Genomic DNA, 42,452 nt, shown 5'->3' on the forward strand with positions numbered 1-42,452 from the left:
GGGGGCGCCGCCCCCCCCCCCCCCCGCGGCGGCGGGGGGGGGGGGGGGGGGGGGGGGGGGGGGGCCCCCGGGGCCCCCCGCCGCCCCCCCCCCCCACGTCCGGGTTCAGACCGCGATCACCGTGATCAGGGCGACGAGGCCCACCAGGGCGGGGACGATGACCCACCAGCACCAGCGCACGACCACGGGCCCGGCGGCGTCGGGACGGGTGCCGTTGCGCTCGGCCATCTCCTGGAGGACGTCCGTCACCTGGTCGGACCAGGCGCGGGTGGGGTCGGGGGCCCCCTGGACGACCGGGTTGGTCCGGCCGGCGAGTCCCAGCCCCAGCCCCGTCCGGGAGGCGTGCTCGGCGTTGCCGCGGCTCTGGGCCCGGGTGGCGCGCTTGCGCTGGCGCAGCGAGACCGGGACGGCCCACACCTGGTACTTCTTCTCGCCGGCCAGCAACTCGACGGAGTACCCGGCGCGCAGCGCGGCGACCGAGGCCCAGGGGGCGGTGATGGTGCGCCACGGGTTGCGGACGACCAGGCGGCTGCTGCCCGCGAACACCGCCGGACGCAGCGTGTAGGCGATCACCGGGAAGGCGAACACCGGCACCGCCGCGAGGGCGACGTACGGGGTCTTCCCGGTGCCGGTCACCACCGCGTCGCCGATCAGCCAGGCGGCGACGGCGAGCAGGAGCACGCCGGAGATCACGCCGGGGACGGAGCGGTACACGCGGTCCGCGTACTCGGGTTCCCCGCCGGGGGCGGCCGGGCCCCGGTGGGGCTTGCCGTCGGATTCGGTCATGGCGTCGATTCTGCCCCATCCACCCCTCACCAGCGGGTCTCGGTCCGGCCACGAATGGCGGGCCGGGGCCGTACGTGGCCGAGGTCTCGGTCCGGCCACGAAAGGCGGCCGGAAAGGTGGTCGCCCTAGCGGTCGACTACGCGCGTAGATATGCTGGTCTGGTGACTATGTCCACTGTTGCAGCCAATGCCCCCGGCGTTGCGGGCAGCGGCCTCGCGGACGTTGCGGCGTCCGAGGCCTCGCTCCGCCGCTTCCTGCACGGCCTGCCCGGCGTCGACCAGGTCGGCCTCGAAGCCCGCGCCGCTTCCCTCGGCACCCGCTCGATCAAGACCACGGCGAAGGCCTACGCCATCGACCTGGCGATCTCCATGATCGACCTGACCACGCTGGAGGGCGCTGACACGGTCGGCAAGGTGCGCGCCCTGTGCGCCAAGGGCAGGACCCCCGACCCGACCGACCCGACCACCCCGCGCGTCGCCGCCATCTGTGTCTACCCGGACATGGTCGCCACCGCGAAGGACGCCCTGCGCGGCACCGACATCCAGGTCGCCTCGGTGGCCACCGCCTTCCCGGCCGGCCGCGCCGCCCTCCCGGTCAAGCTCGCCGACACCGCCGACGCGGTGGCCGCGGGCGCCGACGAGATCGACATGGTGATCGACCGCGGCGCCTTCCTCTCCGGCCGCTACTTCGAGGTCTTCAACGAGATCGTCGCGGTCAAGGAGGCGTGCAAGCGCCCGGACGGCACCTCCGCCCACCTCAAGGTGATCTTCGAGACCGGCGAGCTGCAGACGTACGACAACGTGCGCCGGGTCTCCTGGCTGGCGATGCTGGCCGGCGCCGACTTCATCAAGACCTCCACCGGCAAGGTCTCCGTCAACGCGACCCCGCCGGTCACCCTGCTGATGCTGGAGGCCGTCCGCGACTTCCGCGCGGCCACCGGCGTCCAGGTCGGTGTGAAGCCCGCCGGCGGCATCAAGACCACCAAGGACGCCATGAAGTACCTGGTGATGGTCAACGAGACCCTCGGCGACGACTGGCTGACCCCGCACTGGTTCCGCTTCGGCGCCTCCAGCCTGCTCAACGACCTGCTGATGCAGCGCCAGAAGCTGGCCACCGGCCGCTACTCCGGCCCCGACTACGTGACGGTGGACTGATCACCATGGCCAAGAAGAAGAACATCGAGGAGCCCGCGGCCAAGCCGTCCGGAGGCCTCTTCGCCTACGCTCCGGCCCCCGAGTCCCCCGCCGCGGCGGGTGACATCGCCACCTCCTACGGCCACTTCATCGGCGGCGAGTTCGTCGACTCCTCCGGCAGCGAGGCCCTGAAGACGGTCAACCCGGCCACCGAGCAGGTGCTCGCCGAGTTCGCCCAGGGCACCGACGAGGACGTGGACCGCGCCGTCGCCGCCGCCCGTAGGGCCTTCACCGACTGGTCGGCGCTGCCCGGCAGCGAGCGCGCCAAGTACCTGTTCCGGATCGCCCGGATCATCCAGGAGCGCGGCCGCGAGCTGGCCGTGCTGGAGTCGATGGACAACGGCAAGCCGATCCGCGAGACCCGCGACTTCGACATCCCGACCGTCGCCGCCTGGTTCTTCTACTACGCGGGCTGGGCGGACAAGCTGGACTACGCGGGCTTCGGCGCCAACCCGCGCCCGCTGGGCGTGGCCGGCCAGGTCATCCCGTGGAACTTCCCGCTGATGATGCTGGCGTGGAAGATCGCGCCCGCGCTGGCGACCGGCAACACGGTCGTCCTGAAGCCGGCCGAGACCACCCCGCTGACGGCCCTGCGTTTCGCCGAGATCTGCCGCCAGGCCGGTCTGCCGAAGGGCGTCGTCAACATCGTCACCGGCGACGGCCGCACCGGCGCGGCGCTCACCGCGCACCCGGACGTCAACAAGGTCGCGTTCACCGGCTCCACCCCGGTCGGCCGGGCGATCGCCAAGCAGCTGGCCGGCAGCCGCAAGAAGCTGTCGCTGGAGCTGGGCGGCAAGGCCGCCAACATCGTCTTCGACGACGCGCCGATCGACCAGGCGGTCGAGGGCATCGTCAACGGCATCTTCTTCAACCAGGGCCACGTCTGCTGCGCGGGCTCGCGCCTGCTGGTCCAGGAGTCGGTCCAGGACGAGGTGCTGGACGCGCTGAAGCGCCGGATGGCCACCCTGCGGGTCGGCGACCCACTGGACAAGAACACCGACATCGGCGCGATCAACTCGGCCGCCCAGCTGGCCCGGATCACCGAGCTGACCGACGCCGGCGAGGCCGAGGGCGCGGACCGCTGGTCGCCCGAGTGCGAACTCCCCGGCACCGGTTACTGGTTCAAGCCGACCCTGTTCACCGGCGTCAGCCAGGCCCACCGGATCGCCCAGGAGGAGATCTTCGGCCCGGTACTCTCGGTGCTGACCTTCCGCACCCCCGAAGAGGCGGTCGCGAAGGCCAACAACACGCCGTACGGCCTCTCCGCCGGCATCTGGACGGAGAAGGGCTCGCGCATCCTCTGGATGGCCGACAGGCTCAAGGCCGGCGTGGTCTGGGCCAACACCTTCAACAAGTTCGACCCGACCTCGCCGTTCGGCGGCTACAAGGAGTCGGGCTACGGCCGCGAGGGTGGCCGCCACGGTCTGGAGCCCTACCTGAATGTCGAGGCCCGAGATGTCTGACACGACCATCCAGCGTCTTGACGTCCTCAAGACCTACAAGCTGTACGTCGGCGGGAAGTTCCCGCGCTCCGAGAGCGGGCGGGTGTACGAGGTGACCGACTCCAACGGCGAGTGGCTCGCCAACGCCCCGCTGGGCACTCGCAAGGACGCCCGCGACGCCGTCCTGGCCGCCCGCGCGGCGGTCAAGGGCTGGGCCGGCACCACCGCGTACAACCGCGGCCAGGTGCTGTACCGGGTGGCCGAGATGCTGCAGGGCCGACGCGCGCAGTTCGCCGCCGAGGTGTCGCTCTCCGAGGGCATCGGCCCCAAGAAGGCCGCCGCGCTGGTGGACGCCGCGATCGACCGCTGGGTCTGGTACGCGGGCTGGACGGACAAGGTCGCCCAGATCGCGGGCGGCGCCAACCCGGTCGCCGGGCCGTACTTCAACCTCTCCACCCCGGAGCCGACCGGCGTGGTCGGGATCGTCGCCCCGCAGGCCGGGTACGGGCACTCGCTGCTCGGCCTGGTCTCGGTGATCGCCCCGGCGATCGCCACCGGCAACACGGTCGTGGTCGCGGCCGCCGCGGACGCCCCGCTGCCCGCGCTGTCCCTGGGCGAGGTGCTCGCCACCTCGGACGTCCCGGGCGGCGTGGTCAACATCATCTCGGGCCGCACCGCGGACATCGCGCCCACGCTGGCCTCCCACCAGGACGTCAACGCGCTGGACCTCACCGGGGCCATCGCCTCCGACGGCCCCGGCGCGGCGCCCGCCCTGGAGGCCGCCGCCGCCGATACCCTGAAGCGGGTGGTCCGTCCGGAGCTGGACCCGTTCGCCCAGGACTGGACCAAGGCGCCCGGTACGGACCGGCTACTCTCGTTCCTGGAGACGAAGACGGTCTGGCACCCGATGGGGATCTGACCCTCCGCTCCACCGCGTCACAACTCCACAGACTGGCCGTCCCCAGCGCCCTCTCCCCCCCAGGGCCCGGGCGGTCATTGGACGGACCCGCGCCTCTCCCCCCTGGCGCGGGTCCGTCGACTTTCCCGGCGGGTCCAGAAGGTGGCGACCGGACGGTTTCGGCAACCGGCCGGGATGCGTCAGACTGGTGTCCCGTGAGTGACTCCCCCATGAATCCCGCGCCGACGGCCCATGCCCGGGTGATCCTGCTCTCCGGGCCCTCCGGATCGGGGAAGTCCTCGCTGGCCGAGCGCAGCGGGCTGCCGGTGCTCCAGCTGGACGACTTCTACAAGGACGGGGACGACCCCACCCTGCCCCGGCTGCCCGACGGCGCCGTGGACTGGGACTCCCCGCTCGCCTGGCACCGCGACCAGGCCGTCGCCGCCATCCGTGCCCTGTACGGGCAGGGGCGCACCGAGGTGCCGGTGTACTCGATCCCGGACAACGGCCGGGTCTCCACCCGCCCGCTGGACCTGGACGGGGCGCCCGCGTTCATCGCCGAGGGGATATTCGCCGCCGAGATCGTCGCCGAGTGCGCGGCCGAGGGCCTGCTCGGGGACGCGCTGTGCCTGCGCAACGGCGCACTCACCACGGCCTGGCGCCGGCTGCGCCGGGACGTCCGCGAGGGCCGCAAGTCGCTGCCGGTGCTGCTGCGCCGGGGTGTGCGGCTGATGCGGGCCGAGCGGGCCATCGTCGGCCGGCAGGTCGAGCTCGGGTCGTACCCGTGCGCCGGGCCGGAGGCCGAGCGGCGGGTCCGCGCGGCGGCCGGGCAGCGGGAGCTCTCCGCGGTCTGAGCCGCGGCTGGACGGAACGACGACGGGCCCGGTGCGTCTCCCCCGCACCGGGCCGTCGCCTGCCGAACGGCCTCGGCTCCCCACGGACACCGCTCCCCCGAGCCGGCGCCCCCGAACCGTAACCGTCCGCTACCCGTCCCCCGACGGGAGTCCTGTCCCCCTGGTCCTGCGCGTGGTCCTACGCGACCAGCTCGCCGAACGCCCGGACGGTGTCGCCCGACTTGTTCAGGTGCTCGTCGTCGCGCAGCCGGCGCAGGGCGCGCCAGATGCTGCTCTTGACCGTGCCGACGCTGATCCCCAGAACGTCGGCGATCTCCGGGTCGGTCTTGCCCTCGTAGTACCGCAGCACCAGCATGGTCCGCTGGTTCTCCGGCAGCTTCGCCAGCGCCTGCCAGAGCACGGTGCGCAGCTCGGTGCCGCCCATCGCGTCGGTGTCGCCGGCCGTCTCCGGCAGCTCCTCGGTCGGGTACTCGTTGACCTTGCGGCGCCGCCAGGCGGAGATGTGCAGGTTGGTCATGGTGCGGCGGAGGTAGCCCCCGACCGCGGCCTTGTCGGTGATCCGGCCCCAGGCGCGGTAGGTGCTGAAGAGCGCGCTCTGCAGCAGGTCCTCGGCCTCGTAGCGGTCACCGGTGAGGTGGTACGCCGTGGCGTACAGGGAGGCGCGGCGCTCGCGCACGTACGCGGTGAACTCCGTGATGTGGTCCTCCGCGACGGCCGAGTGCTCCCCCTGCGCGTCTCCCTGTCCCGCCCCGGTGGTGCGGGCCCCTGCGGGGTTCAGCCGCAGCAGCGTCGCACCGGCGGCCTCGCGACCGGTCGGCTCCCCCGAACCGACCGCCCGCAGGCCGTTGTTCCCCCGGTTGTCCTTGCCCTCGACACGGACGGGGAGGACCCCCCGCAGCGTGAGGGTGTTGGCGGAGTCGGCCGCACTCCCCAGTCGGCCGATCCCGTACAGCTCCCCCGTCCTGCCGCCGCCGCTCACCCGGCGGGCGACAGGGTTTCCACCGGTGCTGTGCGCGCACCCCCGTACGGTCACGGCACCGGAGTTCTCGTCGGTCCTGATCTCGTACCGCGTCCGGTGGGTGGTCGCTGACGAACGCGCGGTGCGGACAGCCGGGTTGGTCCGGGTCTGAAGCATGGCGTTCATCGTGCGCCCCCTTGGTTCGGTACGAGCGGTTCCTTGTTGCCGCCCTCCAGCCGGCCCTTGCGGCCCGCTGTCCTGCGGCGACATGGAAAATCCTGCCTGCCGGTTGTGATGGCGCTGTCCGCCGACTGTCACAGGGGTGTCACAGGGGAGGGGCTCTTCGTCCCGGTCCACCTCCCTCCGTACCGGACGCCGGTGGCCGTCCTTCCGGTTCCCGTACGGGCAGTGACCGGTCCGGGGGGTGATTCGGCGCTTCGCGTAAGCCAAAATGGGGCCGTGCCTTTCCTCCTACTGATCGAGGACGACGACGCCATCCGGACCGGCCTCGAACTCGCCCTCACCCGCCAGGGCCACCGTGTGGCCACCGCCGCCTCCGGCGAGGACGGTCTGAGGCTCTTCAAGGAGCAGCGGCCGGACCTGATCGTGCTGGACGTGATGCTGCCCGGGATCGACGGCTTCGAGGTCTGCCGTCGGATCCGCCGCACCGACCAGCTGCCGATCATCCTGCTCACCGCGCGTTCGGACGACATCGACGTGGTGGTGGGCCTGGAGTCCGGCGCGGACGACTACGTCGTGAAGCCGGTGCAGCCGCGCGTGCTGGACGCCAGGATCCGGGCGGTGCTGCGGCGCGGCGAGCGGGAGAGCTCGGACTCCTCCGCGTACGGCAGCGTGGTGATCGACCGGGCCGCGATGACCGTCACCAAGGACGGCCAGGACCTCCAGCTCACCCCGACCGAGCTGCGGCTGCTGCTGGAGCTCAGCCGCCGCCCCGGCCAGGCGCTCTCCCGCCAGCAGCTCCTGCGGCTGGTCTGGGAGCACGACTACCTCGGCGACTCCCGCCTGGTGGACGCCTGCGTGCAGCGGCTGCGGGCCAAGGTCGAGGACGTGCCGTCCGCGCCGACGCTGATCCGCACCGTGCGCGGCGTCGGCTACCGGCTGGACCCGCCCGCCTGACCCCTCCCGTTCCGAACCCCTGAACTCCCGTACGACGACAGGCTCTTGTGACTGACCATCAGCAGACTGCCCGACGGTTCTCGTCCGGCCCGTGGCGGCGGCTGCGCTCCCTGCGGGTGCGGCTGATCGCGGTGTTCGCGGCCGTCGCGCTGCTCGCCGCCGTCTCGGCCTCCGGCATCGCGTACTGGCTGAACCGCGACGCGGTGCTCAAACGCGCTCAGGACACCGCGCTGAACGACTTCCGGGTCTCGCTCAGCCGCAACGTCTCCGACCTGCCACTGAACGCCAGTTGTCCGGAGCTCGCCGCGCTGGCCTCCACCGTGGCGAGCTCCGGCCTGACCTACGACGTGGTCGTGGTCGACCCGGCGCACCCGGAGTGCCCGGCCTCCTCCGACCCGACGCACTTCACGCTGTCCGACGTCCCGGCGGCGCTGCAGTCCACCGTCGCCAAGCCGCGCGAGGTCACCGAGAACAACCCGTACCCGTACCACCTGTACTGGCAGCGGCAGAACCTGGAGGGCCGCCCGTTCGTGATCGGCGGCACCAAGGTGCTGCCGAACGGTCCGACGGCGTACATGTTCAAGTCGCTGGAGAACGAGCGGGCCGACCTCAACACGCTGGGCTGGTCGCTGGCCATCGCGACGCTCCTCGCGCTGATCGGCTCGGCGCTGCTCGCCCAGGCCGCCTCGGCGACGGTGCTGCGGCCGGTCAAGCGGCTCGGCGAGGCCGCCAAACGGCTCGGCGAGGGGCACCTGGACACCCGGCTGGAGGTCGAGGGATCGGACGAACTCGCCGATCTGGCGCGGACCTTCAACCGGGCGGCGGAGTCGCTGCACGAGCAGGTCGAGGAGCTGAGCGCGCGCGAGGCGCAGAGCCGGCGGTTCGTGGCCGACATGTCGCACGAGCTACGCACCCCGCTGACCGCGATGACCGCGGTGACCGACATCCTGGAGGACGAGGCCGAGTCGCTGGACCCGATGATCGAGCCGGCCGTCCGGCTCGTGGTCAGCGAGACCCGGCGGCTGTCCGACCTGGTGGAGAACCTGATGGAGGTCACCCGCTTCGACGCGGGCACCGCCAAGCTGGTCGCCGACGAGGTGGACATGGCCGACCTGATCATGTCCTGCATCGACGGCCGGGCCTGGTACGACGCGGTCGAGCTGGACGCCCCGCGCGGCATCCTGGCCGTGGTCGACCCGCGCCGGCTCGACGTGGTGTTCGCCAACCTCATCGGCAACGCCCTCAAGCACGGCGGCTCGCCGGTGCGGGTCAAGGTCCGGCAGACCGAGGAATCGGTCGTGGTGGAGGTCTCCGACAGCGGCCCCGGCATCCCCGAGGACGTGCTGCCGCACGTCTTCGACCGCTTCTACAAGGCCGACCGGGGGCGGGCCCGCTCGGAGGGCAGCGGCCTGGGGCTGTCCATCGCGATGGCCAACGCCCAGATCCACGGGGGGACGATCACGGCGGCGAACGGGGAGGTCGGCGCGGTGTTCACCCTCACCCTGCCGCTGACCCCGCCGCCGCCGCCGTCCGCGGGCGGGGCCGAAGGCGGCCCCACCGGCGACGCCGAGCACAAGGACGCCACGTGACCTCCCCCACCCGCACCACCCTGCGCCGCACCGCCGGCGTGCTGCTCCTGCTCGCTCTGGCCTCCGGTTGCGGCATCCGGCCGACCGCCGTACCGGTCGACGCCGGCGCGCCCGCCAGCCGGACGGCCTGCCCGACCGCGCCGCACATACCGACCGCCCTGGCCACCCCGACCGGCCCGGCCCCGACCCTCACCCCGACCCGCGGCGCGGCCAGGGCGGGCGTCAGTCCGAGCCCCGCGCCGACCCCGGTGCCGCCGGGGTCGCCGCCGCCGGACAACGTGTTCAGCGCGGTGCCGACGGCCGCGCCCTGCCGGTAGCGGAGGGGGGAACGGGGGCGTGCCCTGGAATGTTCACGCCCGGGGTGGAACCGCCGCGCCACCGGCTCACGTCCTTCCCCCCGTGCAGCGAGATGGCACCAAGACGGGCCCCGAGACGTGCGACGGGCGTTCCGGCGCACGGACCCAGACCGGGCCGGCGGCGGCCGCCCACCGTTCCCTCCGGCTGGCCGGGCTGGCGGGCCTGGCCCTCCACCTGACGCTGGTGCTCTGGCTGGTGCTCAGACCGCTGCCGGTCGCCTGGGTGTACGACGCCAACCTGACGCCGCTGGCCTCGCTCCGCTCCTCCACCACCTGGCAGGTGGTCGGCGAGTTCCTGCTGCTCGCCCCGCTCGGCGTCCTGCTCCCGCTGGCCGGCGGCCGGGTCCGGGCCCCCTGGCTGCCGTCCTTCCTGCGCACCACGGGCGTCTCCGCACTGCTGGCGACCGGCCTGGAGTTCCTCTCCTCCTGGACGCCCGGACACGTGCTCAACGTGGACCACATCCTGTTCGCCGTGCTCGGCGTGGTGATCGCCCACCTGGCCCTCGTGCCCGGGCTGCGCCACCTGCTGCGGACCCACCGGCCGAAGCCGCGGGCGCCGCGGGTGTCCGTGCTGACCGTCCCGCCGGTGGTGGTCGCACCCGCCGCCCGGCCGCGCGCCTACGCGGAGCCGACGCCCCCTACTCGCCCGCTCGCCTCCGGGCGCTCCTGACCCGCCCCTCCCGGCACCGGCGCGCCCCTTCAGCTCGGGGCGGGCTTGCTGGCCCGAGCCCCCGCGGGCACGACCCGGCCGCCGACCTCGACCAGCCCGCCCGGACGGGGGCCCGCCATCAGCTGCGAGCCCCGGCCCTGGGTGACGGTCAGCGCCCGGTCGAGCCGCGCCGCCAGGAGCAGGGCGGCCGCGCCGGTCGCCTCGTCCTCGTCGATCCCGTCACCCCGGCCGGGGAAGGCCCGCGCCCGGACCGTACCGGCCGCCTCGTCCTGCCAGGCCCAGGCGTAGATCCACTCCCCCGGCGGCGGCACCTCCAGCGCCTCCACCTCGGCCGCCGAACCGTACTGCCGCAGGGTCCGCCCGGGAGCCCACTCCGGCCGGGCCTCGATCCGGGTCAGCCCGCCCTCGTGCCGGACGGCCACCACCCCGGCGGCGGTGACCAGTTGCTCCACGCCGAGCAGCCAGGCGGCCCCCACGCACGGGTGGCCGGCGAACGGCAGGCGCACGCTCGGGGTGTAGATGTCGATCTCCCCGCGCCCCGGGTCGTCGACGAACACCGTCTCGCTGAAGCCGAGTTCACGCGCGAGGGCCTGCCGGTCCGCCCGCCCCGGCACGGCGGCGCCGTCGCGCACCACCCCGAGTTCGTTCCCGTGCCGCCCGTCCGGCCCGCAAAAGACCCGCAGTACCTCATAATCAGTCATTTCCCACCTCGTCAATTACCGTTCCGGCGCGGCTCCGACACAGCGCAACGACACCGTGACGAAAAGGCGACGACGAATGTCGGTCGCCTCCAGTACTGTGCGCTTTCGTCCCCGGACGGTTCCCGCCGTTTTTCTCCTCCCACAGGAAACCCCCCTTGAACAATCTCGACTTCAGCGCCCAGCCGCTGTTCTCCTGGTACGTCGTCCTGCTGGCGCTCAGCGGCCTCATCATGCTCGTCCTCGGGGTACTGCCCCTCGGCGGCCTGAAGGTCGGCCTGCGGATCCTCAACATCGTCGTCGGCGTCGGGTTCCTGGGGTACGCCTACTACCTCGCGTTCGTCTTCGAGGGCGGCGAGTACACCATCTTCTTCAAGGCGTTCATCCTTCCGGTCGCCATGATCGTCGCCACCGTGAAGGCCATCGTCGAGCGCAGCAACGCGAAGAACCAGCCGACCCCGCCGGCCGGTGCGTTCAACCCGAACGCGCCGTACAACCCCAATGCGCCGTACAACCCCAACGCCGCGCAGCAGGCCGGGTTCAACCCGTACGCCCAGCAGGCCGGCCAGCCCCAGGCCGCCCAGCCCGTGCCGCCGCAGGCCGCCGCGCCCTACCAGCCGGGTGCGCCGGCCCAGCCGGTCGCGGACAACCCGTACGCCCAGCCGCAGCCGCCGCAGCAGCCGGCCGGCTGAGTCGCCGCACCACGGCCGAAGGCCCGTCCGTCCCCGCTCCGCAGCGGGTGACGGACGGGCCTTCGGCCGTACCGGGTCAGTTTCCGGCGCTCCGGACGGCGTTTCGGCGGCGGGCCACGACCAGAGTGCCGATGCCGAGGGCGATCGCGGTCGCGCCGGTGATCGCCATCGGGGCGGAGGAGGAGCCGCCGCCGGTGGAGGCGAGCCGGGTGGCGACCGGGGCCGGGGCGGCCTGCGCGGTGTCGGCCGCCGTGCTCGGTACGCCGGTGGTGACCTGCGCGGCCGGGACGGCGGCGGGGGCGGTGGCCGGGCCGGTGGAAGGGTCGGCCTCCGGCCGGGTGGTGGCCGGGACCGTGCCGGTGGCGGGCGTGCTGGGGGCCGGGGTGCCGGTGGCGTCCACCGGGCCCGCGATGGTGAAGTCGGCCTTCGGGCTGGACGCCTCGGCCGCGCTCTCGCCGGTGCCGGGCAGGGTGCCCGCGAGGGCGACCAGGGACTCGGCGAGGGCCGGAGCGTCCTTGGTGAAGGCCAGCCGGACGTTGATCGCCCTGCTCCCGCCCTTCGGCAGGGTGATGACGTCGGCGTCCTTGCTACCGGTCCGCAGGCCCAGGTAGAGCCAGTTCGGGTGGTCCGAGTCGCCTCCGGGAGTGCCCTCCAGCCAGTCCCCGTTCGGTGCCTGGAACTCGAACTTCACCGTCCCCGAGGGGAGGACGGTCCGCCCCTGGAACACGACCGCGGGCACGATCCGGAGGTCCTTGTCGCTGCTGTTGGTGAGGACCAGCCCGAACGGCTTCGCCTCCGTGCCCGCCGTGAAGACGGCGGGCACCCCGTAGAGCCTGACGTCCGCCGTGGCGGCGGGCGTGGTCGCCGGGGTGGTCGGCGTGACCGCCGGGGCGATCACCAGGTTCGAGTAGCCGCTCATCGCGAACGAGGTGCGCTGCTCCGGCGGCAGCGTGGGGTCCGAGGCCACGGTGTTGAAGCCCGGCGTCACCCGCCCGCCCGGGGCGTCGGCGGTGACGGTGAGCCGCAGGCGGTAGGCGACCTCGGCGCCGGGCGCCAGGTGCGGCCCGGCGGTCCGGTCGATGTCCCAGAGGCCACCTGCGATCCCGCCGCTCGGCGTGGCGTCCTTCCACTGCGTACTGCCGGGCGCCTGGTACTCCAGCTTGAACTGGCTCGGCTTGCTGCCGATGCCCGTGTCCGCGATCGTGAAGACCGACCCCAGCACGTCCACCTCGTGGTCGGCGGTGTTCCTGAGGGTCGCGGAGAACTCGATCGGCGCGCCACCCGCCTTGACCGTCTCGGGCAGGCCGACGAGGGCGACGGTGACCGGCGAGGAGGCCTGGGTGCCCTGGGTCGCACCGGCGGAGCTCGGGGCCGCGAGGGCAGCGGGGGCCGAGGCGAGGGCGACGCCGGAGAGCAGGGCGGCCGTGGCGGCCGCGGCGAGGATTCTGCGGGGCTGATTGCGCAAGGGGAACCTCACGGAGGAATTCGGGCGTAACCCGGAAAGAGTGCGAAATCGCAGGCGTGAGGGGCCTGTTGAGGCCGTACAGGCGCCGCCGAATGCCCCCCACCAGCAGCGACCGCGGAATCATATCCCCCGGGTCGGACGGCCCGGCGAACGGGCCCTCCGCACCCGCACTCACCGGGCCGGACGGGCCGCCTGGCCGCCGGGCGCCCTGCCGGTCTCCGGGGCACCCCTGAGGCGGACCCCGAGGCGGGCCTACGCCTTCCCGGTGACCCGCCGGGGTCGGGAATCGCCTGGCGGGCGGAGGATTCCGAGCCGTCGGCGGCGGAGCATGGAACTACGCCCGCCGGACCGACCGGCCCGGGCGGCAAGCCAAGGAGTCCTTCATGACCGCCCGCCTCGCCCGTCCCCGCCACAACCGCGTCATCGCCGGCGTCTGCGCCGGGATCGCCGAACGCTTCGGCATGGCGCCGTTCACCGTCCGGCTGATCTTCCTGCTCTCCTGCCTGCTGCCCGGCCCGCAGTTCCTGGTCTACCTGGCGCTGTGGGTGCTGCTCCCCCAGGAGCCGTGAGGCCGTACGGGCGGGCACGGTGACGGGCCGCCCGCCCCCGGGGTGTCCGGGGGCGGGCGGCCCGTCGTCGTTCCGGTGGCCGGGATCAGCCGCCCAGTCCGGGAAGGATGCCGGTCAGCCCGCCGACCGGGGTCTTGTCCAGGCCGGGGATGGACGGGACGGCGGCGCGCTGCTGGGTGACACCGGCGATCGGGGTGGCGTCGGCGGGGGCGGCCCGACCGACGGTCGGGGCCAGGGTGCCGAGCGTGCCGGCGACCTTGTCGCCGCCGGGCAGCTTGGCGGCGGTGTCGGTGACCGCACCGGTCACCGCGGGGTTCGTCACCGCGCCGGTGGGCAGCCCGAGGCCGCCGGCCGCCTGCCCGGCCGCGGAGGCGGTGCCTGCGCCGACCGCCGCGATGGCGATGCCGAGCGCCGCGGTGCCGGCGGCCTTGAGAGCCTGCTTCATGGTTCGTCCCCTTGGGTCCTCGTCGGTGGCCGACATCGCGCGGCCGGGCGGACGGGCGACCGCCGCCACGACCTGTCAGCAATGACTGGCACACCGTAGTGACAGGGTTGCGCGAGCACCAAAGGGCGTTCACTCACTCGAGTGACTAGTCAGATGAACGCCAACCTCCTTGCCCGGAAGCGGCGTTCACCCGACCGCGGGGACGCGCCGGCTCAGTTGCGGCCGGTGCCCGCGCTGAACAGCCACTCCGCCTTCAGCTCGGCGTAGCCCGGCTTGATCACGTCGTTGATCATCGCCAGTCGCTCGTCGAAGGGCAGGAACGCGGACTTCATGGCGTTCACCGTGAACCACTCCATGTCGCCCAGCGTGTACCCGAAGGCGTCCACCAGGTGCCCGAACTCCCGGCTCATGCTGGTGCCGCTCATCAGCCGGTTGTCGGTGTTCACGGTAACCCGGAACTTCAGCCGGCTGAGCAGCCCGATCGGGTGCTCGGCGTACGAAGTGGCCGCCGCCGTCTGGAGGTTGGAGGTCGGGCACATCTCCAGCGGGATGCGCTTGTCGCGCACGTACGCGGCCAGCCGGCCGAGCTCGACGCTGCCGTCCTCGTTGACCGTGATGTCGTCCACGATCCGCACGCCGTGGCCGAGCCGGTCGGCGCCGCAGCACTGCAGGGCCTCCCAGATCGACGGCAGGCCGAAGGCCTCGCCCGCGTGGATGGTGAAGTGGTTGTTCTCGCCCTTGAGGTAGTCGAAGGCGGCCTGGTGGCGGGTGGGGGGGTAGCCGGCCTCGGCGCCCGCGATGTCGAAGCCGACGACGCCCTGGTCGCGGTGGCGGTTGGCCAGCTCGGCGATCTCCTGGGAGCGGGCGGCGTGCCGCATCGCGGTGATCAGGGTGCCGATGCGGATCCGGTTGCCGGCCGCGCGGGCGTTGGCCTCGCCGAGGCGGAAGCCCTCCTGGACGGCCTCGACGACCTCGTCCAGGGTCAGGCCGCCCTCCAGGTGCTGCTCGGGGGCGTAGCGGACCTCGGCGTACACGACGCCGTCGGCGGCCAGGTCCTCGGCGCAGTCTGCGGCGACCTTGATCAGGGCCTCGCGGGTCTGCATCACGGCGCAGGTGTGCGCGAAGGTCTCCAGGTAGCGGACCAGCGAGCCGGAGTCGGCGGCCTCGCGGAACCACTCGCCGAGTTCCTTGACGTCGGTGGTGGGGAGACCTTCGTAGCCGGTCGCGGCCGCGAGTTCGACCACGGTCTCCGGGCGCAGTCCGCCGTCGAGGTGGTCGTGCAGCAGGACCTTCGGCGCGCGGCGGATCTGGTCGGGGGTGGGAATGCGCGGGCCCGTGCCCGCGGTGGTGACGGGGATCTGCTTCTCCATTGCGGAAATATAGCCCCTACGCGCGTAGACCGCCTACTGCGGACACCACCGGATGGTCCAAAGTCCGCCCGGAATTCCTCCTCCCGGTCCATACGATCCGCCAAATCAGTCGTGGTGCAGCAGCCGCCCCCGCCGGGACAGCACGAAGTCCCGGAACGCCGCGACCGGCGGCGTCAGCGGCCGCCCCGTCGCCCAGGCCAGGCCGATCGCCCGCCGGGTCCGCGGCGCGGTCACCTCCAGCTCCACCACCCCCGGCCGCGGCACCAGGGCCGGCGGCAGCAGCGCCACCCCCAGCCCGGCCGCCACCAGCCCGCGCAGGGTCTCGGTCTCCTCCCCCTCGAACGCCAGCCGGGGCACGAACCCGGCCCGGGCGCAGAAGCCGTCCGTGATCATGCGCAGCCCGTACCCCTGCTCCAGGCCGACGAACGGCTCCTCGGCCACCTCGGCCAGCCGGATCCGCCGACGCCCGGCCAGCCGGTGGTCGGCCGGGACGACCAGGTGCAGCCGCTGCTCGTCCAGCGGGCGGGCGGTGAAGGCCGGGTCCTCCGGCAGCGGCGCCACCAGGCACAGGTCCAACTCGCCCGCCCGCAACCGCTCCAGCATCGCCATGCCGTAGTCCTGCACCAGCTGGAACCGCACCTGCGGGTGCGCCGCCCGGAACCCGCGCAGCAGCGCCGGGACGGCGTCCGGCCCCATCGTGTGCAGGAAGCCGAAGGCCACCCGCCCCGCCGCCGGATCCGCCTCCGCCCGGGCCGCCTCCGCGCCGCGCTCCAGCTCCGCCAACGCCCGCTCCACCGAGGCCAGCAGCAGCCTGCCCGCCCTGGTCAGCCGGACCGTACGGCCCTGACGGGCCAGCAGGTCCACCCCCAGCTCCTCCTCCAGCCGGGCCACCGCGCGCGACAGCGTCGGCTGCGGCACCCCGAGCAGCGCCGCCGCCTGCGTCACGTGCTCCAGCCGGGCCACCGCGGCGAACTGCGCCAGCCGGGGCGCCAGCAGCACGGCGGGCTCGTCCGGCCCCAACTCGGCCGTCCGGTACCGCTGCTCCGTTCCGTCCGACACATCCGCCACGGCCATCCGCCCCTCACCTCGACTCATACGCCAGTGCATCGATCATCCACTCTTCATGCATTGGACGCATCAACCGCGCCGGGCCTACCGTCGACGACATGCAGCCCTCCGATACCAGGGCATCCGCGCCCGCCCCGGATGCCTCCACCGCCCGCACCCCCGGCACCTCCGGCACCCCGGCCCTCGGCCACGACGACCGGCACCGCCCCGGCCAGCGCGACTTCCGCCGCGCCAACCTCGCTCTCTTCGCCGCCGGCATCGCGACCTTCGTCCTGCTCTACTCCACCCAGGGCCTGCTGCCGGTCCTCTCGGCCGACCTCGACCTCACCCCCGGCCAGGCCAGCTGGACGGCCTCCGCCGCCACCCTCGGCCTCGCCCTCGGGCTGCTCCCCGCCAGCGCGCTGTCCGACCGCTACGGCCGCACTGCGGTGATGACGGCCTCCACCCTCGCCGCCTCCGCCCTGGCCGTCGCCCTGCCCTTCGCGCCCGACCTCACCACCCTCGTCGCGCTGCGCGTCATCCAGGGCGCCGCGCTCGCCGGCCTGCCCGCCACCGCGATGGCCTACCTCGCCGAGGAGGTCCACCCCAGCGCGCTGGCCTCCGCGATGGGCCTGTACGTGGCCGGCAACAGCATCGGCGGCATGGGCGGCCGACTGCTCTCCGGCTGGACCGCCGCGGCCCTCGGCTGGCGCTGGGGCCTGGCCGCCTCCGCCGCCCTCGCCCTGCTCGCCGCGCTCGCCTTCCGGCTGCTGATCCCCGCCGCCCGACACTTCACCCCGGCCCCGGTGGACGCCCGCGCCCTCGCCCGTACGGTCGGCCGGCACCTGCGCAACCCGCTGCTGGTGCGGCTGTACGCGCTCGGGATGCTGTTCATGGCGGTGTTCGGCGCCGTCTACAACACCGTCGGCTACCGCCTGATCGCCGCCCCGTTCCACCTGCCGGAGTCGATCGCCGCCTCGATCTTCGTGGTCTACCTGGTCGGCACCGGCACCTCCGCTGCGGCCGGGCGCCTCACCGCCCGCCTCGGCCGCCGCGGCGCCCTCTACGTCGCCATCGGCGTCACCGCCGCCGGCCTGCTGCTCTCGCTCGCCGACTCACTGCTCTGCGCCCTGCTCGGCCTGGTCCTGATCACCGCCGGATTCTTCGCCGGCCACGCCACCGCCTCCGCCGCCGTCGGCCGCACCGCCACCGAGGGCCGCGCCCAGGCCTCCGCGCTCTACCTGATCGCCTACTACCTCGGCAACAGCCTCGGCGGCACCGTCGGCGCCGACGCCTACCACTCCACCGGCTGGCCCGGCGCCGCCACCGTCGGCCTCACCGCCATGGCGCTGGCCGCCGGGGTGACGCTCTACGCCACCCACCAGGCGCACACCACGAGGCGAGCGGTCGCTCGCGGACGCTTGACAGTGGACGCCGATACGCTCCGGACATGAGCATCGATCCTGCCGTGTACACCAGGCTGCTCGGGATCGCGGATCAGCTGCCGAGGGTGCCGGGGACAGGGAAGATCGAGATCGCCGACGGTCAGATCGTCATGACGATGTCGCCGGTGAAGCGCCACGAGCTCGCCGTGCTGCGCATCGCCCGACAGCTCAACGCCCAGCTGCCGTCCCCGCACCGGCACCGGCATCGTGCATTCCGAACTGGGCTACGAGTCCCGCGAGAAGTTCGTCTTCGGCGACAAGATCGCCGTCGGCCCCTGGACCATCGACACCAGCGGTCTGCTCACGTACGCCTGATCCGGCGTACGTGAGCAGACCTCAGGCCCCTCAGGCGATGCGGTCCAGCACGATCGGGTTCGGGGTGAACTCCGTGCCCGCCGGGGCGACGGTGATGCCGCCCGCCAGCGCCTCGATGGCGTAGTCGTAGCGCTCCGGGGTGTCGGTGTGGAGGGTCAGCAGGGGCTGGCCGGCCACCACGGTGTCACCGGGCTTGGCGTGCATCTCGACGCCGGCGCCGGCCTGGACCGGGTCCTCCTTGCGGGCGCGGCCGGCGCCCAGGCGCCAGGCGCAGACGCCGATGGCGTAGGCGTCCAGCTCGGTGAGCACGCCGGAGGCGGGCGCGGGGATGACGTGCTGCTCACGGGCGACCGGGAGCGGGGCGTCGACGTCGCCGCCCTGGGCGGCGATCATGCGGCGCCAGTGGTCCATCGCGGAGCCGTCGCGGAGGGCGTCGGCCGGGTCCTTGCCGTGCACGCCGGCCGCGGCGAGCATCTCGCGCGCGAGCGCGAGGGTGAGCTCGACGACGTCGGCCGGGCCGCCGCCGGCCAGGACCTCGACGGACTCGCAGACCTCCAGCGCGTTGCCCGCGGTGAGGCCGAGCGGGGTGGACATGTCGGTGAGCAGGGCGACGGTGTTGACCCCGGCGGTGGTGCCCAGGCCCACCATCGTGCGGGCGAGCTCGCGGGCGTCGTCGAGGTTCTTCATGAAGGCGCCGGAGCCGACCTTGACGTCCAGCACGAGTGCGCCGGTGCCCTCGGCGATCTTCTTGGACATGATCGAGGAGGCGATCAGCGGGATGGCCTCGACGGTGCCGGTGACGTCGCGCAGCGCGTACAGCTTCTTGTCGGCGGGCGCGAGGCCGTCGCCGGCCGCGCAGATGACCGCGCCCGCGTCGCGCAGCACGTCCATCATCTCGTCGTTGGACAGCAGGGCGCGCCAGCCGGGGATGGACTCCAGCTTGTCCAGGGTGCCGCCGGTGTGGCCCAGACCGCGGCCGGACAGCTGCGGAACGGCGGCGCCGCAGGCGGCGACCAGCGGGGCGAGCGGGAGGGTGATCTTGTCGCCGACGCCGCCGGTGGAGTGCTTGTCGCTGGTGGGCAGCGGCAGCGAGGAGAAGTCCATCCGGACGCCCGAGCGGATCATCGCCTCGGTCCAGCGGCTGATCTCGTGCGGCTTCATGCCGTTCAGCAGGATCGCCATGGCCAGCGCGGACATCTGCTCGTCGGCGACCTCGCCGCGGGTGTAGGCGTCGATGACCCAGTCGATCTGAGCGTCGCTCAGCTCTCCGCGGTCGCGCTTGGTCCTGATGACGGAGATGGCGTCCATGCGTGCTCCAAGAGGGGTTCAGATGCGTCAAACATATGCGGCAAATGCGAAGAGTGCCGCGAGATGACCGGGTTCCGGCCCACTCGCGACACTCTACGCGCGTAACAGAAAGAGAGGCTAGAGCCGCTCCGGCCCGAACGCGTCGGGCAGGACCTCGCTCATCGGTTTCACCCCGGAGGCCAGCTCTATCAGCAGCCCGGGGCCGCCGTGCTCGTACAGCAGCTGGCGGCAGCGCCCGCACGGCATCAGCAGTTCGCCCGCGCCGTCGACGCAGGTGAAGGCGACCAGCCGGCCGCCGCCGGAGGCGTGCAGCGCGGACACCAGCCCGCACTCGGCGCACAGCCCGAGCCCGTACGAGGCGTTCTCCACGTTGCAGCCGCTGACCAGCCGGCCGTCGTCCACCAGCGCCGCCGCGCCGACCGGGAACTTGCTGTACGGGGCGTACGCGTGGCTCATCGCCTCGCGCGCCGCCTCGCGCAGCCGCGCCCAGTCGATCACGGGGGCCGTCACTTGCCCTGGCCCTTGCGGTAGATCTGGCCGTCGGCCTTGGGCATCCGCAGTCGCTGCGACGCCAGCGAGAGCACCACCAGGGTGATCACGTACGGCGTGGCGACGATCAGCGGACGCTGCACCTCGTCGGTCAGCGCGTACCAGGCGCCCAGGCCGCCGGCCACCACGAGGGAGATCACCGTCGCGGTGAACTTGCGGCGGTACAGCTGCCACAGGGCGAGCAGCGCCATCGCGATCGCGACGATCAGGATCAGCACGTGGACCGACTCCGGGTCGCGCAGCTGGAGGCTGTCGGTGAAGCCGAACAGGCCGGCGCCCATGGCGAGACCGCCGGGCATCCAGTTGCCGAAGATCATCGCCGCGAGGCCGATGAAGCCGCGGCCCAGGGTCTGGCCGTCCTTGTAGAAGTGCGCGGCGACCAGCGAGAGGTACGCGCCGCCGAGGCCCGCGAAGGCGCCGGAGGCGATGACCGCCATGTACTTGTACTTGTAGACGTTGACGCCCAGCGACTCGGCCGCGGTCGGGTTCTCACCGCAGGAGCGCAGCCGCAGGCCGAAGACCGTGCGCCAGAGCAGGAAGTAGCTGACCACGATCAGCACGGCGGCCAGCACCACGACCACCGAGAGGTTGGTGACCAGGCCGCCGAGCACGCCGGCGATGTCGGAGACCAGGAACCAGTGGTGGTTCTCGATGGTCTTCAGGCCCGAGGACAGCCCCGGAACGGTGATGTACGGCAGCGGATCCGCCGGCGGGGACTGGTTCGCCCCGGCACCGGCCGAGATGTAGTCCCTGTAGTAGATCCGGTTGACGTACGCGCAGATGCCGGGGATCAGCAGGTTGATGCCGACGCCGGAGACGATGTGGTCGACGCCGAAGGTGACGGTGATGATCGCGTGCAGCAGACCGCCGAGCGCACCGCCGAGCATGCCGGCCAGCAGACCGACCCACGGGTTGACCAGGTAACCGGCCCAGGCGCCGCAGAAGGTGCCGGCGACCATCATGCCTTCGAGGCCGATGTTGACCACGCCGGCCCGCTCGGACCAGAGACCGCCCAGACCGGCCATGCCGATCGGCACGGCGGAGCCGAGCGCCGCGGTGACCTGACCGGAGGAGGTCAGCGAGTGGTTGCCGGTGGCCATGCCCACGGCGGCGAACAGGACCAGGGCGCCCGCGATCAGGAGCAGGACGACCGGCCAGGACAGCTTGTGCTTCTTCGCGGGTGCGCCCGACGCCTTCGGACGAGCAGCAGTCGCCGTACTCATGCGGACACCTCCTTCTTCTCAGTGGCCGCGGCCTGGGCGGCGAGCTGGGCGCCGACCTTCTGCTGCTGGCGCTTCAGGCCGTAGCGGCGCACCAGCTCGTACGCGACGACGACGCAGATGACGATGGTGCCCTGCATGACCGCGACGATCTCGAACGGGAAGCCGCCCTGCAGCGGCAGCTGCGAGCCGGTGGAGTCCAGGAACGCGAACAGCAGCGCGGCGAAGGCCATCCCGATCGGGCTGTTCCGGCCGAGCAGGGCGATCGCGATGCCCAGGAAGCCGAGGCCGCTCTGGAAGCTCTGCCCGTAGTAGTACGAGTTCTGCAGCAGCTCGGGCAGGCCGATCAGACCGGCGATCGCGCCGGAGACCACCATCGAGATGACGACCATCTTCTTGACGTTCACACCGGACGCGGTCGCGGCGGACTCCGAGCGGCCGGTGGCGCGCAGGTCGAAGCCGAAGCGGGTGCGGGTCAGGGTGAACTGGAAGAGCACACCGACCAGGGCGGCGACGAAGATGAAGCCCCAGAGGTCGCCACCGGCGGTGGGAATGCTGAAGAAGTGGCTGGAGTCCGAGACCGGGTCGGTCTGGATCGAGTTGCTGGTGCTGCTGGCCTCGGGCGCGAAGACGCCGGGGACGAGCAGCAGACCGACGATCGCGACCGAGATCGAGTTCAGCATGATGGTCGAGATGACCTCGCTGACCCCGCGGTAGACCTTCAGCAGACCGGCGATGCTCGCGTACAGACCGCCGACCAGCATGGCGGTGATCAGCAGCAGCGGGATCTGGATGAACGACGGCAGGTTGACCTGGGCACCGACGAAGGCCGCGAACAGCGCCGCGATCCGGTACTGGCCCTCGACGCCGATGTTGAACAGGTTCATCCGGAACCCGAACGCGGCGGCCGCGGCGGCCAGGTAGTAGGTGGTGGCCCGGTTGAGGATCAGCACCTGGCCGTCCGACTTGGTGGCGAACGTGATCATCACGTTCCACGCGTCGAACGGGTTCTTGCCCGAGGTCGCCAGCAGGACGGAGCAGATCGCGACGGACAGCACGACCGCGAGCACCGGCGCGGCCAGTGCGAGCACGATCCGCTCACCGCTGATCCGCTGCGCGAAGCTGCGCTTGGCGGCGGGGTTGGGACTGGTCATGGGTTACTCCCCCGCCTGCGGCTTGTCGGCGGTGTCGGTGTGCGGGTGCTCGGCCTCGGCCTCGGTGCCCTCCGCGGCGACGGCCTGCGCCTCGGCGACGACCTCCGGCTCGGACTCCAGGTGGCCGGCGGCGGCACCGGTCATCGCGGTGCCGAGGTCCTCGGCGGTGACGGTGGCCGGGTCGGCGTCGGCGACCAGGCGGCCGCGGTAGATGACCCGGATGGTGTCGGAGAGGCCGATCAGCTCGTCCAGGTCGGCCGAGATCAGCAGGACGGCCAGACCCTCGCGCTGGGCGGACCGGATGTGCTCCCAGATCTGGGACTGCGCGCCGACGTCCACGCCGCGGGTCGGGTGGGCGGCGATCAGCAGCTTGGGCTGGTGGCTCATCTCGCGGCCGATGATCAGCTTCTGCTGGTTGCCGCCGGAGAGCGAGGCCGCGGTGACCTCGATGCCGGGGGTGCGGACGTCGTACTCCCGGACGATCCGCAGGGTGTCCTCGCGGGCCGCGGCGGGCTTGAGCAGCAGACCGCCGGAGTTGGGCTCCTCGGTGACGTGGCCGAGGATCCGGTTCTCCCAGAGCGGGGCCTCCAGCAGCAGGCCGTGCTTGTGGCGGTCCTCGGGGATGTAGCCGATGCCGGCCTCGCGGCGGGCCCGGGTCTGGGTGCCGGAGAGGTCCTTGCCGTCCAGGGTGACGGTGCCGCCGTCCAGCGGCAGCATGCCCATGATGGCCTCGACCAGTTCGGCCTGACCGTTGCCCTCGACACCGGCGATGCCGAGGATCTCGCCCTTGTGGATGCGCAGCGAGATGTCGTCCAGGACGACGCGTTCGATGCCCTCGGCGTCGGTCTTGGCGATCCGCAGGTTCTCGACCTTGAGCATCTCGGCCGTGGTGACGGTCGACTCGCGGCTCTCCGGGGAGGGCAGCTCGGCGCCGACCATCATCTCGGCCAGCTGCCGGGCGGTGACCGCCTTCGGGTCGGCGTCGCCGACCGTGGTGCCGCGCCGGATGACGCTGATCGCGTCGGCCACCGCCAGCACCTCGTGCAGCTTGTGCGAGATGAAGATGACCGTGACGCCCTCGGACTTGAGCTCGCGCAGGTTGTCGAACAGCGCGTCGACCTCCTGCGGGACGAGCACGGCCGTGGGCTCGTCGAGGATCAGGATCTTGGCGCCGCGGTACAGCACCTTGAGGATCTCGACGCGCTGGCGGTCGGCGACGCCGAGGTCCTCGACCAGGGCGTCCGGGCGCACGCCCAGGCCGTACTGGTCGGAGAGCTCCTTGATCTTCGCCTTCGCCTTGGCACCGATGCCGTGGAGCTTCTCGCCGCCGAGGACGACGTTCTCCAGCACGGTGAGGTTGTCGGCGAGCATGAAGTGCTGGTGCACCATGCCGATGCCGCGGGCGATGGCGTCGCCGGGGGTGTGGAACTCGCACTGCTCGCCGTTGATCGCGATGGTGCCCTCGTCCGGCCGTTGCATGCCGTAGAGGATCTTCATCAGCGTCGACTTGCCGGCGCCGTTCTCGCCCATCAGGGCGTGCACGGTGCCGGTGCGGACGGTGAGGTTGATGTCGTGGTTGGCCACGACGCCGGGGAAGCGCTTGGTGATGCCGCGCAGTTCGACGGCCGCTGTCGCCGTCCCCGCGCTGGGGGTGCCGTCCTTGCGCAGGGGGACGGGGTCTGATGCGGTGATGGCGATCTCCTGGTGGTCTGGAGGCGCGTCGTTGCGCTCGGAGGGCCAAAGGGGGGAAACGGGGGGACGGAACGGGGCCCGGGGGTACGCGTTGAGCGCACCCTGCCGGGCCCCTCCCGTGAACTGTGTCGATCGTCGCGCTACCGGGCAGGCGGCAGGCGCAGGTCGCGTCCGAGACGCGCGGACCTCAGGAGGTCGGCGCGGTCGGGATGGTGGTGGCGCCGCTGGTGATGGCGTCGCTGGCGGCCTTCAGCTTGTCCTGGATGTCGTCGATCTTGCCGCCGGTGGTGGCGAGCGAGACACCGTTGGCCTTCAGGTCGAAGAGCTTGATGCCGGAGAACGGCGAGCCCTTCTTGACCGAGTCGATGTACGCGTAGACCGCGTTGTCGACGTTCTTGACCATCGAGGTCAGGATGCTGCCCTTGAACTTCGCCAGGGCCGGCTGGCTGGCCTGGTCGGAGTCGACGCCGATGGCGTACTTGCCCGCGTTGGCGACGGCCTCGATGGCGCCGTTGCCGGAGGAGCCGGCGGCGGAGTAGATGACGTCCGCGCCCTTGTCGAGCTGGCCCTGCGCGGCCTCCTTGCCCTTGTCGGGCGAGTTGAAGCCGGAGAAGTCCGGGGGCGTGGTGAGGTAGGTCGTCTCGATCTGGATGTTCGGGTCGACGGACTTGGCGCCCGCCTTGTAACCGGCCTCGAACTTCTTGATCAGCTCGGACTGCACACCACCGATGAAACCGATGTGGTGGGCCTTCGACTTGTTGGCCGCGGCGACACCGGCGAGGTACGAACCCTCCTGCTCGGCGAAGAGCAGCGAGGTGACGTTGGACGGCTGGTCCTTGTCGTTCGAGTCGATGATCGCGAACTTGACGTTCGGGTTGTCCTTCGCGACCTTGTCGACCGCCTGCTGGTACACGAACCCGACGGCGACGATGGTCTTGTAGCCACCGTCGATCAGGTTCTTGAGGCGGGTCTCCTTGTCGGCCTCGGCCTCACCGGTCTTGGCCTCGGCCTCGGTGACGTTGACGCCCAGGTCGGCCTTGGCCTTGTCCAGACCACGCGCGGCGGAGTCGTTGAAGGACTGGTCGCCACGGCCGCCGATGTCGTAGGCCATACCGACCTTGAGGGCGTCGGAGGACGAGCCGGAGGAGGCGTTGGTGTCAGTGCTCTTTGCGCCGCAAGCGGCGAGCGAGGCCATGCCCAGGGAACCCGAGAGCACAACCGCGGCGAGCTTCATTGAACGGCGCAAGGGAGTATCTCCTTCTCACACGCACCCGTTTAGCGTGGTCGGACGCCACCGTAACGCGCGTAGAACACGGTTGTGTTACGGGCTGCCAGAGCATTCGGGTTGTTATCAAACCGTGGTCTGAAGGCCCGCCGAAGGCTCTTTTCCCGTGCGCGGACGGTGATCCGAGTCTTGGTCCGGCCCAGTTTACGGAACCTTTCCGGAACTCCGGATCTCGACAACCAGGCCACGGGCCGGCCACCCACCCCCGCCGAACGGTCAGGCCCGGTCGTCCTCCAGGGCCAGCGCCGAGAACAGCTCCACACCCACGCCGATCGCCCGCTCGTCCACGTCGAACCGGCCCTGGTGCAGGTCACGGACGGTGGCCTCGCCGGGAGCGCGGACGCCGAGGCGGGCCAGCGCGCCCGGGGCGTGCTCCAGGTACCAGGAGAAGTCCTCGCCACCCAGGCTCTGTTCGGTGCCCTCGACCACCTCGGCGCCGTCCTGACCGAACCGGGCGGTCATCGCCGCCTCCAGTTGCGCGACCGAGACCGCCTCGTTGACCACCGGTGGCACCCCGCGGTGGTAGTCCAGCGTCCACTTGGCCCGGTAGGTCTCGGCGAGCTTGGCGATCAGCTCGTGCAGCAGGTCCGGCGCCTCGCGCCAGCCGGCCAGCTCCAGGCAGCGGACGGTGCCCTCCAGTTCGGCGTGCTGCGGGATGACGTTGGCCGCGGAGCCGGAGGCGATCCGGCCCCAGGCCAGGCTGACGCCCCAGCGCGGGTCCATCCGGCGGGCCAGCGCGCCCGGGAGGTCGGCGGCCATCCGGGCGATCGCGGTCACCAGGTCGGTGGTCAGGTGCGGGCGGGCGGTGTGCCCGCCGGGGCCGTCCAGGTGCAGCACCAGCCGGTCGCAGGCCGAAGTGATCGCGCCGACCCGCAGGGCGATCCGGCCGACCTCCACCTTCGGGTCGCAGTGCACCGCGAAGATCCGGCCGACGCCGTCCATCCCGCCCGCCTTGATGACGTCCAGCGCGCCGCCCGGCATGACCTCCTCGGCCGGCTGGAACACCAGCCGGACCGGGCGGCGCAGCTCACCGCCGCGGACGGCCTCGGCCAGCAGCAGGCCGGTTCCGAGCACCACGGAGGTGTGCACGTCGTGGCCACAGGCGTGGGCCCGGCCGGGGACGGTCGAGCGGTACGGGACGTCGGTCTTGGCGTCGTCGATCGGCAGCGCGTCGATGTCGGCGCGGAAGGCCAGGAACCCGGTGCCCGGGGCGGTGCCGGGGGGCACGACGTCGACCAGCAGACCGGTGCCGCCGGGGAGCACCCGCGGCTCCAGGCCCGCCGCCACCAGCCGGTCGCGCAGCAGGTTGGTGGTGCGGAACTCCTGGCGCCCCAGCTCCGGGTGCCGGTGCAGGTCACGGCGGAAGGCGATCAGCTCGGGCTCCAGCCTCCGGACCCGGGCGCGCAGATCGGCGGCAGGTCGTGCGACGGCGAGGGTGGTGCCCGGCTGAGCGGGCTCAGGACGGTTCATCTCCCCAAGACTAGGCCCGTTGGGGGGTTTTGGCCCGACTTCCGGAAAACTAGTCCCCGGATGGGCGCATACCGGTCGGACAGATGGGTATGACATCTCGTTTCAGCCGCCTTCCCCGGATTGCTTGCCCTGTGCAACGACCCCCCGGGCCGGTGGTCACGGTCGCTCCGGGTCCGTCGGTCGCCGACGGCCGCCGGCGACCGACGGCCCCCGGGAGTCCCGGAACCGGTCAGAAGCGCTCCACCGGGGTGTACGTGCCCCACACCCCTCGCAGCGCGTCGCAGACCTCGCCGACGGTGGCCCGGGCGGCCAGCGCCTCCTTCATCGGGTACAGCACGTTCTCCGGGCCCTCCGCGGTGCGGCGCAGCGCGTCCAGCGCCCGGGTGACGGCGGTCGAGGAGCGGTCCGCCCGCAGCCGGGCCAACCGCTCGGTCTGCTGCCGCTCGATCGCCGGATCCACCCGCAACGGCTGGTACGGCTCCTCCTCGTCCAACCGGAAGCGGTTGACGCCGACCACCGTGCGCTCGCCGGAGTCGGTCTCCTGCTGGAGGCGGTAGGCGGTGCGCTCGATCTCGCCCTTCTGGAAGCCCCGCTCGATCGCGGCCACCGCGCCGCCCTGCTCCTCGACCCGGGCCATCAGCGCCAGCACGGCGGTCTCCACGGCATCGGTCAACGACTCGACCGCGTACGAGCCGGCGAAGGGGTCGACGGTGGCGGTCACGTCGGTCTCGTGGGCGAGCACCTGCTGGGTGCGCAGGGCGAGCCGGGCGGCCTTCTCGGTGGGCAGTGCGATCGCCTCGTCGAAGCTGTTGGTGTGCAGCGACTGGGTGCCGCCGAGCACCGCGGCGAGCGCCTGCACCGAGACCCGGACCAGGTTCACCTCGGGCTGCTGGGCGGTCAGCTGCACCCCGGCGGTCTGGGTGTGGAAGCGCAGCATCTGCGAGCGGGGGTCCTTCGCACCGAACTCCTCCCGCATGATCCGGGCCCAGATCCGCCGGGCGGCGCGGAACTTGGCGACCTCCTCCAGGAGCGTGGTGCGGGCCACGAAGAAGAAGGAGAGCCGGGGCGCGAAGTCGTCCACGGCCATCCCGGCGGCGAGCGCGGTCCGGACGTAGGCGATGCCGTTGGCCAGGGTGAAGGCGATCTCCTGGGCGGGATCGGCCCCGGCCTCGGCCATGTGGTAACCGGAGATCGAGATGGTGTTCCAGCGCGGGATCTCGGCCCGGCAGTAGCGGAACACGTCGGCGGCCAGCCGCAGCGAGGGCTGCGGCGGGAAGATGTACGTGCCGCGGGCGATGTACTCCTTCAGGACGTCGTTCTGCACCGTGCCGGTGAGCGCCGAGGGCGCCACCCCCTGGGCCTCGCCGACCAGTTGGTAGAGCAGCAGGAGCAGGGCGGCGGGCGCGTTGATGGTCATCGAGGTGGACACCTCGCCGAGCGGGATGCCGTCGAAGAGCACCGCCATGTCCTCGACGCCGTCCACGGCCACGCCCACCTTGCCGACCTCCCCGGCGGCGAGCGGTGCGTCCGAGTCGTAGCCCATCTGGGTGGGCAGGTCGAAGGCCACCGAGAGGCCCGTCCCGCCGCCCGCGATCAGCTGGCGGTAGCGGGCGTTGGACTCGGCGGCGGTGCCGAAGCCGGCGTACTGGCGCATCGTCCACGGTCGGCCGGTGTACATCGTCGGGTAGACGCCCCGGGTGTACGGGTACTCCCCCGGCCGGCCCAGCCGGGTGTCCGGGTCCCAGCCGGCCAGCGCCTCGGGGCCGTACAGGGGATCGATCGGACAGCCTGATTCCGAAAGGCGGGCTGACTCGGCGGGGCGCGGCATCGGTCCTCCACGGGGCGCGGGGTCGGTTGTCCCAACCTAGGGGCCGACCGGGCGTAAGGGGCGCCGCAGGCCGAAGGGCGCGCCGGTGTCGAAAGGAAGGGGCGGAGGAGCGCCCGGAAGCGAGAGGACGCGGAGGCGGTTGAGATGATCGGGTGAGACGACCGGATAAGCCCCAGGGAGTGGCAATGACCGAGCAGAAGGTGGCCGTGGTCACCGGTGCCAGCAGCGGAATCGGGGCGGCGACCGCCCGCCGGCTGGCCGACGAGGGCTTTGAGGTGGTGCTGACCGCCCGCCGCACCGAGCGGATCGAGGCACTGGCCAAGGAGATCGGCGAGCGCGGCGGTTCGGCCAGGGCGATCACCCTGGACGTCACCGACCGGGCCGCCGTGGACGCCTTCGCGGCCGAGGTCGGCCGGGTGGACGTCCTGGTGAACAACGCGGGCGGCGCGATCGGCGCGGAGAGCGTCGAGCACGGCGACCCGGCCGACTGGCGGGCCATGTACGAGGTGAACGTCCTCGGTGTGCTGCACGTGACCCAGGCGCTGCTGCCCGCCCTGCGCGCCACCGGCGACGGCACGGTGCTGGTGCTCTCCTCGACCGCCGCACTCGCCGCGTACGAGGGCGGCGGCGGGTACGTCGCGGCCAAGCACGCCGCGCACACCATCGCGGCCACGCTGCGGCTGGAGCTGTGCGGGGAGCCGATCCGGGTGATCGAGATCGCCCCCGGCATGGTGAAGTCGGAGGGCTTCGCGATCACCCGCTTCCGCGGCGACGAGGACAAGGCCGCCGCGGTGTACTCGGGCGTGGCCGAGCCGCTGACCTCGGAGGACATCGCGGACACCGTGGCGTGGGCGGTCACCCGGCCCGCGCACGTCAACATCGACCTGCTGGTGGTCCGCCCGCGGGCGCAGGCCGCCAACCACAAGGTGCACCGGGGCTGATCCGGAGCCCGTCGCGGCGGAGCGGCCCGGCACCCTCGATCGAACACGCGTCGTGCACGAGTGGTGCACACGTGCGATGACGATCTTCCGGGCCGCCCGCCCACGGGTTCTGCTGACCGCCGTGGCGGCGGGTACCCTGCTGCTCACCTCCGCCTGCGACGACCCGGCCACGACGGCTCAGGACAAGGCCTCCGGCACCACCGCCCCCTCCGCCGCGAGCCCCATCGCCGCCCCGACCCCGACCCCGAGGCCCAAGGGCGAGGCCGACCCGGCCCTCAAGCCGTTCTACGGCCAGCAGATCACCTGGGCGGGCTGCCCGACCGACCCCAAGGCCGAACAGGCGAAGATCGACGTCTCCGGCATGCGGTGCGGCAAGCTGCACGTCCCGCTCGACTACGCCGACCCCGCCGCCGACGCGATCGACATCGCGCTGATCAAGTACCCCGCGACCGCCGGGGACCAGCGGATCGGCTCGCTGATGGTCAACCCCGGCGGCCCCGGCGCCTCCGGCGTCGAGATGGTCAAGGACGGCGCCAAGGACTTCGACGGCACCCTGCACACCCGCTTCGACGTGATCGGCTTCGACCCGCGCGGCACCGGCGACAGCTCCCCCGTGGTCTGCTACGACGACAAGCAGCTCGACGCCGTCAACCAGACGGACGCCCCGGACGGACAACACGGTGGACGACTACACGGAGCCCGGCTGCGCCTACTGGCCGTTCAAGACCCAGGAGAAGCCGCACACCATCCGGGCCGAGGGCGCCGCCCCGATCCTGGTGGTCGGCACCACCGGGGACCCGGCCACCCCGTACTCCTCGGCCGAGAAGCTGGCCAAGGGCTTCGCCAAGGCCACCCCGCTCACCCGGGTCGGCGAGGGCCACGGGGCCTTCGGCAAGGGCAGCGCCTGCATCGACCTGGCCATGGACGCGCACCTGACCGACGGCACCATGCCGGCCGAGGGCACCCGCTGCGGCTGAGCCGCGGGCGGCGGCGTAGCGGACGGAGGCGGGAAGGGCGATGACGCGCAGGTGTCAACGTCACAACTTGATAGCTCGTCCGGATGAATTCCGCGCGCGCACTCCCCAACTGATGAGCGCTCAACTACCTTTGAGAAGCTGCCAGAACGGCTTCGAACGCCCCTCCGCAGCCCCCGCACCTCACCGCCCCACCACCCCACCGGCCCCTTCCCGCCCTCACGAGGAGGACCCGCTGGCCAGCGACATCCCGTCACAGCGGCCCGACGCCAGCACCGAGCCGACCCTCCTCGGGTTGCACCGCTTCAACGAAGCGGACGCCGGCGCCGCCGAGGAGGCCCTGTTGGCCTGCTGCGGCAGCCACCGCTGGGCCCTGCGGCTCACCGCACACCGCCCCTACCCCGACCTGGAGTCCCTGCTGGCCGCCGCCAGCGAGGCCTCGTACGACCTGCGCCCGGCCGACCTCGCCGAGGCCCTGGCCGACGAGAGCTGGATGCCGCAGCCGCTGCTCGGCATGCGCGCGCCGGGCAGCCAGGCGGCGCACACCGCGCTGCGGGCGGCCCACGCCGCGTACGAGGCCCGGTTCGGCCACGTCTTCGTGGTCTGCCTGGACGGCGTCGACCCGGAGGAGATGCTCGACACCGTGCTCTCCTCCATCCGCACCCGGCTGGCCAGCGACCCGGACGAGGAGCGGCTGATCGCGGCGGACGAGCTCCGGCGGATCGCCCTCACCCGACTGGAGCACCTGGTCGCCACCCATTCGGAGGCCGGGGCGCGCTGATCCCCGGCGCCCCCCGGTGCCGCCGGACGGCCCGTCCGTCCGGCGGCGTCCGCGTCGGACGGCACCGGCGGGCTCGATCCGCTGCCCCGGCGTGACGGATCCGTCACCCGTTGTGAGTACGCCGGGTTTGGTTCCCGCCCCACTAGGCCAGAAGTGCCTGATTGATCACACATAGGGGCCCCGGGGGCGGTTCCCGACAAGGCGTCGATAGGATGCTGGCGGCCGGTGGACCGTACCCGGCCGGGCTGACCGACACCGAAGCCGGCCGAGCCCCCAATCGCTTCCGGAGGGTTTTTCCGTGCCGGCTGGAACGCTGTACCGCGGCCGGGAAGGCATGTGGAGCTGGGTGGCTCATCGAGTCACCGGCGTCCTCATCTTCTTCTTCCTGTTCGCCCACGTCCTGGACACCGCCCTGGTGCGAGTGTCGCCGGAGTCCTACGACACCGTCATTCAGACGTACAAGACTCCGCTCGTGAACCTGATGGAGTACGGCCTGGTGGCCGCCATCCTGTTCCACGCGCTCAACGGCCTGCGCGTCGTCGCGGTGGACTTCTGGTCCAAGGGCCCGAAGTACCAGAAGCAGATGCTCTGGACCGTCGTCGGAGTCTGGGTCGTCCTGATGGCCGGCTCCTTCTACGGGATCCTGCAGCACACGCTGATCTCCTGGTTCGGGAAGTGAGCTGACCATGTCCACGGAAATCTCCGACGCGCTCGTCGTCCCCTCCAAGCAGGCGCACACCGGCAAGGGCCTCGGCACCGGCAACCCGGCCGACGCCTTCGTCATCGAGCCGCCGCGCAAGCGGACCGGGAAGACCCCGCGCCGCACCCGCACCAACTTCGAGATGCTGGCCTGGCTCTTCATGCGCCTGTCCGGCATCGTCCTGGTCGCCCTGATCCTCGGTCACCTGATCATCATGCTGATCCTGGACGGGGGCGTCTCCAAGATCGGCTTCGCCTTCGTGGCCGGCCGCTGGGCCTCGCCGTTCTGGCAGGGCTGGGACCTCCTCATGCTCTGGCTCGCCATGCTCCACGGCGCCAACGGCATGCGCCAGGTCATCAACGACTACGCCGAGAAGGACTCGACCCGGCTCTGGCTCAAGGGGCTCATGGGTACCGCCACGGTCTTCACCGTGCTGCTCGGCACCCTGGTGATCTTCACCTTCGACCCCAACATCTGAGCCGCGAGCACCATCGACCATCGGCAGAGGCCAGAGGCGAGTTAACCCCCCATGCAGATTCACCAGTACGACACCGTCATCGTCGGCGCCGGCGGCGCCGGCATGCGCGCGGCCATCGAGTCGACGCAGCGCAGCCGCACCGCCGTCCTGACCAAGCTCTACCCGACCCGGTCCCACACCGGCGCGGCCCAGGGCGGCATGTGCGCCGCCCTGGCGAACGTCGAGGAGGACAACTGGGAGTGGCACACCTTCGACACGGTCAAGGGTGGTGACTACCTGGTCGACCAGGACGCCGCCGAGATCATGTGCAAGGAGGCCATCGACGCCGTCCTCGACCTGGAGAAGATGGGCCTGCCCTTCTCCCGCACCGAGCAGGGCCGGATCGACCAGCGCCGCTTCGGCGGCCACTCCCGCAACCACGGCGAGGCCCCGGTCCGCCGCTCGTGCTACGCGGCCGACCGCACCGGCCACATGATCCTCCAGACGCTGTTCCAGAACTGCGTCAAGCACGGCGTCGAGTTCTTCAACGAGTTCTACGTCCTCGACCTGCTGCTCAACGAGGGCAAGACGGCCGGCGTCGTCGCCTACGAGCTGGCCACCGGCGAGATCCACGTCTTCCAGGCCAAGTCCGTCGTGTTCGCCTCCGGCGGCACCGGCAAGATGTTCAAGGTCTCCTCGAACGCGCACACCCTCACCGGTGACGGCCAGGCCGTGGCCTACCGCCGCGGCCTGCCGCTGGAGGACATGGAGTTCTTCCAGTTCCACCCGACGGGCATCTGGCGCATGGGCATCCTGCTCACCGAGGGCGCCCGCGGCGAGGGCGGCATCCTGCGCAACAAGGACGGCGAGCGCTTCATGGAGCGCTACGCCCCGGTCATGAAGGACCTCGCGTCCCGTGACGTCTGCTCCCGCGCGATCTACACCGAGATCCGCGAGGGCCGCGGCTGCGGTCCGGACGGCGACCACGTCTACCTGGACCTGACCCACCTGCCGCCGGAGCAGCTGGACGCCAAGCTGCCGGACATCACCGAGTTCGCGCGCACCTACCTCGGCATCGAGCCCTACACGGACCCGATCCCGATCCAGCCCACCGCGCACTACGCCATGGGCGGCATCCCGACCAACGTCGAGGGTGAGGTCCTGCGCAACAACACCGACATCGTCCCGGGCCTGTACGCGGCCGGCGAGGTCGCCTGCGTGTCCGTGCACGGCGCCAACCGCCTGGGCACCAACTCCCTGCTGGACATCAACGTGTTCGGCCGTCGCGCGGGCATCGCCGCCGCCGACTACGCCAACGCGAACGAGTTCGTCCCGCTGCCGGAGAACCCGGAAGCGCTGGTCCAGGGCATGGTCGAGCAGCTGCGCGAGTCGACCGGCACCGAGTCCGTGGGGCAGATCCGCAAGGAGCTGCAGGAGACCATGGACGCCAACGCGATGGTGTACCGCACGGGAGACACCCTGAAGCAGGCCGTCGAGGACATCGCCGCACTGCGGGAGCGCTTCAAGCACGTCTCCATCCAGGACAAGGGCTTCCGCTACAACACGGACCTCCTGGAGGCCATCGAGCTGGGCAACCTGCTCGACCTGGCCGAGGTGCTGGCCGTCTCCGCGCTGGCCCGCGAGGAGTCCCGCGGCGGCCACTACCGCGAGGACTTCCCGACCCGTGACGACGTGAAGTTCATGCAGCACACGATGGCGTACCAGGAGGTCGCCGCCGACGGCACCACCTCCATCCGCCTCGACTACAAGCCGGTCGTCACGACCCGCTACCAGCCGATGGAGCGTAAGTACTGATGAGCACTCCGACCGTGGAGAAGCACTCGGCGGCTCTGGACGCGGCCGAGGCCGGTGGCGTCCAGCTGATCACCGTCACCTTCCGGATCCGCCGGTTCAACCCGGAGGAGCACCCGGACCCGGTGTGGGTCGACTACCAGCTGACGCTGGACCCGAAGGAGCGCGTCCTGGACGCGCTCAACAAGATCAAGTGGGAGCAGGACGGCACCCTCACCTACCGCCGTTCCTGCGCGCACGGCATCTGCGGCTCCGACGCCATGCGGATCAACGGCCGCAACCGGCTGGCGTGCAAGACCCTGATCAAGGACGTCAACCCGGAGAAGCCGATCACGATCGAGGCCATCAAGGGCCTGACGGTCCTCAAGGACCTGGTCGTGGACATGGACCCGTTCTTCCAGGCGTACAAGGACGTCATGCCGTTCCTCATCACCAAGGGGAACGACCCGACGCGCGAGCGCCTGCAGTCCGCCGAGGACCGCGAGCGCTTCGACGACACCACCAAGTGCATCCTGTGCGCCGCGTGCACGTCGTCCTGCCCGGTGTTCTGGAACGACGGCCAGTACTTCGGCCCGGCCGCCATCGTCAACGCGCACCGCTTCATCTTCGACTCGCGCGACGAGGGTGCCGAGCAGCGCCTGGAGATCCTCAACGACCGCGAGGGCGTGTGGCGCTGCCGCACCACCTTCAACTGCTCGGAGGCCTGCCCGCGTGGCATCGAGGTCACCAAGGCGATCCAGGAAGTGAAGCGGGCGCTGGTCACCCGCCGCTTCTGATCCCGGCCTGAGGCAGGCCGAAGGCCCCCGTCCGATCCTCCGATCGGACGGGGGCCTTCGTCGTGGGGTCGGCGGGGACCGAGCGGTCAGTCCGTGGCCGGGCCGCGGCGGGTGGCGCGCACGCCACGGACGCCGACGGCGCCGACCGCGACGCCGAGGACGAAGGACGTGATCGCCAGCAGCAGGTGGATCCAGAAGAACGCGGTGGGCCGGGAGTGGTCACCGTCGACGAAGGCCTGGCCGCCGGAGTCCTTCCACAGGTTCTTGACGAAGGTCGTCCAGATGATGATCGACCAGACGCCGAAGGCGGTCAGGAACCAGGAGGTACGGCGGCTGAGCTTCATGGGGTGGTCCTCGGCGGGGTGTGAGGGCGGTGTGCCTCCCCAGTATGCGCGGCCGCCGATCGGCCCAAGGCGGGCCCCTCGTGCGGGCGACCGGTACGGTGTGGCGCACGCCGCAGCGCCGCAGTGGGTACGGTCAGCTCGTGCTCACATCCCGTCACACCCTCGCGCAGCTGTGCGCCGCGGTCGCCGCGGCCCTCCCGGTTCTGCTCGTCGCCCCGGCGGCGATCGCGGCCCCGCAGGTGCCGCCCCCGTCGACCGCGGTCGGCGGTGAGCGGCTCGGGCTCCCCGGGGTCCAGGTCAACCCGCTGGCTGGTGCCCCGGCCCTGCCGAGGGACCTCACCGGCCAGTCCTGGATAGTCTCCGACGCCGCCTCGGGGGAGGTCCTGGCGGCATACAACCCGCATCTGCGACTGCCTCCGGCGAGCACCCTGAAGATCCTCTTCGCGGACACCGTGCTGCCGAAGTTCGACCGCAACACGGTGCACCGGGTCGCCGACGAGGAGATCCAGAACATCGGCGCCGGCAGCAGCCTGGTCGGCATCAAGGAGAACCTGGACTACCGGGTCGAGGACCTGTGGCGGGGGGTGTTCCTGAGCTCGGGCAACGACGCCGTGCACGTCCTGTCGTTCATGAACGGCGGCATCCGGCGGACCGTCAACGAGATGCAGGCCCGGGCCGAGACCCTACAGGCCTGGGACACCAAGGTGATCTCCCCGGACGGCTACGACATGGACGGCCAGGTGTCCTCGGCCTACGACCTGTCGCTGTTCGCCCGCTCCGGCCTGCGCAACCCGGACTTCCGGACGTACTGCGCGACCCGGGAAGCGATGTTCCCGGGCGCCGTCGACAAGAACACCGGCCGGCGCGGCAGCTTCGGGATCGCCAACACCGACCGGCTGCTGGGCAAGTACCCCGGCCTGATCGGGGTGAAGAACGGCACCACCACCAACGCGGGCTCGACCTTCGTCGGCGCCGCCCAGCGGAACGGGCGCACCCTGCTGGTGACGGTGATGCACCCGGCCAGCTACCAGCGGGTGTACGACGAGACTGCCGAGCTGCTGGACTGGGGCTTCGCCGCGGCGGACAAGGTCAAGCCGGTCGGCCGGCTGGTCGACGAGGAGCCGACCGCCGACGCGGAGCCGACCGGTCAGGCGGGCGGCGGCACCGCCACCCCCGCCCCGCCGCCGCACGACTCCACCGCCGCGACCGGGCCGGCCGCCACGTCGGCCGGGGACGGCGGGCTCGGCCCGGTCGGCTGGTCGGCCGTGGCGGTCGGGACCGTGGTCGCGGCGGGCGCCGTGGTGCTCGTCCGGCGGCGGTCCTCGCGCCGCCGCCGCTGGGGCCACTTCGAGTGCTGATCCCCGGCCCGGAGGCGAGCACCCGCCCCGAGGCGAGCGGGCGAGTCACCACCCCTCGTCGGCTGCGGCCAGCAGTGCCCGGCCGTGCGCCCTGGTCCGCTCGCGGGCGGCCTCCGGGTCGGCGGTCGCCGTCCAGGCCACGCAGTACATCAGCAGGCGGCTGACGAAGTTGATCCACAGCAGCAGTGCCACCGGCGTGGCGAAGGCGCCGTACAGACTGCGCCCGGCGACCGAGCCGAGGTAGGACGCGAGCAGCAGCTTCAGCAGTTCGAAGCCGACCGCCCCGATCAACGCGCCGCGCACGAGGTCCCGGCGGCGCTGGCCGGTGATGCCGGGGAAGGGCGCCAGCAGGTAGGCGAAGAGCAGCATGTCGCACGCTATGGCGATCAGCACGCCGACCCCGGTCAGCAGGTAGCCGCTGTCGAGCCCGATCGCGCCGGCGATCCGCCCGGCGAGCGTGGTGCCCGTGGCCGAGGCGGCCAGCGAGAACAGCGACACCAGGCCGAGGCCGGCCAGCACCACGACGTCCCAGGCCTTGCGCAGCACCACGTTGCCCTCCTCCGCGGGCAGCTGCCAGAGGTCCCGGATCGAGGTGCGCATGGTGTCCACCCAGCCGAGGCCGGAGATCAGCAGCAGGGCCCCGCTGACCAGCCCGAGGGCGCCCGCGTTGGCCACCAGGGAGGGCAGGTCGAGCGCGTCCGACAGACCGGGCAGCTGGTCGGAGATGCGGTGCTGGAGGTCGTCCACCTGGCTGCCGTCCAGCGTCGCGACGGCGATCGCCAGGCCCACCGTGAGCAGCGGGAACAGGGCGAGGAAGCCGAAGAAGGTGACGGCCCCGGCCAGCCGGTTGCCACGGGCGGCGGTGAAGTACTCGTACACCCGGTACGGGCGGCTGCGCAGCACCCGGGCCACGAGCGGGCCCAGGACCGGAAGGCGGGTCAGGAAGTCCACCCGACCGGTTATACCGGTCCGTCCCCCGAACGGTCGTCAGGTCCCGGTCCGGCACTCCTGCCGGGCTCACCGGTTGACGAGCCGACGGGCCTTCGCGAGGGCCCGGACGGCCTGGTACGCCGCGTAGCGGCCGTGGCCGAGCAGTTCGGTGCGCACGCCGTCCACGCCGGCCGGCGGGCGGTAGCCGGCCGGACGCAGCCGGGCGCAGTGCGCGGCGGCGCGGCGGAAGTACTCGCGGCGGTCGCCGGGCGGGACCCGGCCGGGCTTGGCGACCACGGTGTTGAGGTGGTGCAGCATCTTCCCGAAGACGACCGGGCGCCAGGCGTCGAGGTCGGGGCGGCGGTCGAGGAAGGCGAACACCAGGTCGTACTGGCCGAACACGTCGAAGTGCTTGCGGCTGGCGGTGGCGAGGATGTTGCCGCCCTCCTGGCGCTGGCGGTAGTGCACGCCGACCCGGTCGAGCAGGGTGATGCTCGTGGCGGCGAGCAGCGCCGGGTACGTCCAGGGGGTGTCCTCGTAGTAGCCGGCCGGGAACTCCAGCCGCTGTTCGGCGATGAACCCGCGGCGGTAGGCCTTGTTCCAGACGACCTGGAGCAGGTCGAGCAAGTCGGGGCGGGCGGCGAGGTCGAAGACCTCCGGGGAGGCGGCGCCGAAGACGTGCCCTGCGGCGGCCCGGGTGATCCGGCCGTCGGCGTAGGTGCGGGCGTAGTCGTAGACCAGGACGTCCGGGTCGCCGGTGGCGGCGAGCCGCTCGTCGACGGCCTCCAGCAGGCCGGGGGTGAGGGTGTCGTCGCTGTCGAGGAAGACCACGTAGTCGCCGGTGGCGATCTCCAGGCCGGCGTTGCGGGCGCGGCCGAGGCCGACGTTCTCCGGCAGGTGGAGCACCCGGACCCGGGGATCGGCGGCGGCCGCCGCGTCCAGCACGGCGCCGCAGCCGTCCGGGGAGCGGTCGTCCACCGCGATCAGTTCGAACTCGGGTCCGCCCTGGCCGAGGACCGATTCGAGGCACTCGGCGAGGTAGTCCTGGACCTGGTACACGGGGACGATGACACTGAAGCGGGGCACGGAGCCAGCGTAGTCGGCCCCGGGAGGGACGAGCCCCGGAAGGTAGGATCGGGGCGCACGTACGCACCGATCCAAGTGCGGCCAGACCCCTCGCGGGCTGCCACGCTCCTCCCGAGAAAGGCCTGCGTAGCCGATGGCTCCCCGCCTCTCCATCGTCGTTCCGATCTACAACGTCGAGCGTTACCTCGTCGAATGCCTCGACTCGATCGCCGCCCAGACCTTCACGGACTTCGAGTGCGTCATGGTCGACGACGGTTCGAAGGACGACAGTGCGGCGCTCGCCGAGGCCTACGCGGCGAAGGACTCGCGGTTCCGGCTGGTCCGGCAGGTGAACAAGGGCCTCGGCGCGGCGCGCAACACCGGCATCCGGCACATCGACCCGGACTCCGAGTTCCTGTGCTTCGTGGACAGCGACGACTCGATGCCGCCGAGCGCGTACGAGCTGATGATCAACACGCTGGAGGAGACCGGCTCGGACTTCTGCACCGGCAACGTGCTGCGGTTCCGCGCGGTCGGCTACTACCAGTCCGGCGGGCACGCGAAGCCGTTCAAGGAGACCCGCCTCAAGACCCACATCACCGAGCTCCCGTCGCTGGTCACCGACCGCACCGCGTGGAACAAGGTGTACCGCCGCTCCTTCTTCGACGCCGCCGGCCTGTTCTACCCCGAGGGCATCCTGTACGAGGACGCGCCGGTCAGCGTGCCGCACCACTACCTCGCCAAGAGCGTGGACGTGCTCTCCGAGCCGATCTACCACTGGCGGGAGCGCGAGGTCGGCGAGATGTCGATCACCCAGATGCGCACCAACCCCAAGGGCCTGATCGACCGGGTCGCCTCGGTCGAGCTGGTCCGCGCCTGGCTGAAGAAGCAGACCGAGCCGCGCTTCGCCGAGTACCTGCACTCCTACGACGAGAACACCCTCGTCGAGGAGATCCCGATGTTCTTCTGGTCCGTCGTGGACGGCGACAAGGACTACCGGGACGCCTACGTCCAGCACGTCAGCCGGCTGCTCCGGTCGATCGGCCAGGAGCACGTCCGCAAGCTGCGCGCGCCGCTGCGGCTGAAGTACCACCTGACCCTGCAGAACCGGGTGGACGAGCTGGTCGAGCAGATCAAGTACGAGGGCGAGAGCGGTGGCGGCGTGCAGGCCCGCGGTCTGCTGCGGCCGTACGCCGACTACCCGTTCCTGCGCGGCGGGCGCAAGAGCGTGCCGTCCAACGTGCTCAAGCTGGACAACTCGCTGGTCATGCGCAGCCGGCTGTACGAGAGCGCCTGGGTGGGCGGGAAGCTGCGGCTGACCGGGCACGCGTACCCGGAGCAGCTGGGCGCGGCGAACAAGCACGACATGGTCCGCACCCTGGTGCTGCGCGAGGCCAAGGGCCGCCGGGTGATCGCGGTGCCGATGAAGACCCAGTACAGCCCCGAGGCCACCGCGAGCTGCAACCACGACCTGTACAGCTGCGACTGGTCGGGCTTCACCGTCTCCCTCGACCCGAAGAAGCTCAAGCACCGCGGTCAGTGGAAGGACGGCCACTGGCGCGTCCTGGTGGCCGGCGCGGGCAAGGGCGGCATCTACAAGGGCCGGATCTCGGCGGGCTGGAGCGACACGGCCGAGTCGATCCCGCTGCACTGGGTCGAGCCGGACGTGCGCATCGTGCCCTGGGTCCGGGACAACTTCGTCTACCTCCAGGTGGAGACCGTCAAGGCCCGGGTGACCGGCCTGGCCGCGCACGGCGACCGGGTGGAGGTCTCCGGCGCGGCCCGCTCCGGCGCGAGCTTCGCCGGCGCCCGGCTGCGGCTCACCCACGTCGAGTCGGACCGCGAGCTGACCTTCCCGGTGGAGCTGGGCTCGCCGGTCGGCGCGCTGCAGCCGTTCACCTCGTCCGTCGAGGTGGCCGAGCTGACCGCCGTCCGCGAGGCCTGGGCCGAGCTGGACCCGGTGGCCGCCGAACGCGTCCGCGACCGCTGGGACAGCGCGCTGCTGCTGGCCGACGGCACCGTGCTCCCGCTGGTCTGGGACGACCGCAACGCGCCCGAGCAGCTGCACCTGCCGCTGAACCCGCAGGCGCCGGCCGAGCAGCGCCGGGCGATCTACACCAAGCCCTCCCCGAGCGGCCACCTCCAGTTCTCCGACCAGCTGCTGCAGCCGGTGGTGGACGAGGTGTCGTCGCGCGGCGCCGACGGCTTCCTGCTGAGCGGCTCGTTCCCGCTGCCCGGTGCGCACCGCTGGGAACTGGTGGTCCGGCACCACTGGCGCGAGGAGGAGCACGTCTACCCGGTGGAGATCTCGGACGGCCGGTTCCGCACCGCGCTGCCCGCCGTGCCGACCGCCTCCTTCGCCGGTCAGGTCCCGCTCGCCCACGGCACCTGGCGGGTCTTCTTCCGTCCGGTCGGCGTGCCTGCCGGGGCGCTGCCCAACGGCTACGTGCAGATCGCCCCGGACTGCTTCGGCTCGCTGCCGGTGGAGGTGGAGTCCCGCGGCAAGCGGATCGCGCTGGAGCGCCGCCTGCACGACTGCCTCTCGCTGGAGTCGCACGCGGCGCTGCTGCCCGAGGAGCGGTCCGGCTACCGCCAGCGCCAGCTGCGCACCGTCGACTACCCGGCCGCCCGCCGGCTGCCCGTGCGCGACACGGTGCTGTACAACGCCGGGCACAACAGCGTCTACGCCGGCTCGCCGAAGGCGATCCACGAGGAGCTGGTCCGCCGCGGCCTGCCGCTGGAGCACCTCTGGGGCAGTGACGACATGCAGGCCGACCTGCCCCGCACCGCGCAGGCGCTGCGGCTCTGGAGCCCGGAGTGGTTCGAGGCGCTGGCGACCGCCAAGTACATCGTCACCAGCACCCACCTGCCCGACTTCTTCGTCCGCCGGCCCGGCCAGGTGGTCGTCCAGACCTGGCAGGGCAGCCCGCTGAAGCAGATCGGCTTCGACTTCGAGAAGGTCTGGTTCACCGACTCGAACTACCTCAAGAGCCTGACCCGCGAGGTCCCGAACTGGAGCCTGCTGGTGGCCGGCAACAGCTGGTCCGCCCCCGTCCTGCGGCGCGCCTTCGATTACCAGGGCGAGATCCTGGAGAGCGGTTCGCCCCGGAACGACCTGCTGTTCGCGGCCGACCGGGAGAAGACGGCCGAACAGGTCCGCGAGCGGCTCGGCCTGCCCGAGGGCAAGAAGGTCGTGCTGTACGCGCCGACCTGGCGCGAGGACCGGCGCCGGCCGAACGGCGGCTACCAGATCGACCTGCGGATCGACCTGGCGGCGGCCAGGGCCGCGCTCGGCGACGACCAGGTGCTGCTGGTGCGCCGGCACAACATGATGTGCGGTCAGATCCCGGGCGCCGGCAACGGCTACATCTGGGACGTCGGCAGCTACCCCGACATGGCGGAGCTGCTGCTGATCGCCGACGTGCTGGTCACGGACTACTCGTCGAGCGTCTTCGACTTCGCCGGCACCGGCAAGCCGATGCTCTTCTTCACCCACGACCTGGAGCACTACCGCGACAACCTGCGCGGTTTCAGCCTGAACTTCGAGGCCGAGGCGCCCGGCCCGCTGCTGGCCACCTCCGAGGACCTGGTCGACGCACTCGCCCGGCTGGACGAGATCGCGGCCGAGCACGCGAACAAGGCGGCCGCGTTCCGCGAGGCGTACTGCGACCTGGACGACGGCAAGGCCGCCGCCCGGGTGGTCGACGCGATGCTCCGCAAGGAGTAGTCAGGGGCCCGTGTCCGAGGCGTGGGGGGGGGGGGGGGCCGCGGGCCGCCGCGGCCCCACGGGATTAGAGCTGAAAAAAAGGGCCATATAATTCGTTTTTTGGGGCGAAAAAATTTTTATCAAATAAAATAAAAATAAATTAATAAAACAAA

38 protein-coding genes are annotated in these 42,452 nt (G+C 71.9%); 20 read left to right on the forward strand and 18 right to left on the reverse strand.

Annotated features, from left to right (window positions below; translation table 11 throughout):
* Positions 1-105 precede the first annotated feature (105 nt).
* Positions 106-786 carry a PH domain-containing protein gene (locus ACH4J0_RS21170; protein ID WP_396242081.1) on the reverse strand — a complete coding sequence of 227 codons (681 nt, stop codon included), beginning with the start codon at positions 784-786 and terminating at the stop codon, positions 106-108.
* 167 nt (positions 787-953) lie between these two features.
* Between ACH4J0_RS21170 and deoC the strand changes: the two genes are divergently transcribed.
* The 4 genes from deoC (at position 954) to ACH4J0_RS21190 (ending at position 5,173) form a co-directional block, all read left to right on the forward strand.
* Positions 954-1,940 (forward strand): deoxyribose-phosphate aldolase, encoded by a 987-nt coding sequence (deoC, locus tag ACH4J0_RS21175; protein WP_396242082.1) that lies wholly within the window; start codon positions 954-956, stop codon positions 1,938-1,940.
* A gap of 5 nt (positions 1,941-1,945) precedes the next feature.
* Positions 1,946-3,442, forward strand: a complete 1,497-nt coding sequence (locus ACH4J0_RS21180; protein ID WP_396242083.1) for an aldehyde dehydrogenase family protein — start codon at positions 1,946-1,948, stop codon at positions 3,440-3,442.
* Positions 3,435-4,340 carry an aldehyde dehydrogenase family protein gene (locus tag ACH4J0_RS21185; RefSeq protein ID WP_396242084.1) on the forward strand — a complete coding sequence of 302 codons (906 nt, stop codon included), beginning with the start codon at positions 3,435-3,437 and terminating at the stop codon, positions 4,338-4,340. Before ACH4J0_RS21180 ends, ACH4J0_RS21185 begins: the two co-directional genes overlap by 8 nt.
* A 194-nt stretch (positions 4,341-4,534) precedes the next feature.
* The gene (locus ACH4J0_RS21190; protein ID WP_396242085.1) at positions 4,535-5,173 is read left to right on the forward strand and encodes an ATP-binding protein; all 639 of its coding nucleotides are present in this window, start codon (positions 4,535-4,537) and stop codon (positions 5,171-5,173) included.
* 178 nt (positions 5,174-5,351) lie between these two features.
* On the opposite strand, the gene ACH4J0_RS21195 is transcribed toward ACH4J0_RS21190, so the two are convergent.
* Complete coding sequence (locus ACH4J0_RS21195; protein ID WP_396242086.1) at positions 5,352-6,317, reverse strand: SigE family RNA polymerase sigma factor; 966 nt, start codon at positions 6,315-6,317, stop codon at positions 5,352-5,354.
* Positions 6,318-6,590: 273 nt separating this feature from the next.
* On the opposite strand from ACH4J0_RS21195, the gene ACH4J0_RS21200 reads away from it, so the two are divergent.
* From ACH4J0_RS21200 to ACH4J0_RS21215, 4 genes are all read left to right on the forward strand, one after another.
* The gene (locus tag ACH4J0_RS21200; RefSeq protein WP_030257458.1) at positions 6,591-7,268 is read left to right on the forward strand and encodes a response regulator transcription factor; all 678 of its coding nucleotides are present in this window, start codon (positions 6,591-6,593) and stop codon (positions 7,266-7,268) included.
* Between the two features lie 47 nt (positions 7,269-7,315).
* Positions 7,316-8,857, forward strand: coding sequence for an ATP-binding protein (locus tag ACH4J0_RS21205; protein WP_396242087.1), 1,542 nt, complete (start codon positions 7,316-7,318; stop codon positions 8,855-8,857).
* Positions 8,854-9,174 (forward strand): hypothetical protein, encoded by a 321-nt coding sequence (locus tag ACH4J0_RS21210; protein WP_396242088.1) that lies wholly within the window; start codon positions 8,854-8,856, stop codon positions 9,172-9,174. Before ACH4J0_RS21205 ends, ACH4J0_RS21210 begins: the two co-directional genes overlap by 4 nt.
* A gap of 82 nt (positions 9,175-9,256) precedes the next feature.
* On the forward strand, positions 9,257-9,883 hold the full coding sequence (locus tag ACH4J0_RS21215) for a VanZ family protein (protein WP_396242089.1): 627 nt from the start codon (positions 9,257-9,259) through the stop codon (positions 9,881-9,883).
* A gap of 29 nt (positions 9,884-9,912) precedes the next feature.
* Here ACH4J0_RS21215 and ACH4J0_RS21220 read toward each other — a convergent pair whose 3' ends face one another.
* On the reverse strand, positions 9,913-10,584 hold the full coding sequence (locus tag ACH4J0_RS21220; RefSeq protein WP_396242090.1) for a PhzF family phenazine biosynthesis protein: 672 nt from the start codon (positions 10,582-10,584) through the stop codon (positions 9,913-9,915).
* Positions 10,585-10,739: 155 nt separating this feature from the next.
* On the opposite strand from ACH4J0_RS21220, the gene ACH4J0_RS21225 reads away from it, so the two are divergent.
* A complete protein-coding gene (locus tag ACH4J0_RS21225) occupies positions 10,740-11,273 on the forward strand; it encodes a hypothetical protein (protein ID WP_396242091.1) in 534 nt (177 codons plus the stop codon).
* 76 nt (positions 11,274-11,349) lie between these two features.
* Here the strand turns inward: ACH4J0_RS21225 and ACH4J0_RS21230 are convergent, their stop codons facing one another.
* Positions 11,350-12,738 (reverse strand): hypothetical protein, encoded by a 1,389-nt coding sequence (locus ACH4J0_RS21230; protein ID WP_396242092.1) that lies wholly within the window; start codon positions 12,736-12,738, stop codon positions 11,350-11,352.
* Between the two features lie 383 nt (positions 12,739-13,121).
* Here ACH4J0_RS21230 and ACH4J0_RS21235 point away from each other — a divergent pair, with 383 nt between their 5' ends.
* Positions 13,122-13,307, forward strand: coding sequence for a PspC domain-containing protein (locus ACH4J0_RS21235; protein WP_396242093.1), 186 nt, complete (start codon positions 13,122-13,124; stop codon positions 13,305-13,307).
* Positions 13,308-13,392: 85 nt separating this feature from the next.
* On the opposite strand, the gene ACH4J0_RS21240 is transcribed toward ACH4J0_RS21235, so the two are convergent.
* The 3 genes from ACH4J0_RS21240 to ACH4J0_RS21250 form a co-directional block, all read right to left on the reverse strand.
* Entirely contained in the window at positions 13,393-13,752 is a 360-nt protein-coding gene (locus ACH4J0_RS21240; protein WP_396242094.1) for an ATP-binding protein, read from the reverse strand.
* Positions 13,753-13,964: 212 nt separating this feature from the next.
* Positions 13,965-15,122 carry an adenosine deaminase gene (locus ACH4J0_RS21245; protein ID WP_396242095.1) on the reverse strand — a complete coding sequence of 386 codons (1,158 nt, stop codon included), beginning with the start codon at positions 15,120-15,122 and terminating at the stop codon, positions 13,965-13,967.
* Positions 15,123-15,227: 105 nt separating this feature from the next.
* On the reverse strand, positions 15,228-16,196 hold the full coding sequence (locus tag ACH4J0_RS21250) for a LysR family transcriptional regulator (RefSeq protein ID WP_396242096.1): 969 nt from the start codon (positions 16,194-16,196) through the stop codon (positions 15,228-15,230).
* Between the two features lie 92 nt (positions 16,197-16,288).
* On the opposite strand from ACH4J0_RS21250, the gene ACH4J0_RS21255 reads away from it, so the two are divergent.
* The gene (locus ACH4J0_RS21255) at positions 16,289-17,623 is read left to right on the forward strand and encodes an MFS transporter (protein WP_396242097.1); all 1,335 of its coding nucleotides are present in this window, start codon (positions 16,289-16,291) and stop codon (positions 17,621-17,623) included.
* A 336-nt stretch (positions 17,624-17,959) separates the two neighbouring features.
* On the opposite strand, the gene ACH4J0_RS21260 is transcribed toward ACH4J0_RS21255, so the two are convergent.
* The 8 genes from ACH4J0_RS21260 to ACH4J0_RS21295 all read right to left on the reverse strand — a co-directional run bounded on the left by ACH4J0_RS21260 (position 17,960) and on the right by ACH4J0_RS21295 (position 28,435).
* Positions 17,960-19,237 (reverse strand): thymidine phosphorylase, encoded by a 1,278-nt coding sequence (locus tag ACH4J0_RS21260; RefSeq protein WP_396242098.1) that lies wholly within the window; start codon positions 19,235-19,237, stop codon positions 17,960-17,962.
* Positions 19,238-19,354: 117 nt separating this feature from the next.
* Positions 19,355-19,747, reverse strand: a complete 393-nt coding sequence (locus ACH4J0_RS21265) for a cytidine deaminase (protein WP_396242099.1) — start codon at positions 19,745-19,747, stop codon at positions 19,355-19,357.
* Positions 19,744-21,009, reverse strand: coding sequence for an ABC transporter permease (locus ACH4J0_RS21270; protein ID WP_396242100.1), 1,266 nt, complete (start codon positions 21,007-21,009; stop codon positions 19,744-19,746). Before ACH4J0_RS21270 ends, ACH4J0_RS21265 begins: the two co-directional genes overlap by 4 nt.
* Entirely contained in the window at positions 21,006-22,160 is a 1,155-nt protein-coding gene (locus tag ACH4J0_RS21275) for an ABC transporter permease (protein WP_396242101.1), read from the reverse strand. The genes ACH4J0_RS21270 and ACH4J0_RS21275 overlap by 4 nt, the downstream gene beginning before the upstream one ends.
* A 3-nt stretch (positions 22,161-22,163) precedes the next feature.
* Positions 22,164-23,744: an ABC transporter ATP-binding protein gene (locus ACH4J0_RS21280; protein WP_396242102.1), complete on the reverse strand. Its 1,581-nt coding sequence runs from the start codon at positions 23,742-23,744 to the stop codon at positions 22,164-22,166.
* 295 nt (positions 23,745-24,039) lie between these two features.
* Positions 24,040-25,098, reverse strand: coding sequence for a BMP family protein (locus ACH4J0_RS21285; RefSeq protein ID WP_396242103.1), 1,059 nt, complete (start codon positions 25,096-25,098; stop codon positions 24,040-24,042).
* Positions 25,099-25,353: 255 nt separating this feature from the next.
* The gene (locus ACH4J0_RS21290) at positions 25,354-26,607 is read right to left on the reverse strand and encodes an amidohydrolase (protein ID WP_396242104.1); all 1,254 of its coding nucleotides are present in this window, start codon (positions 26,605-26,607) and stop codon (positions 25,354-25,356) included.
* Between the two features lie 229 nt (positions 26,608-26,836).
* Positions 26,837-28,435, reverse strand: coding sequence for a methylmalonyl-CoA mutase (locus tag ACH4J0_RS21295; protein WP_396242105.1), 1,599 nt, complete (start codon positions 28,433-28,435; stop codon positions 26,837-26,839).
* A gap of 185 nt (positions 28,436-28,620) precedes the next feature.
* Here ACH4J0_RS21295 and ACH4J0_RS21300 point away from each other — a divergent pair, with 185 nt between their 5' ends.
* From ACH4J0_RS21300 to ACH4J0_RS21330, 7 genes are all read left to right on the forward strand, one after another.
* Positions 28,621-29,376 carry an SDR family oxidoreductase gene (locus ACH4J0_RS21300; RefSeq protein WP_396242106.1) on the forward strand — a complete coding sequence of 252 codons (756 nt, stop codon included), beginning with the start codon at positions 28,621-28,623 and terminating at the stop codon, positions 29,374-29,376.
* A gap of 680 nt (positions 29,377-30,056) precedes the next feature.
* Entirely contained in the window at positions 30,057-30,353 is a 297-nt protein-coding gene (locus ACH4J0_RS21305) for an alpha/beta hydrolase (RefSeq protein ID WP_396242107.1), read from the forward strand.
* Positions 30,354-30,645: 292 nt separating this feature from the next.
* Complete coding sequence (locus ACH4J0_RS21310; RefSeq protein ID WP_396242108.1) at positions 30,646-31,131, forward strand: 2-oxo-4-hydroxy-4-carboxy-5-ureidoimidazoline decarboxylase; 486 nt, start codon at positions 30,646-30,648, stop codon at positions 31,129-31,131.
* A gap of 298 nt (positions 31,132-31,429) precedes the next feature.
* Positions 31,430-31,810 carry a succinate dehydrogenase, cytochrome b556 subunit gene (gene sdhC / locus ACH4J0_RS21315; protein WP_033332398.1) on the forward strand — a complete coding sequence of 127 codons (381 nt, stop codon included), beginning with the start codon at positions 31,430-31,432 and terminating at the stop codon, positions 31,808-31,810.
* A gap of 7 nt (positions 31,811-31,817) precedes the next feature.
* A complete protein-coding gene (gene sdhD / locus ACH4J0_RS21320) occupies positions 31,818-32,309 on the forward strand; it encodes a succinate dehydrogenase, hydrophobic membrane anchor protein (RefSeq protein WP_396242109.1) in 492 nt (163 codons plus the stop codon).
* 51 nt (positions 32,310-32,360) lie between these two features.
* Positions 32,361-34,103: a succinate dehydrogenase flavoprotein subunit gene (sdhA, locus tag ACH4J0_RS21325; RefSeq protein ID WP_396242110.1), complete on the forward strand. Its 1,743-nt coding sequence runs from the start codon at positions 32,361-32,363 to the stop codon at positions 34,101-34,103.
* The gene (locus tag ACH4J0_RS21330) at positions 34,103-34,876 is read left to right on the forward strand and encodes a succinate dehydrogenase iron-sulfur subunit (protein WP_396242111.1); all 774 of its coding nucleotides are present in this window, start codon (positions 34,103-34,105) and stop codon (positions 34,874-34,876) included. The genes sdhA and ACH4J0_RS21330 overlap by 1 nt, the downstream gene beginning before the upstream one ends.
* Before the next feature lie 86 nt (positions 34,877-34,962).
* Here the strand turns inward: ACH4J0_RS21330 and ACH4J0_RS21335 are convergent, their stop codons facing one another.
* Positions 34,963-35,220: an SCO4848 family membrane protein gene (locus tag ACH4J0_RS21335; protein WP_396242112.1), complete on the reverse strand. Its 258-nt coding sequence runs from the start codon at positions 35,218-35,220 to the stop codon at positions 34,963-34,965.
* A 140-nt stretch (positions 35,221-35,360) separates the two neighbouring features.
* Between ACH4J0_RS21335 and ACH4J0_RS21340 the strand changes: the two genes are divergently transcribed.
* Entirely contained in the window at positions 35,361-36,578 is a 1,218-nt protein-coding gene (locus ACH4J0_RS21340; protein ID WP_396242113.1) for a D-alanyl-D-alanine carboxypeptidase family protein, read from the forward strand.
* Positions 36,579-36,623: 45 nt separating this feature from the next.
* Here ACH4J0_RS21340 and ACH4J0_RS21345 read toward each other — a convergent pair whose 3' ends face one another.
* Together ACH4J0_RS21345 and ACH4J0_RS21350 are read right to left on the reverse strand one after the other, a co-directional pair.
* On the reverse strand, positions 36,624-37,529 hold the full coding sequence (locus ACH4J0_RS21345; protein WP_396242114.1) for a YihY/virulence factor BrkB family protein: 906 nt from the start codon (positions 37,527-37,529) through the stop codon (positions 36,624-36,626).
* A gap of 66 nt (positions 37,530-37,595) precedes the next feature.
* On the reverse strand, positions 37,596-38,594 hold the full coding sequence (locus tag ACH4J0_RS21350; RefSeq protein ID WP_396242115.1) for a glycosyltransferase family 2 protein: 999 nt from the start codon (positions 38,592-38,594) through the stop codon (positions 37,596-37,598).
* Between the two features lie 133 nt (positions 38,595-38,727).
* Between ACH4J0_RS21350 and ACH4J0_RS21355 the strand changes: the two genes are divergently transcribed.
* Entirely contained in the window at positions 38,728-42,300 is a 3,573-nt protein-coding gene (locus ACH4J0_RS21355) for a CDP-glycerol glycerophosphotransferase family protein (protein ID WP_396242116.1), read from the forward strand.
* Positions 42,301-42,452: the final 152 nt, after the last annotated feature.

The sequence above is a fragment of the Kitasatospora sp. NPDC017646 genome (genome assembly GCF_044329365.1).
Classification (GTDB): Bacteria; Actinomycetota; Actinomycetes; order Streptomycetales; family Streptomycetaceae; genus Kitasatospora.

Bases quoted from the DNA above. Each gene is read 5' to 3' on its own strand.
- ACH4J0_RS21170 (WP_396242081.1), bottom strand. From the start codon at position 786: ATGACCGAATCCGACGGCAAGCCCCACCGGGGCCCGGCCGCCCCCGGC.
- deoC (WP_396242082.1), top strand. From the start codon at position 954: ATGTCCACTGTTGCAGCCAATGCCCCCGGCGTTGCGGGCAGCGGCCTC.
- ACH4J0_RS21180 (WP_396242083.1), top strand. From the start codon at position 1,946: ATGGCCAAGAAGAAGAACATCGAGGAGCCCGCGGCCAAGCCGTCCGGA.
- ACH4J0_RS21185 (WP_396242084.1), top strand. From the start codon at position 3,435: ATGTCTGACACGACCATCCAGCGTCTTGACGTCCTCAAGACCTACAAG.
- ACH4J0_RS21195 (WP_396242086.1), bottom strand. From the start codon at position 6,317: ATGAACGCCATGCTTCAGACCCGGACCAACCCGGCTGTCCGCACCGCG.
- ACH4J0_RS21220 (WP_396242090.1), bottom strand. From the start codon at position 10,584: ATGACTGATTATGAGGTACTGCGGGTCTTTTGCGGGCCGGACGGGCGG.
- ACH4J0_RS21235 (WP_396242093.1), top strand. From the start codon at position 13,122: ATGACCGCCCGCCTCGCCCGTCCCCGCCACAACCGCGTCATCGCCGGC.
- ACH4J0_RS21240 (WP_396242094.1), bottom strand. From the start codon at position 13,752: ATGAAGCAGGCTCTCAAGGCCGCCGGCACCGCGGCGCTCGGCATCGCC.
- ACH4J0_RS21245 (WP_396242095.1), bottom strand. From the start codon at position 15,122: ATGGAGAAGCAGATCCCCGTCACCACCGCGGGCACGGGCCCGCGCATT.
- ACH4J0_RS21250 (WP_396242096.1), bottom strand. From the start codon at position 16,196: ATGGCCGTGGCGGATGTGTCGGACGGAACGGAGCAGCGGTACCGGACG.
- ACH4J0_RS21255 (WP_396242097.1), top strand. From the start codon at position 16,289: ATGCAGCCCTCCGATACCAGGGCATCCGCGCCCGCCCCGGATGCCTCC.
- ACH4J0_RS21260 (WP_396242098.1), bottom strand. From the start codon at position 19,237: ATGGACGCCATCTCCGTCATCAGGACCAAGCGCGACCGCGGAGAGCTG.
- ACH4J0_RS21270 (WP_396242100.1), bottom strand. From the start codon at position 21,009: ATGAGTACGGCGACTGCTGCTCGTCCGAAGGCGTCGGGCGCACCCGCG.
- ACH4J0_RS21275 (WP_396242101.1), bottom strand. From the start codon at position 22,160: ATGACCAGTCCCAACCCCGCCGCCAAGCGCAGCTTCGCGCAGCGGATC.
- ACH4J0_RS21290 (WP_396242104.1), bottom strand. From the start codon at position 26,607: ATGAACCGTCCTGAGCCCGCTCAGCCGGGCACCACCCTCGCCGTCGCA.
- ACH4J0_RS21295 (WP_396242105.1), bottom strand. From the start codon at position 28,435: ATGCCGCGCCCCGCCGAGTCAGCCCGCCTTTCGGAATCAGGCTGTCCG.
- ACH4J0_RS21300 (WP_396242106.1), top strand. From the start codon at position 28,621: ATGACCGAGCAGAAGGTGGCCGTGGTCACCGGTGCCAGCAGCGGAATC.
- sdhD (WP_396242109.1), top strand. From the start codon at position 31,818: ATGTCCACGGAAATCTCCGACGCGCTCGTCGTCCCCTCCAAGCAGGCG.
- sdhA (WP_396242110.1), top strand. From the start codon at position 32,361: ATGCAGATTCACCAGTACGACACCGTCATCGTCGGCGCCGGCGGCGCC.
- ACH4J0_RS21330 (WP_396242111.1), top strand. From the start codon at position 34,103: ATGAGCACTCCGACCGTGGAGAAGCACTCGGCGGCTCTGGACGCGGCC.
- ACH4J0_RS21335 (WP_396242112.1), bottom strand. From the start codon at position 35,220: ATGAAGCTCAGCCGCCGTACCTCCTGGTTCCTGACCGCCTTCGGCGTC.
- ACH4J0_RS21355 (WP_396242116.1), top strand. From the start codon at position 38,728: ATGGCTCCCCGCCTCTCCATCGTCGTTCCGATCTACAACGTCGAGCGT.